The 46,286-nt window shown below is 70.5% G+C and carries 41 protein-coding genes; 13 read left to right on the top strand and 28 right to left on the bottom strand.

Annotated features, from left to right (window positions below; translation table 11 throughout):
- Positions 1-280 precede the first annotated feature (280 nt).
- Together meaB and AB0K36_RS18480 are read right to left on the bottom strand one after the other, a co-directional pair.
- Positions 281-1,237: a methylmalonyl Co-A mutase-associated GTPase MeaB gene (gene meaB, locus AB0K36_RS18485; RefSeq protein ID WP_005311799.1), complete on the bottom strand. Its 957-nt coding sequence runs from the start codon at positions 1,235-1,237 to the stop codon at positions 281-283.
- A gap of 61 nt (positions 1,238-1,298) precedes the next feature.
- A complete protein-coding gene (locus tag AB0K36_RS18480) occupies positions 1,299-2,501 on the bottom strand; it encodes an acetyl-CoA C-acetyltransferase (RefSeq protein ID WP_189471118.1) in 1,203 nt (400 codons plus the stop codon).
- A gap of 143 nt (positions 2,502-2,644) precedes the next feature.
- Between AB0K36_RS18480 and mce the strand changes: the two genes are divergently transcribed.
- From mce to AB0K36_RS18445, 7 genes are all read left to right on the top strand, one after another.
- A complete protein-coding gene (gene mce, locus AB0K36_RS18475) occupies positions 2,645-3,073 on the top strand; it encodes a methylmalonyl-CoA epimerase (RefSeq protein WP_100109188.1) in 429 nt (142 codons plus the stop codon).
- A gap of 167 nt (positions 3,074-3,240) precedes the next feature.
- Complete coding sequence (scy, locus tag AB0K36_RS18470) at positions 3,241-7,281, top strand: polarized growth protein Scy (protein WP_364595186.1); 4,041 nt, start codon at positions 3,241-3,243, stop codon at positions 7,279-7,281.
- 113 nt (positions 7,282-7,394) lie between these two features.
- Positions 7,395-8,333 carry a coiled-coil domain-containing protein gene (locus tag AB0K36_RS18465; RefSeq protein ID WP_005311808.1) on the top strand — a complete coding sequence of 313 codons (939 nt, stop codon included), beginning with the start codon at positions 7,395-7,397 and terminating at the stop codon, positions 8,331-8,333.
- Positions 8,334-8,508: 175 nt separating this feature from the next.
- Positions 8,509-9,504 (top strand): ABC transporter ATP-binding protein, encoded by a 996-nt coding sequence (locus AB0K36_RS18460; RefSeq protein ID WP_189471112.1) that lies wholly within the window; start codon positions 8,509-8,511, stop codon positions 9,502-9,504.
- Positions 9,505-9,507: 3 nt separating this feature from the next.
- Positions 9,508-10,287 carry an ABC transporter permease gene (locus AB0K36_RS18455; RefSeq protein ID WP_189471104.1) on the top strand — a complete coding sequence of 260 codons (780 nt, stop codon included), beginning with the start codon at positions 9,508-9,510 and terminating at the stop codon, positions 10,285-10,287.
- A gap of 123 nt (positions 10,288-10,410) precedes the next feature.
- Positions 10,411-11,559: an ABC transporter ATP-binding protein gene (locus AB0K36_RS18450; protein ID WP_364595181.1), complete on the top strand. Its 1,149-nt coding sequence runs from the start codon at positions 10,411-10,413 to the stop codon at positions 11,557-11,559.
- Positions 11,556-12,383, top strand: a complete 828-nt coding sequence (locus AB0K36_RS18445) for an ABC transporter permease (RefSeq protein WP_364595178.1) — start codon at positions 11,556-11,558, stop codon at positions 12,381-12,383. Before AB0K36_RS18450 ends, AB0K36_RS18445 begins: the two co-directional genes overlap by 4 nt.
- An 8-nt stretch (positions 12,384-12,391) precedes the next feature.
- Here the strand turns inward: AB0K36_RS18445 and AB0K36_RS18440 are convergent, their stop codons facing one another.
- Positions 12,392-12,718: an Rv1322 family protein gene (locus AB0K36_RS18440; RefSeq protein WP_364595176.1), complete on the bottom strand. Its 327-nt coding sequence runs from the start codon at positions 12,716-12,718 to the stop codon at positions 12,392-12,394.
- A 214-nt stretch (positions 12,719-12,932) separates the two neighbouring features.
- Between AB0K36_RS18440 and AB0K36_RS18435 the strand changes: the two genes are divergently transcribed.
- Positions 12,933-13,964: an LLM class flavin-dependent oxidoreductase gene (locus AB0K36_RS18435; RefSeq protein WP_364595173.1), complete on the top strand. Its 1,032-nt coding sequence runs from the start codon at positions 12,933-12,935 to the stop codon at positions 13,962-13,964.
- A 98-nt stretch (positions 13,965-14,062) separates the two neighbouring features.
- On the opposite strand, the gene AB0K36_RS18430 is transcribed toward AB0K36_RS18435, so the two are convergent.
- Positions 14,063-14,455 (bottom strand): SCO5389 family protein, encoded by a 393-nt coding sequence (locus tag AB0K36_RS18430; protein WP_005311822.1) that lies wholly within the window; start codon positions 14,453-14,455, stop codon positions 14,063-14,065.
- Between the two features lie 244 nt (positions 14,456-14,699).
- Here AB0K36_RS18430 and nucS point away from each other — a divergent pair, with 244 nt between their 5' ends.
- Positions 14,700-15,362 carry an endonuclease NucS gene (nucS, locus tag AB0K36_RS18425; protein WP_037773735.1) on the top strand — a complete coding sequence of 221 codons (663 nt, stop codon included), beginning with the start codon at positions 14,700-14,702 and terminating at the stop codon, positions 15,360-15,362.
- Between the two features lie 339 nt (positions 15,363-15,701).
- Here nucS and AB0K36_RS18420 read toward each other — a convergent pair whose 3' ends face one another.
- From AB0K36_RS18420 to AB0K36_RS18410, 3 genes are all read right to left on the bottom strand, one after another.
- Positions 15,702-18,137: an ATP-binding protein gene (locus AB0K36_RS18420; protein WP_364595168.1), complete on the bottom strand. Its 2,436-nt coding sequence runs from the start codon at positions 18,135-18,137 to the stop codon at positions 15,702-15,704.
- Between the two features lie 395 nt (positions 18,138-18,532).
- Complete coding sequence (locus AB0K36_RS18415) at positions 18,533-18,856, bottom strand: STAS domain-containing protein (RefSeq protein WP_018845393.1); 324 nt, start codon at positions 18,854-18,856, stop codon at positions 18,533-18,535.
- Positions 18,857-19,051: 195 nt separating this feature from the next.
- Complete coding sequence (locus AB0K36_RS18410; protein WP_364595165.1) at positions 19,052-19,900, bottom strand: 3-hydroxyacyl-CoA dehydrogenase family protein; 849 nt, start codon at positions 19,898-19,900, stop codon at positions 19,052-19,054.
- A 245-nt stretch (positions 19,901-20,145) separates the two neighbouring features.
- On the opposite strand from AB0K36_RS18410, the gene AB0K36_RS18405 reads away from it, so the two are divergent.
- Positions 20,146-20,718: a cob(I)yrinic acid a,c-diamide adenosyltransferase gene (locus tag AB0K36_RS18405; protein ID WP_364595162.1), complete on the top strand. Its 573-nt coding sequence runs from the start codon at positions 20,146-20,148 to the stop codon at positions 20,716-20,718.
- On the opposite strand, the gene AB0K36_RS18400 is transcribed toward AB0K36_RS18405, so the two are convergent.
- Complete coding sequence (locus tag AB0K36_RS18400; protein WP_364595159.1) at positions 20,715-21,281, bottom strand: hypothetical protein; 567 nt, start codon at positions 21,279-21,281, stop codon at positions 20,715-20,717. The two genes, AB0K36_RS18405 and AB0K36_RS18400, sit on opposite strands and share 4 nt — an antisense overlap.
- 152 nt (positions 21,282-21,433) lie before the next feature.
- On the opposite strand from AB0K36_RS18400, the gene AB0K36_RS18395 reads away from it, so the two are divergent.
- From AB0K36_RS18395 to AB0K36_RS18385, 3 genes are all read left to right on the top strand, one after another.
- Positions 21,434-22,642 (top strand): sensor histidine kinase, encoded by a 1,209-nt coding sequence (locus tag AB0K36_RS18395; RefSeq protein ID WP_364595156.1) that lies wholly within the window; start codon positions 21,434-21,436, stop codon positions 22,640-22,642.
- Positions 22,639-23,322, top strand: a complete 684-nt coding sequence (locus AB0K36_RS18390; protein WP_364595154.1) for a response regulator — start codon at positions 22,639-22,641, stop codon at positions 23,320-23,322. The genes AB0K36_RS18395 and AB0K36_RS18390 overlap by 4 nt, the downstream gene beginning before the upstream one ends.
- Positions 23,323-23,479: 157 nt before the next feature.
- On the top strand, positions 23,480-25,333 hold the full coding sequence (locus AB0K36_RS18385) for a glycoside hydrolase family 18 chitinase (protein ID WP_189471083.1): 1,854 nt from the start codon (positions 23,480-23,482) through the stop codon (positions 25,331-25,333).
- A 101-nt stretch (positions 25,334-25,434) separates the two neighbouring features.
- Here the strand turns inward: AB0K36_RS18385 and AB0K36_RS18380 are convergent, their stop codons facing one another.
- From AB0K36_RS18380 to thrB, 20 genes are all read right to left on the bottom strand, one after another.
- Positions 25,435-25,881, bottom strand: a complete 447-nt coding sequence (locus AB0K36_RS18380) for a DUF2550 domain-containing protein (protein ID WP_189471081.1) — start codon at positions 25,879-25,881, stop codon at positions 25,435-25,437.
- Positions 25,882-26,009: 128 nt separating this feature from the next.
- Positions 26,010-26,384 carry a F0F1 ATP synthase subunit epsilon gene (locus tag AB0K36_RS18375; protein ID WP_005311845.1) on the bottom strand — a complete coding sequence of 125 codons (375 nt, stop codon included), beginning with the start codon at positions 26,382-26,384 and terminating at the stop codon, positions 26,010-26,012.
- Positions 26,385-26,494: 110 nt separating this feature from the next.
- On the bottom strand, positions 26,495-27,937 hold the full coding sequence (gene atpD / locus AB0K36_RS18370; protein ID WP_189471079.1) for a F0F1 ATP synthase subunit beta: 1,443 nt from the start codon (positions 27,935-27,937) through the stop codon (positions 26,495-26,497).
- Positions 27,937-28,854 carry a F0F1 ATP synthase subunit gamma gene (locus AB0K36_RS18365; protein WP_364595149.1) on the bottom strand — a complete coding sequence of 306 codons (918 nt, stop codon included), beginning with the start codon at positions 28,852-28,854 and terminating at the stop codon, positions 27,937-27,939. The genes atpD and AB0K36_RS18365 overlap by 1 nt, the downstream gene beginning before the upstream one ends.
- 21 nt (positions 28,855-28,875) lie before the next feature.
- On the bottom strand, positions 28,876-30,468 hold the full coding sequence (gene atpA, locus AB0K36_RS18360) for a F0F1 ATP synthase subunit alpha (RefSeq protein WP_189471075.1): 1,593 nt from the start codon (positions 30,466-30,468) through the stop codon (positions 28,876-28,878).
- A 133-nt stretch (positions 30,469-30,601) separates the two neighbouring features.
- Positions 30,602-31,417: a F0F1 ATP synthase subunit delta gene (locus tag AB0K36_RS18355; protein ID WP_364595145.1), complete on the bottom strand. Its 816-nt coding sequence runs from the start codon at positions 31,415-31,417 to the stop codon at positions 30,602-30,604.
- Positions 31,414-31,971, bottom strand: coding sequence for a F0F1 ATP synthase subunit B (locus AB0K36_RS18350; protein ID WP_307708313.1), 558 nt, complete (start codon positions 31,969-31,971; stop codon positions 31,414-31,416). Before AB0K36_RS18350 ends, AB0K36_RS18355 begins: the two co-directional genes overlap by 4 nt.
- 38 nt (positions 31,972-32,009) lie before the next feature.
- Positions 32,010-32,246 (bottom strand): ATP synthase F0 subunit C, encoded by a 237-nt coding sequence (gene atpE, locus AB0K36_RS18345; protein ID WP_360040982.1) that lies wholly within the window; start codon positions 32,244-32,246, stop codon positions 32,010-32,012.
- Between the two features lie 75 nt (positions 32,247-32,321).
- Positions 32,322-33,140, bottom strand: coding sequence for a F0F1 ATP synthase subunit A (atpB, locus tag AB0K36_RS18340; protein ID WP_494517678.1), 819 nt, complete (start codon positions 33,138-33,140; stop codon positions 32,322-32,324).
- Positions 33,141-33,365: 225 nt separating this feature from the next.
- A complete protein-coding gene (locus tag AB0K36_RS18335) occupies positions 33,366-33,803 on the bottom strand; it encodes a Cg1360 family ATP-synthase-associated protein (RefSeq protein ID WP_364595141.1) in 438 nt (145 codons plus the stop codon).
- 424 nt (positions 33,804-34,227) lie between these two features.
- A complete protein-coding gene (locus AB0K36_RS18330) occupies positions 34,228-35,571 on the bottom strand; it encodes an MraY family glycosyltransferase (protein ID WP_364595138.1) in 1,344 nt (447 codons plus the stop codon).
- 117 nt (positions 35,572-35,688) lie between these two features.
- Positions 35,689-36,966: a serine hydroxymethyltransferase gene (gene glyA / locus AB0K36_RS18325; RefSeq protein WP_364595135.1), complete on the bottom strand. Its 1,278-nt coding sequence runs from the start codon at positions 36,964-36,966 to the stop codon at positions 35,689-35,691.
- Between the two features lie 492 nt (positions 36,967-37,458).
- Positions 37,459-38,109 (bottom strand): arsenate reductase/protein-tyrosine-phosphatase family protein, encoded by a 651-nt coding sequence (locus AB0K36_RS18320; RefSeq protein ID WP_005311870.1) that lies wholly within the window; start codon positions 38,107-38,109, stop codon positions 37,459-37,461.
- Positions 38,106-38,753 carry an L-threonylcarbamoyladenylate synthase gene (locus AB0K36_RS18315; RefSeq protein WP_189471060.1) on the bottom strand — a complete coding sequence of 216 codons (648 nt, stop codon included), beginning with the start codon at positions 38,751-38,753 and terminating at the stop codon, positions 38,106-38,108. Before AB0K36_RS18315 ends, AB0K36_RS18320 begins: the two co-directional genes overlap by 4 nt.
- A 40-nt stretch (positions 38,754-38,793) precedes the next feature.
- Entirely contained in the window at positions 38,794-39,639 is an 846-nt protein-coding gene (prmC, locus tag AB0K36_RS18310) for a peptide chain release factor N(5)-glutamine methyltransferase (protein ID WP_364595131.1), read from the bottom strand.
- 86 nt (positions 39,640-39,725) lie between these two features.
- A complete protein-coding gene (gene prfA, locus AB0K36_RS18305; protein ID WP_189471056.1) occupies positions 39,726-40,805 on the bottom strand; it encodes a peptide chain release factor 1 in 1,080 nt (359 codons plus the stop codon).
- 114 nt (positions 40,806-40,919) lie between these two features.
- A complete protein-coding gene (rpmE, locus tag AB0K36_RS18300) occupies positions 40,920-41,144 on the bottom strand; it encodes a 50S ribosomal protein L31 (RefSeq protein WP_005311879.1) in 225 nt (74 codons plus the stop codon).
- A gap of 148 nt (positions 41,145-41,292) precedes the next feature.
- Positions 41,293-42,432, bottom strand: a complete 1,140-nt coding sequence (locus AB0K36_RS18295) for an LCP family protein (protein ID WP_364595127.1) — start codon at positions 42,430-42,432, stop codon at positions 41,293-41,295.
- 279 nt (positions 42,433-42,711) lie between these two features.
- A complete protein-coding gene (rho, locus tag AB0K36_RS18290) occupies positions 42,712-44,769 on the bottom strand; it encodes a transcription termination factor Rho (RefSeq protein ID WP_364595124.1) in 2,058 nt (685 codons plus the stop codon).
- A 403-nt stretch (positions 44,770-45,172) separates the two neighbouring features.
- Positions 45,173-46,090, bottom strand: a complete 918-nt coding sequence (gene thrB, locus AB0K36_RS18285) for a homoserine kinase (protein WP_037773743.1) — start codon at positions 46,088-46,090, stop codon at positions 45,173-45,175.
- Positions 46,091-46,286: the final 196 nt, after the last annotated feature.

The raw sequence follows: 46,286 nt of genomic DNA, 5'->3' as shown, positions 1-46,286 counted from the left end.
GGCTGATTTCGCGCAGCGAAATCCAGCCCGCCCGGCGATTGAGGGCACCGCGCGAAGCGCGGTACGCCGCCCGCAGGGCGGTACGGGGTCCGGGGCTTGCCCCGGTTTCGGGAAGGGGCGGGGAGGGGACAGAGCCCGCGCAGCGGCCACCCCGCCCGCCGGACCACGGGCAGAGTCAGCACTCCCAGGACCGATGCCGGGCCACGCGGACCGAGACCGAAAAACCGGGCCGGGCCGGGCGGAGCCAGGTCGCGCCGCGCGCGGCCCCGGAAAACCCCCGTTACGACTGCGTCAGGCCCGCCACCAGTTCGTCCGCCGCCCGGTACGGGTCCAGCTCGCCCGCGACGATGCGCTCCGCCAGCGCGCCCAGGCGCCGGTCGCCGTGCAGGTCGCCGATGCGTTCCCGCAGCGCCGTGACGGCGATCGTCTCGACCTCCGTCGCCGCCCGCCGGGCGCGGCGCTCGGAGAGGACGCCGTGCTCCTCCATCCAGGCCCGGTGCTTCTCCAGCGCCTCGACGACCTCGTCGATGCCCTCGCCCCGCGCGGCGACCGTCTTCACGATCGGCGGGCGCCAGTCCCCCGGTCCCCGGGACTCGCCGAGGCCCAGCATGTGGTTGAGCTCGCGGGCCGTGGCGTCGGCCCCGTCGCGGTCCGCCTTGTTGACGACGTAGACGTCGCCGATCTCGAGGATGCCCGCCTTGGCGGCCTGGATGCCGTCGCCCATGCCGGGTGCGAGGAGCACCACCGACGTGTCGGCCTGGGAGGCGATCTCCACCTCCGACTGGCCGACGCCGACCGTCTCGACCAGGACGACGTCGCAGCCGGCCGCGTCCAGGACGCGGATCGCCTGCGGCGCCGCCCACGCGAGGCCACCCAGGTGGCCCCGGGTGGCCATGGAGCGGATGTACACGCCGGGATCGGAGGCGTGCTCCGACATGCGGACGCGGTCCCCGAGCAGCGCCCCGCCCGAGAAGGGCGAGGACGGGTCGACGGCAAGGACGCCGACCCGCTTCCCGGCCTTCCGGTAGGCGGAGACGAGCGCCGAGGTGGACGTGGACTTGCCGACGCCCGGCGAGCCCGTCAGGCCCACCACGTACGCGCCGCCGGTCAGCGGGGCTAGCGCCGCCATGACCTCACGGAGCTGCGGCGACGCCCCCTCCACGAGTGAGATCAGCCGGGCCACGGCACGCGGCCGGCCCTCTCTCGCCTGGGCGACCAGCTGGGGTACGTCCACCATCGTGCTGCTCCGATCGTTCTGCGCGTACGGGCTTCGGCGCCCAGGTTGCTGCTACGCGTACTTACTTGGCGGGGACGCGGACGATGAGAGCGTCGCCCTGGCCGCCGCCGCCGCACAGCGCCGCCGCACCGACGCCGCCGCCGCGGCGCTTGAGCTCCAGCGCCAGGTGGAGCACCACACGGGCGCCGGACATGCCGATCGGGTGGCCGAGCGCGATCGCGCCACCGTTCACGTTCACCTTTTCCGGGGTGACGCCGAGGTCCTTCATTGACTGGTGGGCGACGGCCGCGAACGCCTCGTTGATCTCGATGAGGTCCAGGTCGGAGACGTCCAGGCCCTCCTTCTTCAGGGCGTGCCTGATGGCGTTGGACGGCTGGGACTGCAGCGAGTTGTCGGGGCCCGCCACGTTGCCGTGGGCGCCGATCTCCGCGATCCACTCCAGGCCCAGCTCCTCGGCCTTGGCCTTGCTCATCACGACGACGGCGGCGGCGCCGTCCGAGATCTGCGAGGACGTACCGGCGGTGATCGTGCCGTCCTTGGCGAACGCGGGGCGCAGCCGGCCGAGCGACTCTGCCGTCGTCTCCGGGCGGATGCCCTCGTCCTTGGAGAACAGGACCGGGTCGCCCTTGCGCTGCGGGATCTCGACGGGCGTGATCTCCGCCTCGAAGAGGCCGTTCTTCTGGGCGGCCGCGGCCCGCTGGTGGGAGAGCGCGGCGATCTCGTCCTGCACTCCGCGCGGGATGCCCAGGCGGGTGTTGTGCTTCTCCGTCGATTCGCCCATGGCGACATTCTCGAAGGAGTCGGTCAGACCGTCGTGCGCCATCGAGTCGAGCATCTCGATCGCGCCGTACTTGTAGCCCTCACGGGACTTCGGCAGCAGGTGCGGCGCGTTGGTCATGGACTCCTGGCCACCGGCGACGACGATGTCGAACTCGCCGGCGCGGATCAGCTGGTCGGCGAGCGCGATGGCGTCGAGGCCGGACAGACAGACCTTGTTGATGGTGAGCGCGGGGACGTTCATCGGGATGCCCGCCTTGACGGCGGCCTGGCGCGCCGGGATCTGGCCCGCACCGGCCTGGAGCACCTGCCCCATGATCACGTACTGCACCTGGTCGCCGCCGATACCCGCCCGGTCGAGCGCGGCCTTGATGGCGAAGCCGCCGAGGTCGGCGCCGGAGAAGGACTTGAGCGAGCCGAGCAGGCGGCCCATGGGCGTGCGGGCTCCCGCGACGATCACGGAGGTGTGAGCGGTCGTTCCTGACATGAGGACGATCCCCTTTCAGCCGCGGCTGAGGAGTGAACGAGGGTTTACTCAAATGTACTGAGCGGTACGGCTCCGGGTCACCGTGCCGCCGGTGTGATCGCGCGCACGTTGCGTAACCGGCGGCGGGGCGCTGCACTGGTCGAATGCTGACGCGAATCGACCACATCGGGATCGCCTGCTTCGACCTCGACAAGACCGTCGAGTTCTACCGGGCCACGTACGGCTTCGAGGTGTTCCACTCCGAGGTCAACGAGGAGCAGGGCGTACGGGAAGCCATGCTCAAGATCAATGAGACGTCCGACGGCGGCGCCTCCTACCTCCAGCTCCTGGAGCCGACCCGGGAGGACTCCGCGGTCGGGAAGTGGCTGGCCAAGAACGGCGAAGGCGTTCACCACATCGCATTCGGAACGGCCGACGTGGACGCGGACGCGCAGGACATCCGCGACAAGGGCGTGCGGGTGCTGTACGACGAACCGCGTATCGGCTCGATGGGCTCGCGTATCACCTTCCTCCACCCCAAGGACTGCCACGGCGTACTCACCGAACTCGTCACGTCTGCAACGGAGCACTGACCCTAAGGATTCCCGGCCCGGTAGAGTGGGCCGTTCCGGGCCGGGGCCGGGTCGGGGCCGTGCCGCGTCTCCGTCGTTGATCTGTCACCATTCCCCGGGGGGCCGTTCGCCGGCGAACGGTGCTCGTTTGGAGACAGTTGCGACCAGGGGACGGATGGGACCGCGCAGTGCGGGGCTACGAACGCCAGGAGAGCCACCGAGCTGACGACGACCACCTCTCGCGGTTCGAAGCCGAGATGGACCGGCTGAAGACCGACCGGGAGAAGGCCGTCCAGCATGCCGAGGACCTCGGCTACCAGGTCGAGGTATTGCGCGCCAAACTCCACGAGGCGCGGCGCAATCTCGCCTCCCGTCCGGCCTACGACAGCGCCGACATCGGCTACCAGGCCGAGCAGTTGCTGCGGAACGCGCAGATCCAGGCCGACCAGCTCCGGCAGGACGCCGAGCGCGAGCTGCGCGAGGCCCGCGCGCAGACCCAGCGCATCCTTCAGGAGCACGCGGAGCACCAGGCCAGGCTCCAGGCGGAACTGCACGCCGAGGCCGTCCAGCGCAGGCAGCGTCTCGACCAGGAGCTGGCCGAGCGCCGCCAGACCGTCGAGTCGCACGTCAACGAGAACGTCGCATGGGCCGAGCAGCTGCGCGCCCGCACCGAGTCGCAGGCGCACCGGCTGCTCGAGGAGTCCCGCGCCGAGGCGGAGCAGTCACTGGCCGCCGCGCGTGCCGAGGCCGCCCGCATCGCCGAGGAGGCCCGCAGGCGGCTCGGCAGCGAGGCGGAGACCGCACGCGCCGAGGCCGAGGCGATCCTGCTGCGCGCCCGCAAGGACGCCGAGCGGCTGCTGAACGCCGCGTCCAGCCAGGCGCACGAGGCCACCACCCACGCCGAGCGGCTGCGCTCGTCCACCACCGCCGAGTCCGACCAGGCCCGCCAGCAGGCCGCGGAGCTCAGCCGCGCCGCCGAGCAGCGGCTCCAGGAGGCGGAGGAGAAGCTCCGCGAGGCCCGTGCCGAGTCTGAGAAGCTGCTCTCGGAGGCGAAGGAATCCGCCGCCAAGCAGCTGTCGTCGGCCGAATCGGTCAACGAGCAGCGCACCCGCACCGCCAAGGCCCAGATCGCCCGGCTCGTCGAAGAGGCGACCAAGGAGTCGGAGACCCTCAAGTCGGAGGCGGAGCAGGCGCTCGCCGACGCCCGTGCCGAGGCGGAGAAGCTTGTCGAGGCCGCGGCGGAGAAGGCCCGTGCGGCCGTCGCGGAGGACTCGGCCGCCGCGCTCGCCAAGGCCGCCCGCACCGCCGAGGAGGTGCTGACCAAGGCGTCGGAGGACGCCAAGGCCACCACCCGCGCGGCGAGCGAGGAGGCCGAGCGGATCAGGCGCGAGGCCGAGGCGGAGGCCGACCGGCTGCGCGGCGAGGCCGCGGAGCAGGCCGACCAGCTCAAGGGCGCCGCCAAGGACGACACCAAGGAGTACCGCGCCAAGACGGTCGAGCTCCAGGAGGAGGCCCGCCGGCTGCGCGGGGAGGCCGAGCAGCTGCGCGCCGAGGCCGTCGCCGAGGGCGAGCGGATCCGCGGCGAGGCGCGCCGCGAGGCCGTCCAGCAGATCGAGGAGGCGGCCAGCACCGCCGAGGAGCTGCTGACCAAGGCGCGCACCGACGCCGACGAACTGCGCTCCCGGGCGAGCACCGACAGCGAGAAGGTCCGTACCGAGGCCATCGAGCGCGCCACGACGCTGCGCAAGCAGGCCGAGGAGACGCTCGAGCGCACCCGCGCGGAGGCCGAGCGGCTGCGCGCGGAGGCGGAGGAGCAGGCCGACGGCGTAAGGACGGCGGCGGAGGCCGCCGCGGCCGAACTGCGCGAGGAGACCGAACGCGGCATAGCGGCCCGCCAGGCGGAGGCGGCGGAGGAGCTGACCCGCCTTCACACCGAGGCGGAGGCACGGCTCGCCGCCGCGGAGGAGCGGCTGGCCGAGGCCCGCGCCGAGGGTGAGCGGATCCGCCGCGAGGCGGCGGAGGAGACGGAGCGGCTGCGCGCCGAGGCCGGCGAGCGGCTGCGCGCGCTCCAGGAGCAGGCGGAGACGGAGGCGGAGCGGCTGCGCACCGAGGCCGCGTCCGACGCCTCCGCGTCCCGCGCGGAGGCCGAGGCCCTCGCCGTACGGCTGCAGAGCGACGCCGCCGCGGAGGCCGAGCGGCTGCGGACAGAGGCCCAGGAGACCGCCGACCGGGTGCGCGCGGAGGCGGCGGCCGCCGCCGAGCGCGTGGGCACGGAGGCCGCGGAGGCACTGGCGGCCGCGCAGGAGGAGGCGGTACGCCGCCGTCGCGAGGCGGAGGAGATCCTCGGCTCCGCACGCGCCGAGGCCGGCCAGGAGCGCGAGAGGGCCCGCGAGCAGAGCGAGGAACTCCTCGCGTCCGCCCGCAACCGGGTCGAAGAGGCGCAGACCGAGGCGCACCGGCTGGTCGAGGAGGCCGACCGGCGTGCCACCGAGATGGTGTCCTCCGCGGAGCAGACGGCCCAGCAGGTCCGGGACGCCGTCAGCGGGCTCCAGGAGCAGGCCGAGCAGGAGATCGCCGGCCTGCGCAGCGCCGCCGAGCACTCGGCGGAGCGCACCAGGACAGAGGCGCAGGAGGAGGCGGACCGGGTCCGCGCCGACGCGTACGCGGAGCGGGAGCGGGCGGCGGAGGACGCCGGCCGGCTGCGGTCCAGGGCCCAGGAGGAGACGGAGGCCGCGCAGGCGCTCGCCGAGCGGACCGTCGCCGAGGCCATCGCGGAGGCGGACCGGCTGCGGGCGGACACCGCCGAGTACGTACAGCGGATGCGCACGGAGGCGTCGGACGCCGTCGCCACGGCCGAGCAGGACGCGGCACGGACCCGCGCGGAGGCCCGTGAGGACGCCAACCGCATCCGTTCGGAGGCGGCCGCACAGGCCGACCTGCTGATCAACGAGGCGACGAGCGAGAGCGAGCGGCTGCGCACCGAGGCCGCGGAACTGCGCGCGTCGGCGGACGCCGAGGCGACGCGGCTGCTGACGGAGGCCGAGCAGATCAAGGTCGACGGCGAGGCCGAGATCGAGCAGATGCGGGCGGCCGTACGGGCCGACCGCGAGCAGGTCCTGGACGAGGCGAGGAAGGCCGCCGACAAGCGGCGGGCCGACGCCGCCGCCCAGGCCGACCAGCTCATCGGCGAGGCCAGGGGCGAGGCCGAGCGGATCACGGCGGAGACCGCCGCGGAGACGGAGCGCCTGCGGGCGGAGGCGAACAGCGACGCCGAGCGGCTGCGTGCGGAGGCCGCGGAGACGGTCGGTTCCGCGCAGCAGGCGGCGGAGCGGATCCGGGCGGAGGCCGAGCGTTTCCGGGCGGAGACGGAGGCGGCGGCCGAGCGGCTGCGGGCCGAGGCCCGCGCGGAGGCCGACCAGCTGCTCGACGAGGCACGCGAGGCTGCCGCGAAGCGCCGTGCGGACGCCGCCGAGCAGGCCGACCAGCTCATCGGCAAGGCCCAGGAGGAGGCGCTGCGCGCGGCCACCGAGGCCGAGGCGCAGGCCGACGCGATGGTGGGCGCGGCCCGCAACGAGGCGGAGCGGCTGGTCTCCGAGGCCACGGTCGAGGGCAACTCGCTGGTGGAGAAGGCCCGTACGGACGCCGACGAGCTCCTTGTCGGCGCCCGCCGGGACGCGACCGCCATAAGGGAACGCGGCGAGGAGCTGCGGGCCCGGGTGGAGAGCGAGATCGAGGAGCTGCACGAGCGGGCCCGCCGGGAGACGGCGGAGCAGATGAAGACCGCCGGTGAGCGTGTCGACAATCTGGTCAAGGCCGCGGAGGAGCAGCGAGCGGAGGCGGAGGCGAAGGCCAAGGAGCTTCTCGCCGAGGCCAATTCGGAGGCGAGCAAGGTCAGGATCGCCGCCGTGAAGAAGGCGGAGGGGCTCCTCAAGGAGGCCGAGCAGAAGAAGGCCGAGCTGATCCGCGAGGGCGAGCGCGCCAAGGCGGAGGCCGACCGGGAGGCCGGGCGGACGGTCGACGAGGGCAAGCGGGAGCTGGACGTACTGGTGCGCAGGCGCGAGGACATCCAGGCGGAGATCTCCCGTGTCCAGGACGTGCTCGAGGCGTTGGAGTCGTTCGAGGCCCCGTCCGCCGGAAAGTCGGCGTCGGGAGGCGGCTCCGGCGGCGGCGTCAAGGCCGGTGCGTCAGCAGGGGTTACCCGTTCGAGTGGCAAGTCATCCGACGGCTAGCCACTCAAAAGGCTGGACATTCTCCAGATCAAACCGGCATCCGCTCGATGACACGCCGCTCGGGCCCCTAGGATTCCCTCTAACACCTCACCGGTCTCATTGACAGGAACCCCATGAGCGACACTTCCTCCCCCTTCGGCTTCGAGCTCGTGCGGCGTGGTTACGACCGCGGTCAGGTGGACGACCGCATTACCAAACTCGTCGCCGACCGTGATAGTGCTCTGGCCCGAATCACCTCTCTGGAAAAGCGCATCGAGGAGCTCCACCTCGAGACGCAGAACGCCCAGGCCCAGGTCAACGACGCCGAGCCGTCGTACGCGGGTCTCGGTGCGCGTGTCGAGAAGATCCTCCGCCTCGCCGAGGAGGAGGCGAAGGACCTGCGCGAGGAGGCCCGTCGCGCCGCCGAGCAGCACCGTGAGCTCGCCGAGTCCGCGGCCCAGCAGGTGCGCAACGACGCCGAGTCGTTCGCCTCCGAGCGGAAGGCGAAGGCGGAGGACGAGGGCATCCGCATCGTCGAGAAGGCGAAGGGCGACGCCCAGACGCTGCGCAGTGAGGCCCAGAAGGACGCGCAGTCCAAGCGGGAGGAGGCGGACGCGCTCTTCGAGGAGACCCGCGCCAAGGCCGCCCAGGCCGCCGCGGACTTCGAGACCAACCTCGCCAAGCGCCGCGAGCAGTCGGAGCGGGACCTGGCGTCCCGTCAGGCGAAGGCGGAGAAGCGTCTCGCGGAGATCGAGCACCGCGCCGAGCAGCTGCGCCTCGAGGCGGAGAAGCTGCGTACGGACGCGGAGCGCCGTGCCCGTCAGACGGTGGAGACCGCGCAGCGCCAGGCCGAGGACATCGTGGCCGACGCGAACGCCAAGGCCGACCGTATCCGCAGCGAATCGGAGCGCGAGCTGGCGGCGCTCACCAACCGCCGCGACTCGATCAACGCCCAGCTGACCAACGTCCGCGAGATGCTGGCCACGCTGACCGGTGCCGCGGTCGCCGCGGCGGGCACGCCCGCCGACGACGAGCCGATCTCCCGTGGAGTCCCGGCGCAGCAGTCCCGCTGACGCTCCCTCCGGCGGTTCTCCACAGGTGCCCGGTGCCGTTCAGGCACCGGGCACCTGTGCGTCCGGCCCGTCCCCGTCACCCTGTTGCCCGTCGGTGTCACCCCGATGCGGAAGGGACTCCTTCCCTTCCCGGAACCCGGTGGCGGACGCTTCCCGGCGCCCGTAGCGTGAACGCATGATCGAGCTCGAGGGTCTCACCAAACACTTCGGCAGCAAGGTCGCGGTCGACCATCTCTCCTTCAAGGTGCGCCCGGGGGTGGTGACCGGATTCCTCGGCCCCAACGGGGCGGGCAAGTCGACGACGATGCGGATGATGCTCGATCTCGACAATCCCACCAGCGGCACCGTCAGGATCGACGGCCGGCACTACCGCGAGCTCGAGGAGCCGCTGAAGTACATCGGGGCGCTGCTCGACGCCAAGGCGATGCACGGCGGCCGCAGCGCGTACAACAACCTGCTCTGTCTGGCCCAGGCGAACCGCATCCCGCGGAGCCGGGTCGCCGAGGTCCTCGACGTCGTGGGGCTGACGCCGGTCGCCAGGAAGAAGTCGAAGGGCTTCTCCATGGGTATGGGCCAGCGGCTCGGAATCGCGTCCGCGCTGCTCGGTGATCCCGAGATCCTGATGTTCGACGAACCGGTCAATGGTCTGGACCCCGAGGGAATTCACTGGATCCGCAATCTGATGAAAGCCCTCGCGCAAGAGGGCCGGACGATCTTCGTTTCTTCTCATCTCATGAGTGAAATGGCCCTGACCGCCGATCACTTGATCGTGATCGGACAGGGCAAGCTGCTGGCCGACACCTCGATGGCCGATTTCATCCAGCAGAACTCGCGCAGTTATGTGCGGCTCCGCTCCCCCCAGCAGGAAGAGCTGCGGGACGCCGTGCACCGGGCGGGCATGACGGTCGTCGAGACGGACAACGGCACGCTGGAGGTCGACGGCGCGAGCACCGAGCAGCTCGGCGAGCTCGCGGCCGAGCACCGCATCGTGCTCCATGAGCTCAGTGCCCAACGCGCCTCGCTCGAGGAGGCGTTCATGCAGATGACCGCCGGCTCCGTGGAGTACCACGCGCACTCCACCGGCGCGGGCGCGCCACCACCGCCCGGCCCCGAAGCCCCGCCGTCCGGCCACGGCGCCCCGCAGTGGGCCCCGCGCAAAGAGGGAGCCTGACCGATGGCATCCGTACCCGCCGTCCTCCAGTCCGAGTGGACCAAGATCCGTACGGTCTCCTCCACCCGCTGGACGCTGATCAGCGCGCTCGCCGTGACCGTCGCGATGGGCGCGGCCCTGTGCGCCCTGATGAACGCCACGTTCGACGACCTGCCCGACGCCGAGCGGCTGACGTTCGACCCGACCCTCATCAGCTTCTCCGGGATGGTGCTCGGTCAGCTCGCGATGGTCGTCTTCGGCGTCCTCGTCGTCGGCACCGAGTACAGCTCGGGCATGATCCGCACCTCGCTCGCCGCCGTGCCGCAGCGCGGCACGTTCATCTTCAGCAAGATCGCGGTGGCCGGGCTGCTGGCGCTCGCGGTCGGGATGGCGACCAGCTTCCTCACGTTCTTCATCGGCCAGGCGCTGCTCGGCGAGCACCGCACCACGATCGGCGAGGAGAACGTGCTGCGGGCCGTCGTCGGCGGCGGCATCTACATGGGTCTGATCGCGGTCTTCTCGATGGGCGTCGCCACGATGCTGCGCAGCTCGATGCTCTCGCTGGGCATCCTGATGCCGTTCTTCTTCCTGGTCTCCCAGATCCTCTCCGCGGTACCGGGCGCCAAGGACGTCGCGCGCTACTTCCCCGACCAGGCCGGCGCCAAGATCATGCAGGTGGTCCCGAACGCCATGAACAGCGGGGAATCCCCTTACGGCCCTTGGGGCGGCCTGGGCATCATGTTGCTGTGGGTGGCCGCGGCGCTCCTCGGCGGCTTCCTCGTGCTGAGGAAACGGGACGCCTGACGGGCCCGTAGCCGTATCTGCTTGGGCGGAACCATCAGGGCCCGGCTATCCTCCTAGCACTTACGGGGGCGTACGGCTGCACCGCCTGTGCCCCGACGACCCGAAAGTCGATGGGGCTGGAGAATGATCGAGGCAGTCGGCCTGACGAAGCGCTATGGCGCCAAGACGGCCGTGTACAACCTTTCCTTCCAGGTGCGGCCGGGCGCCGTCACCGGATTCCTCGGCCCCAACGGCGCGGGCAAGTCCACGACGATGCGCATGATCCTCGGCCTCGACCGGCCGACGTCGGGCCAGGTCACCATCGGCGGCCTGCCGTTCCGGCAGCTGCCGAACGCACCCCGCCAGGTCGGCGCGCTGCTCGACGCCAAGGCGGTGCACGGCGGCCGAACCGCCCGCAACCACCTGCTGTCGCTCGCGCAGCTCTCCGGCATCCCGGACCGCCGGGTCGACGAGGTGCTCGGCGTCGTGGGCCTCCAGGGCGTGGCGAAGCGGCGTTCCAAGGGCTTCTCGCTCGGCATGGGGCAGCGGCTCGGCATCGCCGCCGCGCTGCTGGGCGACCCTCAGGTGCTGCTCTTCGACGAGCCGGTCAACGGCCTCGACCCCGAGGGCATCCTCTGGGTGCGCAACCTGATGAAGCAGCTGGCCGCCGAGGGCCGTACGGTCTTCGTCTCCTCGCACCTGATGAGCGAGATGGCCCTCACGGCCGACCACCTGATCGTGATCGGACGCGGTCAGCTCATGGCGGACATGAGCGTGAAGGACTTCATCTCCCACAACTCGGCGGACTTCGCCCGGGTCCGTACACCGCAGACGGAGCCCGAGCAGCGGGAGAAGCTCCTCGCCGCCCTGACCGAGGCGGGCGGCCAGGTGATGCCGGAGCCGGACGGCGCGCTGCGGGTGACGGGCCTGCCGCTGCCCCGCATCAGCGACCTGGCACACGACGCGGACGTACGGCTGTGGGAGCTGTCGCCGCACCAGGCCTCCCTGGAGGAGGCGTACATGCGGATGACGCAGGGGGCGGTGGACTACCGCTCGACGGCGGACGAGAAGTCCGGGCTCATGCAGCAGCCGCCGATGGGACACGTCCCGCCGCAGCCGCACATCCCCGAGGTGCCGCAGCAGGGGTTCTACGCCCCGCCGCCGCCCCACCCCGGCCAGAACCCGTACGCGGCTCCGGTGCCGGCCGCACCGCCCGCCGCCGCCCCGGCCGAGGCCCCCGCTCCCCCGGCGGCCGCCCCCGCCGACCTGACCAAGCCCGAGGACGCACGATGACCACTCCCTACCAGCAGCCCGGCTCGTACGCCTCCCCGATCCCGGTGCGCGGGGCCAGCCTCGGTGACGCGCTCCTGTCCGAGTGGACGAAGATCCGTTCCGTGCGCTCCACGATGTGGACGCTGGGCGTGATGATCGTGCTGATGCTCGGCATCGGTCTCGGGGTCGCCGCGCTCGTGTCCGCGGCCGGCGAATCGGCCGGCCTCGGCGACTCGTCCGCGCTCGGCATGGGCTTCTTCGGCGTCCTGCCCGGCTCGATCTGTGTGATGACGCTGGGCGTGCTCACCATCGCGTCCGAGTACAGCACCGGCATGATCCGTACGACGCTGACGGCCTGCCCGAGCCGCGGCCGGGTCCTGGCGGCCAAGGCCGCCGTCTTCTTCCTTCTGGTCCTCACGATCACGACCCTGGTCGCGGGCCTCGTCGCCGTCATACAGAACGCGATGGTGGAGGCGGTCGAGCCCACCGGTGACGAATGGCTGCGCGCCTCCGTCGGCGTGGGCGTCTACACCGCCTCGCTCGGGCTGTTGTCGCTGGCCGTGGGCGCCATGATCCGGCACTCGGCCGGTGCCATCACCACCATGATCGGCGTGATGCTGCTGCCGCTGGTGGCGGCCATGTTCATGTTCTCCGAGTCGCTCCAGGACCTGCAGAAGTTCTTGCTGGAGTGGGCCATCCCGAGCCAGCTCATCGGCATCTACGGCGAGGCGGCGTCGGGCGGCTCCTCCGGTCCCCTCGGCTGGGAGCCGGTGTGGATCATGCTCGGCCTCTCGGTCGTGGCGCTCGGCGGGGCGTACGCGACGATGAGCAGCCGGGACGTCTGACCGCGCGGTCAGTACCTCGGCGCGTTCCTGGACCGCTGCACCTTCGAGGTGCGGCGGTCCTTCGCGTTCCAGCACGCCTTGTGCCAGTGGCGGCGGTCGTCCACGCCGCCGTGCTCGGGCCAGGCCACCACGTGGGGCATGCCGGAGGCGATCTCCTGGTCGCATCCCGGGCAGCGATATCTCTTGCCGGCGGCACTCGCACCCGCGACGTGGCGCACCGACCACTCCTCGCCCTGCCAGGACTCGCTGCCGCCGAAACCGCCGTACCGGCCTGGGTCGCTCGCTCGCTCGGTGGGCTTCTCGCCGCCTCGGGGGCGGTTGCGGCGCGGGGACACGTGACACCTCACGGGGCAAGTCAGGACAGTTGCCCGTACAGCGTACGGGCCCTGGCCCCGGCGCCTGTCCCTCCCACGGGTGCGCGCGCGTCCTGCAACAGGGCCAGTTACCGGAAAATCGCAACAACTTCCCGCCTGCCCGTGCCTTTGGCACGTGTCAGGCGTTGTTGCCAGTAGGGGGAGTGACGCGTCGGCCGCAAGGAGGCAGAAGGCGATGCGCGTTGGAACGTTCGTACTGGCGGCCCAGTTCCCGGGCCAAGGACAGGGGGAGGCACTGCACCGGGCGGTGCGTTCCGCCGAGGTGGCGGAGGAAGCGGGCCTCGACGCCGTGTGGCTGGCCGAGCACCACTTCGTACCGTACGGGGTGTGCCCGTCCGCCGTGACCCTCGCGGCGCTGCTGCTCGGCCGCACCCGCCGGATCCGTGTGGGCACGGCGGTGAGTGTGCTGCCGACCGCGCATCCCGTGGCGCTGGGCGAGCAGGCCGCGCTGCTGCACCTCACGTCCGGGGGGCGGTTCACCCTCGGGGTGGGACGCGGCGGGCCGTGGGTCGACCTGGAGGTGTTCGGCGCCGGCCTCGCGGCGTACGAACACGGCTTCCCCGAATCCCTGGACCTGCTGCTGCGCTGGCTGCGCGAGCCCCGCGTCGGCGCGCGGGGCGAACGGTTCGACTTCCGGGAGGTCGCGGTCGTCCCCCGCCCCGACGAGCTGATCGACGGGCCGCCGGAAGGACCCGAGGTGGTCGTCGCGTGCACGTCCCCGCAGAGCGTCAGGCTCGCGGCGGAGCGAGGCCTGCCGATGCTGCTCGGCATGCACTGCGGCGACCAGGAGAAGGCGGACATGGTCGCCCTGTGGCGTACGCACGCCCTTTCCGCGGGACACCCGGCCGAGCACGTCGCGGCGGCCGGGCATGTGTCGGCCGGCGTCGTCCAGATCGCCGACCGCGCGGACGAGGCGGCGGAGACCCTCGTCAAGGCGATGCCCGGCTGGCTCAAGCAGGGCCTGGACGCGCATGTGACGGTCGACGGACGGCACCGCGCGATGCGCGACCCCGTCGCGTACACGGAGCTGCTCTGTTCCTTGCATCCGGTGGGGCCGCCGCGCCTGGCCGCGGACCGCCTGGCGGCGACCGCGGAGCGCACCGGCATCACACGCTTCGCGCTGCTCGCGGAGGGCTCCGGCGACCTCGCCACCACCGAGGAGAACGTCCGGCGGCTGGGCACGGAAGTGCTGCCCCTGCTCGACTGACGCTCCACCGTGTCCATGGTTGCGAGGTTCCGGGTCCGACGGTGCCGCCGCTCCGACATCTGTGCACCTCCAATGATGCGGAGCGGCAGCAGAAGACTTCAGCAGTCGCGCAGTTCGGGCGACTGATTGAGCAACTGGCCCCGGATCGAGGTGAAGCGGGCGAGCCGCTCGTCGACCGAGGGGTCCAGCGGGAACACCGCGACGCGGTGGCAGTTCTGGAATGCCAGTCGCACTCCGAAGTGCCGCTGGAGCGCGCCGCGAATCGCGTCACTCGCGAGCGCGCGCAGCAGCTGACCACGTGCCTGCTCGTCCGGCGGAGGCGTCTGGTTGTCGGCGAACTCGCCGCCGTCCACCTTCAGCTGAGCCACCAGAGAACTGATCATCTCCCATGCGTAGGGCAGGGAGGTCCGGACGCAGTCGACGAAAGCTGCTTCGTCGACCTCGCCTCGCTCGGCCTGTTCCAACAGCGCCGGTGAGACGTCGAGCGACATGGGTTCTCCTCTCGCGACCCCGCATAACGGGGCCTTACGGGCAGGGAAGGAGGAAGTGGACCGAACGACGGCATACCAATGCTGTACGGCGACGCAGAGTGCACGGCCGACGACCTCCCGTCTTCCACGGTAAGTGCGCCGACTTGAGCGCACCAGGAGATTGGGCACACAACCGGCCAAATAACGAAGGGCGCTTCCGGGGCGAATCGCGCAGCGCGGCGTCCGTCGAGTAGCGTTGCGGACCATGCGTCTCGTCATCGCCCGCTGCTCCGTGGACTACGCCGGCCGGCTCACCGCCCACCTGCCCTCCGCCCCCCGTTTGATCCTGGTCAAGGCGGACGGCAGTGTCTCCATCCACGCCGACGACAGGGCGTACAAACCGCTGAACTGGATGTCCCCTCCCTGCACATTGAAGGAGGGCGACGACAGCGTCTGGACCGTCGTGAACAAAGCGGGCGAGAAACTGATCATTACGATGGAGGAAATCCTCCACGACTCGTCGCACGAGCTCGGCGTCGACCCCGGCCTCATCAAGGACGGCGTGGAAGCGCACCTCCAGGAGCTCCTCGCCGACCGGATCGAGACACTTGGCGAGGGGTACAGCCTCATCCGGCGTGAATACCCCACGGCCATCGGCCCGGTGGACATCCTCTGCCGCGACGCCGACGGCGCGACGGTGGCGGTGGAGATCAAGCGCCGCGGCGAGATCGACGGCGTCGAGCAGCTCACCCGCTACCTCGAACTCCTCAACCGCGACCCGCACCTGGCGCCCGTGAAGGGCGTCTTCGCGGCCCAGGAGATCAAGCCCCAGGCCCGCGTCCTGGCGACGGACCGCGGCATCGGCTGCGTGGTCCTGGACTACGACGCGATGCGCGGCATCGAGGACGACAAGCTCCGCCTGTTCTGACGCCCCCGGCCGCAGCGGACCCGACCGGGCCGGGCACGCGCCTTGCCCTCGCGGGGCCGAGCGCCGCAACAAGACAGCCGCACACCACCATGCAGCCCGGCCCGTCAGGGCCTCGGGCCGCAGCCCCGCCCCGTTTCGGGCAGCCCGGTCGGGGCTTCGGGGCCCTGACCCGTCTCCAGGCACCGCCTCAGTCCCGACAAGGCTCCGCGCGCAGCCCGGTCCCGCTTCGGGGCGGCCCCGGCACTGTCAGGGGCCGTTCCCCGGCGCAGCCCGGCCCCGTCAGGGTTTCGGGGAGGGGCGGGGTGGGGGAAGTTGCCCGTGCCGCGCCGTCGTGTCGCGTCAGATGATCGACGGGGACGCGGAAGCCGCCCCGCCGCTCGTCATCGTCGCTTCGCCCGGCTCGCTCGCGGACGCGCTTCCGGCCGGGGCCGTGGACGTTTCGGAGGTCGACGGAGACGGCGGCGGGGTCGTCGGCTCCGACGGCGAGGTCGAGGGGGGCTTCGAGGCCGTCGGAGGCTTGGGGCTCGACGGTGGCTTCGGACTCGACGGCGGCCGCGTGTCCGAAGGACTCTCCGGCCGCGACGAGCTCGGCGACGGGGTCTCCCCCGGTGCCGGCGGGCGGCCCGTCGACGCGGGGGTCGTGGCCGATGTGGACGACCCCGTCGGCTTGGCGTCGTCCTTGTCGTCCGACGGATCGTCGGAGACGTCGGAGACGTCGGCCGTCGGGTCCTCCGCGGTCCAGTCGTCGTCGACGTCGTCCTCGTTCACCGGCTGGCCGTTGCGTACGTCGCTCCCGGGCGGCTCCTCCTGGTCGGAGGTCATCCCCAGGGTGACCACCGTGCCGAGGACCACCGCGAGCAGCGCGCCCGCTCCCGTGGCGACGAGGTTGCGGCGGGCGCCCATGAGGATCGCCGCGCGCCGGCCGGCAGGACGGTCGGAACCGTCCGCCGGGGTCTCCTGCTGGTGGCCCGCCACCGCGGCGGCGCCGCGGTCCTGGGACCCGATCCGCGGCAGCCGCTTCGTCAGCGCCGAACCGGTCACGCCCCTCGCGGGCGACCCGGTTCCCGCCTCGCCCGTGGCGGCGGGCGCCACGGGTACCGGCCCGGACTCGCGGTCGGCGACGAGCGCGAGCGCCCGGCGTCCGGCGACCGTGCCGCTCTTGTCGGCGAGCGCGCCGCGCATGCCGATCGACGCCTCGAGCTCGGCCCTGGCCCGGTCCACGTTCCCGGTGCACAGCGCGAGCACGCCCAACTCGTGGTGGAAGTAGGCCTCTTCCGCGACCTCACCGGCGATGCGGGCGGCCTCGGAGCCCATCCGCAGGGCCCGCTCCCATGCGGCCCACTGCCGTCCGGCGGCGAACGCCGGCGCGGCGCTGCGGGCGAGCAGCACGGCCGTGCTGGGGTGCCCGGCGTCCCGGCCGGGCACCAGGGCGCCCAGCGCGGCCAGCACGGCGTCCGCCTCGGCCACGGCCCGCTCGGGGGTGACGGAGGGGTGCCCGGCCCACCAGGCGTAGTGCTGGGCGGCGGTGTGCGCGTGGCCGACGGCGTCCTCGTCGTAGCCCTTCTCGCGGAGCTGGGCGAGCACACCGGCCGCCAGCCGGTAGCGCGGGCCGGCCGGGGAGAGCAGTCCACAGTTCATCAGTTCGCCGAGGGCGGCGTCGGCGTGGGTGTCCCCGATGAGGGCCGGCAGGTGGGCCTGGTGCGGTACCTCGCCGCCGAGGGCGACCGCGAAGCGCAGGGTCTGCCTGGCCGACTCGCTGAGCCGTGAGGCGAGCAGCGAGGCGGGCGCGGCGCCCTCGCCGAGCGACGGCAGGGGTACGTCCTTGCCGCCGGCGGCCGCGAAGGGGGCGAACTCCTCGAAGGCCTCCGGGTCGGCCCGAAGCTCGTCGCACTGGCGCAGCAGGGCGGCGGCCTGGACGAACCGCAGGGGCAGGCCCTCCGACTCGAACCAGAGGTCGCCCGCCCAGTTGGACTCCTCCTCGGTCAGCGGCCGGTCCACGGCCTTGCGCAGCAGTTCGAGCGCGGCGGCGCGGCCGAGGCCGCTGAGGAAGACCTCTTCGAGGTGCGAGCCCGCGCCGGGCGCGGCGACGTCCGGGGTGGCAGCGACGAGGAACGCGCATTCCGGTGCGGCGTCGAGAAGCTCGTCGAGGGACGCGCCGCCGAACTCGAGGTCGTCCAGGACGACGACGGCTCCGATGTCGCGCACGAAGCCGGCGAGCGCGTTCCGGTCGGGGCGCAGTCCTGGCGAGTCGTAGACGACCGTGAAGAGATCCTGGAGCAGCTCCGCGGGTGTGCGGCGGTGGCCGTTGAGACGTACGACCCCGTCGGGCGCGAAGGCGCCGCACTTCGCGGCGACGGCGTCGAGCAGGGAGGTGCGGCCGGATCCCGCCGGGCCGGTCAGCCGGACGGACCGGCCGCTGCCGAGGAGTCGTACGAGCCGCGCCAGTTCCTCGTCGCGCTCCAGCAGCGGCGGGCGGGGAGCGGCGGGGCCGGGGGGCACGGGCGGCTGCGCGGCGCGGAGGAGCTCCGCGCGTTGCGCGGCGCTCCGGCGGGTCGGCCGGCCGGTCCGCTCTTCCCCTTGGCCGTCGGCCAGGACGGGTCCTCCGGGCGGGCAGGGTTCGATCTCGCTGCCGTCGACCGGATTGATCGTGAGCAGGAAGTCGCCGGAGACGAGCTGGACCGTGCGCCGGGGCGTGGGCGTCGACTGTCCGGGCGTGATGGCGTCGCGCGGCGGTCGCACCGGTCCGGCGCCCTCGCCGAAGCTGTCGTTGTCCATGGTCAAAGCTCCCAGATCAGGTTCGCCCGGCCTTGTCGCCGCCAAGATCACTGTCTTGGTGTCGAATGCCGCGTGCGGTGCCTCCCGGCCTTCCTGCACGCCGTGTCGCCTCGGTCCGGAGCCCGCCTCATGGGGTCCGTCGAAAGGGCAGGCGATCGAACCCTAGACGTTCGCCGCGCATCGCGAAACCTTCGGGGTGCCGTGCGTCCCGGACGTCACAGTCTCAGGAGGATTGGGCCGCTCGCCCCGTTCGTGCCCCCGTCACACATGACGGGGCGATTCCTCCGTGGCGGCCCTGATCGCCGGCCGCGCGGCCGCGTCGCCGTACCCGCACCCACCCCGCCGCCGCCGTCGTGGTCGGCCGCGCGCTCGCCGGTCACCGTCGACGGCGGGGATCACACCCGAGGAAGCGATTCCGCAGCGAGGCCGCCCTCGATGGCGAGGATGCGGTGCAGCCGTGTCGCCACGAGCAGTCGCTGCATCTGCGGCGGCACACCGCGGAGCACCAGCCGACGGCCGCATCTGCCGGCCCGCCGGTGCGCCCCCATGATGACCCCGAGCCCGGTGGCGTCCCAGGAATCGAGGTGGGTCAGGTCGAGCACCAGGTCGCCGGCTCCGTCGTCGACGGCCGAGTGCAGGACCGTACGGGCGTCCGCCGCGCTGCGGACGTCGAGGCGGCCCCCGACGACCAGCTCGGCGTGGTCGCCCCTGATGTGCATATGCGCTCCCCGAGTGTGCTTACAGTGCCCCGTGCTGGCCCCGTGTCGACTGTGCGGCTGACTGTTCTTCGGTTCTTCTCTGTCCTGCAACAACTGACTGCCGCATAGGCGCAGGGGTTGCTACTTGTAAGCGAACCGATACCGAATTCACCCCACCGGGTGATGTCGAACCGGTCGATAACGCCTGCGGCGACGTCAGTGCTTGTAGAAGCCCTGCCCGCTCTTGCGGCCGATGTCACCGGCGTCCACCATCCGGCGCATCAGCTCCGGCGGCGCGAACTTCTCGTCCTGCGACTCGGTGTAGATGTTGCTCGTCGCGTGGAGCAGGATGTCGACGCCGGTCAGGTCGGCGGTGGCGAGCGGCCCCATGGCGTGTCCGAAGCCGAGCTTGCAGGCGATGTCGATGTCCTCGGCGCTCGCCACGCCCGATTCGTACAGCTTCGCGGCCTCGACGACGAGCGCCGAGATGAGGCGGGTGGTGACGAAGCCGGCGACGTCGCGGTTGACGACGATGCAGGTCTTGCCGACCGACTCGGCGAACTCGCGCGTGGTGGCGAGGGTTTCGTCGCTCGTCTTGTAGCCGCGCACCAGCTCGCACAGCTGCATCATCGGGACGGGTGAGAAGAAGTGGGCGCCGACGACGCGCTCCGGGCGCTCCGTCACTGCCGCGATCTTGGTGATCGGGATGGCGGAGGTGTTGGAGGCGAGGACCGCGTCGTCCCGTACGAGCTTGTCGAGCGCACGGAAGATCTCGTGCTTGACCTCGAGCTTCTCGAACACGGCCTCGACGACGATGTCCGCGTCGGCGACGGCGTCGAGGTCGGTGGTGGTCGTGATGCGCGCCAACGCCGCTTCGGCGTCGGCCGCTTCGAGCTTGCCCTTGGCGACGAACTTGTCGTACGACGCCTTGATGCCGTCCCTGCCGCGGGTCAGTGCCTCGTCGGTGACGTCACGCAGAACGACGTCCCAGCCTGCCTGGGCAGAGACCTGCGCGATTCCGGAACCCATGAGTCCGGCACCGATGACGGCGAGCTTCCTGGCCACTGCGGCACTCCTTAACGACTGTTTACATGTGCGCTCTCTGCCGGAGATTAGCGGTCGTGAGGGGGCCCTGTGACCGTGAAGAGATGCGCGTCACGTCTCAGATGACGGACATCACACCGGGACGGCCCCTCATGCTTCGCGGACCGCGCTCCAGGGCGTCTCCCCCGCCGCCGGCCGGGCGGCGCCGACCGTGACGGTGGGCACACGGGTCTGCCGCCGGGCCGGCGCCTAACTAGGCTGGCCACATGGTCAATCTGACGCGCATCTACACCCGCACCGGCGACCAGGGCACCACCGCCCTCGGCGACATGAGCCGCACCGCCAAGACCGATCTGCGCATCTCCGCGTACGCCGACGCCAACGAGGCCAACGCGGTCATCGGCACGGCCGTCGCCCTGGGGAAGCTGGACGAGGAGGTCGTGAAGGTCCTCGTCCGGGTCCAGAACGACCTCTTCGACGTGGGGGCGGACCTCTCCACGCCGGTCGTCGAGAATCCGAAGTACCCGCCGCTGCGGGTGGAGCAGTCGTACATCGACAAGCTCGAGGCGGACTGCGACCGCTTCCTCGAGGACCTGTCGAAGCTGCGCAGCTTCATCCTTCCCGGCGGCACCCCGGGCGCGGCACTGCTGCACCAGGCCTGCACGGTCGTTCGGCGGGCGGAGCGCTCGACGTGGGCGGCGATGGAAGTGCACGGCGAGACGATGAACGCGCTGACGGCGACGTACCTCAACCGCCTCTCCGACCTCCTGTTCATTCTCGCCAGGGTGGCGAACAAGGAGGTCGGGGACGTGCTGTGGGTGCCGGGCGGAGAGCGCTAACGCCGGACCGGTTGGCGTTCCTTTTCCTCCGCCGGGGCCTTCTTCGGCAGGACCACGTAGGTGAGCGCGATCAGGCCGTGGATGCCCGCCGCGCGCCAGGCGCCGTACATCCAGCTGCGCAGTGACTCGCTCTGCCCGGCGTCGCCGACGTACCAGATCGCGATCTGGAGCAGCGCGGTCGCGACGATCGCGCCCACCGCCGTGCCCAGCCAGATCCTGCCCTCGTACCGGGCGCGGGCCATGCCGTAGCGCGGCGGCTTCGGCGGCGGCGGCCCGCCGGCGAGGCGGTGCGCGGCGTGGCCGTCGAGCCACTTGACGGTGCGGTGGCCGTGCCCGACCGTGTAGCCGATGTAGAGGGCGGCCAGGCCGTGCTTCCAGTCCGGCTCGGCGCCGTTCTTCAGGTCGATCGCGGTCACCACCAGCAGCAGGACCTCCAGCAGTGGTTCGCACAGCAGCAGCGCGGCGCCGGTGCGCGGCATCCTGAGCAGGTAGCGGACGGACAGTCCGGCGGCCAGCAGCACCCAGAAGCCGACCTCGCAGATCACGATCAGCGTGACGATCACGGCAGCTCTCCCTTCGTACGGTCCCAGCGTGGCCGCCGGCGGGCACCGATTCGTCGTCGCCGGTGACGAACCGCGACTGCATCCTTCGATGTACCGAGGGCTCACCCCGTACGCGGAGGCACGTGGGCGCTGGTGCCGTGTTTGATGGACGGGTGACCTTCCCCCGCCCCCACCGTGACGACGTGCTCGCCGCGGCCGCCGGTCTGCTCGGCGGCCTGCTGCTGTACCGGCTGGGGCTGCACAGTCAGGGTGAGTCCCGGACGCCGCTGCCGGCCTGGGTGACCCTGGTGCCGCTCGTGGTGACGGCTTTCCTGGAGCTTCTGCGCCGGACCATGCCCCGTACGGCGCTGCTCGTGGGCACGGTCGCCGTGATCGGCGACCAGTTCACGCTCGGCAGCATCGCGACGGTCCTGATGTTCGCGGACCTCGTCTATGCGGCGGTCGTCTACGGCACCCCGGCCTCCGCCCGGCGCATCCCGGTGGTCACCGCGATGGTCACCATCGCGGTGACCATCGGCTTCCTGGCCTGGTTCAGGGACGCGGCCGCGCTGCTCGTCGGCGTCGTCGCCGGCCTGGTCGCGTTCTTCCCCGCCGCGACGGGCGCCATCGTCCGCAACCACCGGGAGGCGGCGAACGCCGCCCGGCTGCGGGCCGAACAGACCGCGCTGCTCGCGGAGATGGACCGCACGCAGGCGATCGCTGCGGAGCGCGCCCGGATGGCCCGGGAACTGCACGACATGGTCGCCAATCACCTCTCCGCGATCGCGATCCACTCCACAGCGGCGCTGTCGCTGGACGACGGGGCGACGACCAGGCAGGCGATGACCGTGATCCGCGAGAACAGCGTCGAGGGCCTGGCCGAGATGCGCCGGCTGATCGGACTGCTGCGCGCCAGCAGCGGCGACGTGGAGCCGGCCGCCGCACCCACCATGGCCGGACTGGACGCCCTGGTGCAGCAGGCGAGGACGAACGGCCGGCAGAGCGGACTGCGTTTCGTGCTCCGTGACGACCGGGAGAAGGGCACCCGGCTGCCGGCGCCCGTGGAGCTGGCCGGTTACCGCATCGTCCAGGAGTCGCTGACCAACGCCATCAAGCACGCGGAGGCCGGTGAGGTGCGTGTCGAGGTGTCCGGTGGGGCGGGCGACGCGCTCCGGGTGGTCGTGACCAGCCCGTTCGGCCGGCGGCCGGGACCGCGGGCGCCCGGCTCCGGTGCGGGCCTGGTGGGGATGGAGGAACGGGTCGCGCTGCTCGACGGGACGTTCGAGGCCGGTCCGGTGGAGGGCCCGGCCGGCGGGCCCGACAAGATCTGGCGCGTACGGGCGGTGCTGCCCGTGACGGACGACAAGGAGCCATCGGCATGACGGCGCAGGCGGACGACTCGAGGACCGGGGCCCCGATCCGGGTCCTTGTCGCGGAGGATCAGAGCGCGGTACGGGCGGGGCTCGTCATGATCCTGCGCAGCGCGCCGGACATCGAGGTGGCCGGGGAGGCCGCGGACGGTGAGGAGGCGGTGCGCCTCGCGCGCGAGCTGCGCCCGGACGTGGTGCTGATGGATGTGCAGATGCCCCGGCTGGACGGGGTCTCCGCGACGCGGGAGGTGGTCGCGGAGAAGCTGGCCGATGTGCTGGTGCTGACCACGTTCGATCTCGACGAGTACGTCTTCGGGGCGCTGCGGGCGGGGGCGGCCGGCTTTCTGCTGAAGAACACCGAGGCGGGCGATCTGCTCCAGGCGGTGCGGACCGTGGCGCGCGGCGAGGGAATGATCGCGCCGGCGGTCACCCGGCGGCTGATCGCGGAGTTCGCCGCGCCCGGGCCGGTACGGCCGGCGGACGCGCCTGATCCCGCGGTACTGGACACATTGACGAGGCGGGAGCGGGAGGTGCTCTCGTGCCTCGGTGAGGGCATGTCGAACGCGGAGATCGCGGTGCGGCTGTCGATGGCGGAGGCCACGGTGAAGACCCACGTCAGCAGGTTGCTGGGGAAGCTGGAGCTGCGCAGCAGGGTGCAAGCGGCCGTCCTGGCACAGGAGTTGGGCGTCTGACCCGGAGCCGAACGCCAGGGCGCGGACCTTTGGTCTGGACCTATTGACGATTGGTCCAGACCACCCTAATCTCACCGAGCACACTGCGGTGAGCCCCGCGGTGTGCACAGTGCACGGACCACCCCTGACATGTCCGCACTCAACTCGAGGAGCATCCTTGAGCACCGAAGCGCCCCCACGCCCGCGATCACGGTTCAGAGCCAGGGCCACCGCGGGACTGACCGCCCTTCTCCTCCCCCTCGCCGCCATGGTGGGACTCGCCTCGCCCGCGGAAGCGGCCACCTCGGCGACGGCCACCTACGCCAAGTCCTCCGACTGGGGCACCGGCTTCGAGGGCAAGTGGACGGTGAAGAACACCGGCACCACGACCATCAACTCCTGGACCGTCGAGTGGGACTTCCCCTCCGGCACCCGCGTCACCTCCGCCTGGGACGCCACCGTCACCAACTCCGGTGACCACTGGACCGCCAAGAACGTCGGCTGGAACGGCACGCTCGCCCCGGGCGCCTCCGTCTCCTTCGGCTTCAACGGCAGCGGCCCGGGCTCGCCGTCCAACTGCAAGCTGAACGGCGCCTCGTGCGACGGCGGCAGCGTGCCCGGTGACAACCCGCCCTCCGCCCCCGGCACCCCCACGGCCTCCGGCGTCACCGACACGTCGGTGAACCTCAGCTGGAGCGCGGCCACCGACGACAAGGGCATCAAGAACTACGACGTCCTGCGCGACGGCGCCAAGATCGCCACGGTCACCGGCACCACGTACACCAACACCGGCCTGACCGCCGGCACGGACTACTCGTACTCGGTCCAGGCGCGGGACAGCGCCGACCAGACCGGCCCCGTCAGCGGTGCCGTCGCCGTCCGCACCACCGGTGGCAGCGGCGGAGAGCCCGGCCCCGGCGACAAGGTCAAGCTGGGCTACTTCACCAACTGGGGCGTCTACGGCCGCAACTACCACGTGAAGAACCTGGTGACCTCCGGCTCCGCGTCGAAGATCACCCACATCAACTACGCCTTCGGCAACGTCAGCGGCGGCAAGTGCACCATCGGTGACGCCTACGCCGACTACGACAAGGCCTACACCGCCGACCAGTCCGTCGACGGCAAGGCCGACACCTGGGACCAGCCGCTGCGCGGCAACTTCAACCAGCTGCGCAAGCTGAAGGCCCAGTACCCGCACATCAAGGTTCTGTGGTCGTTCGGCGGCTGGACCTGGTCCGGCGGCTTCGGCCAGGCCGTGCAGAACCCGGCCGCCTTCGCCCAGTCCTGCTACGACCTGGTCGAGGACCCGCGCTGGGCGGACGTCTTCGACGGCATCGACCTCGACTGGGAGTACCCGAACGCCTGCGGTCTGACCTGCGACACCAGCGGCCCCGCCGCGTTCAAGAACATGATGCAGGCCATGCGCACCAAGTTCGGCGCGAACAACCTGGTCACCGCGGCGGTCACGGCCGACGCCTCGTCCGGCGGCAAGATCGACGCGGCCGACTACGGCGGCGCCGCGCAGTACCTCGACTGGTACAACGTGATGACGTACGACTTCTTCGGCGCCTGGGCGGCCAAGGGCCCCACGGCCCCGCACTCCCCGCTCACCTCGTACCCGGGCATCCCGCAGGCCGGATTCAACTCCGCCGAGGCGATCGCCAAGTTCAAGGCGAAGGGTGTGCCGGCCAAGAAGCTGCTGCTGGGCATCGGCTTCTACGGACGCGGCTGGACCGGCGTGACCCAGTCCGCCCCGGGCGGCACGGCCACCGGGCCGGCGGCCGGCACGTACGAGCAGGGCATCGAGGACTACAAGGTCCTCAAGAGCAGCTGCCCGGCCACCGGGACGATCGCCGGCACGGCGTACGCCCACTGCGGCACCAACTGGTGGAGCTACGACACCCCGGCGACCGTCACCTCCAAGATGAACTGGGCGAACAACCAGGGCCTCGGCGGCGCGTTCTTCTGGGAGTTCAGCGGTGACACGAGCAACGGAGAGCTGGTCGGCGCGATCAACAGCGGCCTCGGATAGCACCTCGGTCCGATGACGAAGAAGCCCGGGAGAGTCACCTCTCCCGGGCTTTGTCATGCGCTACGACGCCACGACGCATATCCGTACGCGCCGGGCGATCGCTATGCGACGTTGACCCGCTGGCCGGGCGGGGCCGCCTCCAGCCAGGCGAGGAAGCCGGTCAGCGCGTCCTCGCTCATCGACAGCTCCAGCCGGGTCCCGCGGTGCCGGCAGGCGAGCACGACGGAATCGGAGAGGAGCGCCAGCTCCTCCTCGCCCTCCGGCGTGCGGCGGGCCAGCACCTCGATCGCGGAGCGCTCGAGCACCCGGCGGGGCCGGGGCGCGTACGAGAAGATCCGGAACCACTCGATCCGGTCACCGCTGTACCGGGCGACGCCGTACACCCACCCCTTGCCGGAAGCATCGTGATCTTCCGCGAGGTTCCAGCGCAGACTGCAGTCGAACGTACCGCCGGAGCGCTGGATCAGCCTCCTGCGCAGACCGAAGACGAACAGTCCGATCAGCACCAGTGCGACGACAGAACCGCTCACAAGCAGAGCGAGGAACATCTCCACCGACCTCCTCGCATCGTCCCGTAACCGAATATCACGTGCACCTGCATCGCCTCAGCCGCGGCACGGCCCGAAGGAGATCCGGGCCGGCCGCGGCTGAGGGTCGAACTTCTCGTGGGGCGCGACTAGCGCACCGCCACCGCACGCAGACGGACGTCGGCGCGCCGCTCGGCGGCGGCGTCCGTGTCCGACTTGGCGCGCTCCAGCGCACGCTCGGCACGCTGGACGTCGATCTCGTCCGCCAGCTCGGCGATCTCCGCCAGCAGCGACAGCTTGTTGTCCGCGAACGAGATGAAACCACCGTGCACCGCGGCGACGACGGTCCCACCCTCGCTCGTGCGAATGGTCACCGGGCCCGATTCCAGCACACCCAGCAGCGGCTGGTGACCGGGCATGACGCCGATGTCGCCGGACGTGGTGCGCGCGACGACCAGGGTGGCCTCGCCGGACCAGACACTACGGTCGGCGGCGACCAGCTCGACGTGCAGCTCAGCAGCCAAGGTTGGCTCCTCGGGTCACCACCCGGCGGTCATGCCGGGTGTTGGGTCAATTCTAAGGGGCGTGAAGAAGGGGGCGGGACGTGCCCGCCCCCTTCAGCGAGTCATGCGACTCAGGAGACGCCGAGCTCCTTGGCGTTGGCCTTGAGGTCCTCGATGCCACCGCACATGAAGAACGCCTGCTCGGGGAAGTGGTCGTACTCACCGTCGCAGATCGCGTTGAACGCGGCGATCGACTCGTCGAGCGGCACGTCCGAGCCGTCCACGCCGGTGAACTGCTTGGCGACGTGGGTGTTCTGGGACAGGAAGCGCTCCACGCGACGGGCACGGTGGACAACCAGCTTGTCCTCCTCGCCCAGCTCGTCGATACCGAGAATCGCGATGATGTCCTGGAGGTCCTTGTACTTCTGCAGGATCCCCTTGACGCGCGTGGCGGCGTCGTAGTGCTCCTGCGCGATGTAGCGCGGGTCCAGGATCCGGGACGTGGAGTCCAGCGGGTCCACGGCCGGGTAGATGCCCTTCTCGGAGATCGGACGGGAGAGAACCGTCGTCGCGTCGAGGTGGGCGAAGGTGGTGGCCGGGGCCGGGTCGGTCAGGTCGTCCGCAGGGACGTAGATCGCCTGCATCGACGTGATCGAGTGACCACGCGTCGAGGTGATGCGCTCCTGCAGCAGACCCATCTCGTCGGCCAGGTTCGGCTGGTAACCCACCGCGGACGGCATACGGCCGAGCAGGGTGGACACCTCGGAGCCGGCCTGGGTGTACCGGAAGATGTTGTCGATGAAGAAGAGCACGTCCTGCTTCTGCACATCGCGGAAGTACTCCGCCATGGTCAGACCGGCCAGGGCGACACGGAGACGGGTGCCCGGGGGCTCGTCCATCTGACCGAAGACCAGCGCGGTCTTGTCGATGACGCCGGACTCGGACATCTCCTCGATGAGGTCGTTGCCCTCACGGGTACGCTCACCGACGCCCGCGAACACCGACACACCCTCGTGGAGGTTGGCGACGCGGTAGATCATTTCCTGGATCAGCACGGTCTTGCCGACACCGGCACCACCGAACAGACCGATCTTTCCACCCTTGACGTACGGGGTGAGAAGGTCGATGACCTTGACGCCGGTCTCGAACATCTCGGTCTTGGACTCGAGCTGGTCGAAGCTCGGGGCCTTGCGGTGGATCGGCCAGCGCTCGGTGGCGTTGCCGTTCTCCTCGGGGACGTTCAGCACCTCACCGAGCGTGTTGAACACCTTGCCCTTGGTGAAGTCACCGACGGGAACGGTGATGCCGTTGCCCGTGTCGGTCACCGGGGCCTGGCGGACCAGGCCGTCGGTGGGCTGCATCGAGATCGCGCGGACCACGCCGTCACCCAGGTGCTGGGCGACCTCGAGGGTCAGCGTCTTGAGAGCGCCCTCCAGAGCCGGGTCGGCGACCTGAACGGTCAGCGCATTGTAGATCTCCGGCATCGCGTCGACGGGGAACTCCACGTCGACGACCGGGCCGATGACCCGGGCGACGCGGCCCGTGGCAGCGGCCGTCTCAACTGTCGTCGTCATTACTTGTCACTCCCCGCGGTCGCGTCGGCCAGGGCGCTGGCGCCACCGACGATCTCGCTGATTTCCTGGGTGATTTCGGCCTGGCGGGCCGCGTTGGCAAGCCGGCCGAGACTCTTGATGAGCTCTCCGGCGTTGTCGGTCGCCGACTTCATCGCGCGGCGGGTGGCGGCGTGCTTGGAGGCAGCCGCCTGGAGCAGCGCGTTGTAGATCCGGCTCTCGACGTAGCGCGGCAGCAGGGCGTCGAGGACGTCCTCGGCCGACGGCTCGAAGTCGAACAGCGGAAGGATCTCGCCCTTCGTCGCCGTCTCCTCCTGAGCCTTGTCGAGGCTGAGAGGCAGCAGCCGCTTCTGAACGGGCGTCTGCGTCAGCATCGAGATGAACTCGGTGAAGACGATGTGGAGCTCGTCCACACCACCCTCGGCCGTGTCCTTCTCGATCGCCGCGATCAGCGGGGCCGCGACCATCTTGGCGTCCGCGTACGTCGGGTTGTCGGTGAAGCCCGTCCACGACTCCGTGACCTTGCGCTCACGGAAGCCGTAGTACGCCACACCCTTGCGGCCGACGATGTACGCGTCGACCTCCTTGCCCTCGGCGTGAAGCCGCTCGGTGAGCTGCTCCGCCGCCTTGAGGGCGTTGGCGGAGTAGCCGCCGGCCAGACCGCGGTCGCTCGTGATGAGCAGGATCGCGGCCCGGGTCGGGCTGTCCACCTCTGTGGTCAGGGCGTGGTTCGTCGTCGACCCCGTCGCCACCGCGGTCACCGCGCGGGTGAGCTCGGTCGCGTACGGCGTGGAGGCCGCCACCTGGCGCTGCGCCTTGACGATGCGCGAGGCGGCGATCATCTCCATCGCCTTGGTGATCTTCTTGGTCGCGGTGACGGATTTGATGCGACGCTTGTAGACCCGGAGCTGGGCTCCCATGAGTCAGGTCCCTTCCGTCGTCTACTTGGCGGTGCTGACCGGAACGTCCTCGCCCAGAAGCTTGCCGTCCGAGGTCTCGAACTGCTTCTTGAACGCGGCGATGGCGTCAGCGACGGACTGGAGGGTGTCGTCCGACATCTTGCCGCCCTCGGCGATGCTGGTCAGGAGCTCCTTGCGCTCACGGCGCAGGTACTCCAGCAGCTCTACCTCGAAGCGACGGATGTCCGCGACCGGGACGTCGTCCATCTTGCCGGTGGTACCGGCCCAGACGGAGACGACCTGCTCCTCGACGGGCATCGGCTGGTACTGAGCCTGCTTGAGCAGCTCGACCATCCGCTTACCGCGCTCCATCTGCGCCTTGGAGGCCGCGTCCAGGTCGGAACCGAAGGCGGCGAACGCCTCCAGCTCGCGGTACTGGGCGAGGTCCACACGCAGACGGCCGGAGACCTGCTTCATGGCCTTGTGCTGGGCGGAACCACCCACACGGGAGACCGAGATACCGACGTTCAGGGCCGGACGCTGGCCGGCGTTGAACAGGTCGGACTCCAGGAAGCACTGACCGTCGGTGATGGAGATGACGTTGGTCGGGATGAACGCCGACACGTCGTTCGCCTTGGTCTCGACGATCGGCAGACCGGTCATCGAACCGGCGCCCATGTCGTCGGAGAGCTTGGCGCAGCGCTCCAGCAGACGCGAGTGCAGGTAGAAGACGTCACCCGGGTAGGCCTCACGGCCCGGCGGGCGGCGCAGCAGCAGGGACACGGCGCGGTAGGCGTCGGCCTGCTTCGAGAGGTCGTCGAAGATGATGAGGACGTGCTTGCCGTCGTACATCCAGTGCTGGCCGATGGCCGAGCCGGTGTACGGGGCCAGGTACTTGAAGCCGGCCGGGTCGGACGCCGGGGCGGCGACGATCGTCGTGTACTCGAGCGCGCCGGCCTCTTCCAGGGCGCCGCGAACGGACGCGATGGTCGAGCCCTTCTGGCCGATGGCGACGTAGATGCAGCGGACCTGCTTCTTCGGGTCGCCGGAACGCCAGTTGTCACGCTGGTTGATGATCGTGTCGACGGCCAGAGCGGTCTTGCCGGTCTGACGGTCACCAATGATCAGCTGACGCTGGCCGCGGCCGATCGGCACCATCGCGTCGACGGCCTTGTAGCCGGTCTGCATCGGCTCGTGCACCGACTTACGGGCCATGACGCCCGGGGCCTGCAGCTCAAGGGCACGGCGGCCCTCGGTCGCGATCTCGCCGAGGCCGTCGATCGGGTTGCCGAGCGGGTCGACGACACGGCCCAGGTAGCCCTCGCCGACACCGACCGAGAGGACCTCACCGGTGCGGGTGACCGGCTGACCCTCCTCGATACCGTTGAACTCGCCGAGGACGATCGCACCGATCTCGCGCTCCTCGAGGTTGAGGGCGAGACCGAGGGTGCCGTCCTCGAACTTCAGCAGCTCGTTCGCCATGGCCGAGGGAAGACCCTCGACCTTCGCGATACCGTCGCCGGCCAGGCTGACCGTGCCGACCTCCTCGCGCGAGGCCGCGTCCGGCTGGTACGACTGGACATAGTTCTCCAGCGCGTCCCGGATCTCCTCCGGCCGGATCGTGAGCTCCGCCATCTGGGTTCCCTGCTCTCCTTGTTGGGCCCGAAGTTTCTTTGGGGGTCTGGGGGCCGACCCCCAGGAATCTTCTGCAATCTCTGCACGGCCCAACCGGGCCGCTGGTCTTGCTGTTCTGTTCTGCGCTGCGCCGTCAGCCGGCCATGCGACGGGTCGCCTCTTCGAGGCGCTCCGCGATGGTGCCGTTGATGATCTCGTCACCGACCCGCACCGAGATCCCGCCGAGGACCGTGGGGTCCACTTCGAGGTTGAGGTGCATGTCACGGCCGTACATCCGCGCCAGACCCGCTCCGAGACGCTGCTTCTGCGCCTCGGACAGCGGCACCGCCGACGTGACGACGGCGACCATCCGGTTCCGCCGCGCCGCGGCGAGCTTGGACAGGGACTCGAGTCCCGACTCCAGGCTACGTCCCCGCGGGTGCGTGGCGAGACGGACGACCAGACGCTCGGTGACCGGGTCGGCCTTGCCGCCGAGCAGGCTGCTGAGCAGCTCGCCCTTGGCGGACGGCGTACCCGACCGGTCGGTCAGGGCCGACCGCAGGTCGTTGCTGGACGAAAGGATCCGGCCGAAGCGGAACAGCTCGTCCTCGACGTTGTCGAGCACACCGGTCTTCTGCGCCGCGGTGAGGTCGGCGGTGCTCGCCAGTTCCTCGAGCGAGTCGACCAGGTCGCGGGACTGCGACCAGCGGGACCGGACCATGCCCTTGACCAGGTCGGCGGTCTCGCCGCTGACCTGACCGGCGAGGATGCGTCCGGCCAGCTCGGCCTTGGCCTCGGCGGCCTGCGCCGGGTCGGTGAGGACCCGACGCAGCGACACCTCTCGGTCGAGCAGCGCGGTGACGGCGGCCAGCTCGCCGGCGAGCTTCGCCGCGTCGACCGACGTGTTGTCGGTCAGCGCGTCGAGCGACTCGTGCGCGGCGGCCAGCGCCTCGCGGCTGGCTCCGTTCATCGGGTGGCCTCTGCCTTCGAAGCGCCGTCCTCGAGCGAGTCGAGGAAGCGGTCGATGGTGCGGCTCTGGCGGGCGTGGTCCTCGAGGGACTCACCGACCAGCTTGCCGGCCAGGTCGGTGGCGAGCTTGCCCACGTCCTGACGCAGCGCCGCGGCCGCGGCCTTGCGGTCGGCCTCGATCTGGGCGTGGCCGGCCGCGATGATCTCCTCACGCTGCCGCTGGCCTTCCGCCTTCATCTCCTGGATGATCGCGGTGCCCTGCTCGGTCGCCTCCTGGCGCAGCCGAGCGGCCTCGTGACGAGCCTCGGCGAGCTGAGCCTTGTACTGCTCCAGGACGCTTTCGGCCTCGATCTTGGCCGCGTCGGCCTTCTCCATGCCTCCTTCGATGGCCTCGCGACGCTCTTCCAGAACACGGTTGATGTTCGGGAGGAGCTTCTTCGCGAAGAAGAAGAAGACGATGGCGAAGGCGATCAGACCGACGAGCAGCTCGGGGCCGGGCGGAACGAGCGGGCTCTGCTCCTCCGTGGCCGCCAGCTGAACGATGTTGGCGATCACATCAATGCCTTTCGTCGAAATGTGTCAGTAAGGAGTGATTACTTACCGAACACGAACGGCATAACAATGCCGATCAGGGCGAGCGCCTCACAGAAGGCGAAGCCCAGGATCTGGTTGGCACGGATCAGGCCGGCAGCCTCGGGCTGACGGGCCAGAGCCTGGGTGCCGTTACCGAAGACGATGCCGACGCCGATGCCGGGGCCGATCGCGGCGAGGCCGTAGCCGATGGAGCCGAGCGAACCAGTGACCTGGGCGAGGGTCTCAGTGGCAGCCATGCTGATTCTTCCTTTTCATTCACGGACCGGTGGGGGTTGGCCACCGGACAGCTATGGGTGGTTGTGCGGGATGGCTCAGTGGTGCTCGGCGAGAGCGCCCTGAATGTAGGTGCAGGCCAGCAGCACGAAGACGTACGCCTGGACGGCCTGTACGAAGAGCTCGAACAGGATCATGACCATCGTCATCACGAAGGAGACGCCGGCGGCCGGGATCATGTAGCTGTTCAGCAGGTACCAGGAGGCGACGGTGAACATCACCAGCATCAGGTGACCGGCGAACATGTTGGCGAACAGTCGCACGGCGTGCGTGAACGGCCGGACCAGCAGGTTCGAGAAGAGCTCGATGAACGAGACGAGCCACTTGATCGGACCGAGCGAGTCGTCGTAGCCGGTGATGTTCTTCCAGCCGCCGACGAATCCGTGGCGCTTGAACGTCAGCGACACCCAGATCACGTAGACGATCACGGCGAGGACGATCGGGTACGCGATGATCGACGACACCGGGAACTGCGCCAGCGGGATCACGGACCAAATGTTCATGATCCAGACGAAGAAGAAGATCGAGACCATGAGCGGGACGTACTTCTCGCCCTCACGCTTGCCGAGGGTCTCGTAGACGATGCCGCGACGTACGAAGTCGTAGCCCGCCTCACCGATCATCTGCAGCTTGCCCGGAACGACCTTCGCCTTTCCGAAGGCCATCGTGAAGAAGGTGACGACAACCAACGTGGTGAGCAGCGCGAGCAGCATCACCTTGTTGAACTCGAAGCCACCGACGGTGAAGATCGGCTGGAAGAGGAAGGAGTGCAGGCCCGGTGCCGGAAAGCCACAGCCGTTGTCGGCCAGGATGCGGCAGCTCCAGTCAAAGGCGAGCGTGGTCTGTTCAGCACTCACCGCGGGCTCCTTCGGCGTGACGCATGGGTTCGGCAACCTCGTTGTGTCGGAGCGGCGCGCAGCCGCGAGTCGGCACCGGACTGGTGTTTCGGATGTGGGGGCGGCAATCAGGCATCGAAGCCTCGCGTCGAGCAGGCGTCAGCTCAGATGCCCGCGCCCGCAGTGCCGCAGTTGGCACCGGACGATAGCAGGGTCTCGAACGGGCATTTATACCGGCCCTACCCCTCACGTCGCCGACCCTGTCTTTTCGCCCTGACGGGGAGCAGACGGTTCGGGTTCGACGTAAAGGATCTTCGCCTTCATGTGGGCACGGGCCTGTGCGGCCACCCAGACGACGGTGGCGGCGACGAGCGTCGCGGCGAACGCCTTGGGGTTGAACAGCGTCGTGTCCTTGAACACCGCGACGAAGACGAAGAGCACCAGCAACTGTGTCGTGTACAGCATCAGACCCATGGCCTGGAAGAGCTGCGGGAACTGCTTGGCCGTCCGCTGCAGGACCACGATGCCGATCCCCATGAAGACGATGACCACCAGCGCACCGACGGCCGCGCCGAGTGCCCCCTTGCCACCGGCGACCACACCGCTGATCACAGCGGCGATCGCGCCGGCGGCAGCGGTGGGTACGGCGGTGAGAAGAAGTGAGCGTGCGTCGTTGGACGGCATGGCGGCATCTCCGCTTGCTGGTGGGGGCAAAGTGGTGTCGTCATGGACGAGCGTAGGCCCGGTCCCGAGATGGGCCTCGGGGGCCAACGAACCGTCGCACTACGGTCCTTCGGCGCTGTCTCCGGGTCTCGTGAACGGTATCACAAACTATTTGATGAGGTCTTTACCCAGTCGTGTGCCAACTCTCACACATGAGAGTGAACGCGCCCGTGTGTGCACGACAACTGGGCGGTATGCCTGGTAATGCAACGGTCTGCGCCTCAGTCGTCATCCCATGACCGCGGACATGCCTCCATAGGAGTACAAGGATCCGGCCGTCCCCGGACGCGCCGGGGCCCAAGAGACAGCGTCATGCGGCGGCGCTGTAGAGGCCCATCAACGGCTGGTGCCTCGTAAACCTCACGGCCGGACGGACTAAATCCGGTCAGCGGGTGGAGTCCGCCCTGCCCCGCTCCGGGAAACGGGCCCGGGGACCCACGGCCGTCGCGCCGTTGACGCCGCTGACACCCACACCGACCGGGACGCGCTGCTCCTCCTCGGGCCCGGGAGCAGCCTTGTCGTGATGTCCGGTGGCGCCGGCCGTGGCCGCCGCGGACCTTGCGCGGCGGCGGTAGCGCGGCGGGACGACGCCCTCCGCCCAACGCGGGGCCCTCGGCGTGAAGCGCGGCAGCAGCAACAGGACCAGGCCGATCGCGCTCAGCACCACCACCGCCAGCACGATCCACATGGACTTCGAGTGGATGGAGTACGCGACGACGCCGAAGGCGATCAGCGCCGACCAGAAGTACATGATCAGCACGGCCCGGCTGTGCGAGTGGCCGACCTCGAGGAGGCGGTGGTGGAGGTGGCCGCGGTCCGCCGCGAACGGGGACTGGCCCTTCCACGTGCGGCGGACGATCGCCAGCAGCAGGTCCGCGACCGGGATCGCGATGATCGTCAGTGGCAGCAGCAGCGGGATGAAGACCGGCAGCGCCGCGTGCGTGGCCTGGCGGGTGCCGCCCTCGAAGATCCGCAGGGCGTCCATGTCCACCTGCCCGGTCACGGAGATCGCGGCCGCCGCGAGGACGAGTCCGATCAGCATCGAGCCGGAGTCGCCCATGAAGATCCTGGCGGGGTGCATGTTGTGCGGCAGGAAGCCCAGGCACATGCCCATCAGGATCGCGGTGAACAGAGTGGCGGGGGACGCCGCCTCGATGCCGTAGCTGAACCAGATCCGGTACGCGTAGAGGAAGAACGCCGCGGCCGCGATGCACACCATGCCGGCCGCGAGACCGTCGAGGCCGTCGACGAAGTTCACCGCGTTGATGGTGATGACGACGAGGGCGACGGTGAGCAGCGTCCCCTGCCAGCTCGTCAGCGAGACGGTTCCCACGCCCGGGACCGGGATCCACAGGATCGTCAGACCCTGCACGACCATGACGCCCGCGGCGATCATCTGGCCGCCCAGTTTGATCAGGGCGTCGATCTCGAACTTGTCGTCCAGGACGCCGATGATCCAGATCAGAGCGGCGCCGGACAGCAGCGCGCGTGGTTCGTTCGACAGCTCGAAGACGCTGTTCAGGTTCTCCAGGTGGTCGGCGACCAGCAGTCCGGCGCACAGGCCGAAGAACATGGCGATGCCGCCGAGCCGGGGTGTCGGCTCGCGGTGGACGTCGCGTGCACGGATCTCCGGCATCGCGCCGGTGGCGATGGCGAACTTCCTCACCGGCCCGGTGAGCAGATACGTCACCGCGGCCGTGACACATAGCGTCAGCAGGTAATCACGCACGGGCTGCCCCACAGGAATCGCTGGCCATCTCAGCCCCACACCTTAGCTGTGGTAGCCACATGCTTGAGGACACGCGGGGCTCTGTGATGGTTGCACGGAGACGGCACAGCAATGCTGCTACCCCGCGAACGGCGGGAATCCCGCGACGAGACCCTGTACCTTTCCCCGGATGTCGTGCGGTTCGCCCTGCTCCCGCAGCGCCGCCGTGAACAGGGTCGCGATCCGGTCCATCTCCCTGCGGCCCATGCCCTGCGTGGTGACGGCGGCCGTGCCGAGCCGGATGCCCCGGCCGTCCCCGTACGGCAGCGCGCAGGTGTCCAGGACGATGCCGGCGGCGGCGAGCCGGCCACGGGCCACCCTGCCGTCGATGCCGAGAGGTGCCGGGTCCGCGCCGACGATGTGCGTGTCCGTGCCGTCCGTCAGCACGGCGAGGCCCTCCGCGGCGAGCGCCCCGGCCAGCTCCCGCGCATTGGCGACGACCTGATGCGCGTACGCGGTGAACGCGGGCGTCGCCGCCTCCCCGAAGGCCACGGCCTTCGCCGCGATCGTGTGCATCTGGGCCCCGCCCTGCGTGAACGGGAACACGGCCCGGTCGATGCGCTCCGCCAGCTCCGAGCCGCACAGGATCATCCCGCCGCGCGGACCGCGCAGGACCTTGTGGGTGGTGGCGCACACCACGTCCGCGTACGGCACCGGATTCGGCGCCGCGCCGCCGGCGACCAGACCGATGGGATGCGCGGCGTCCGCGATCAGATAGGCGCCGACCTCGTCCGCGATGTCGCGGAACGCCTCGTAGTCGGGATGGCGGGGATAGGAGATCGACCCGCAGACGATCGCCTTCGGCCGGTGCTGCCGGGCCAGATGGCGCACCTGGTCGTAGTCGATGAGCCCGGTCTCCGCGTCCACCCCGTAGGCGACGAAGTCGAACCAGCGGCCGGAGAAGTTCGCCGGCGAACCGTGCGTGAGGTGCCCGCCGTACGGGAGCCCCATGGCGAGCACCGTGTCACCGGGCCGCAGCAGGGCCGCGTACGCCGCGAGGACCGCGGAGGAGCCGGAGTGGGGCTGCACATTGGCGTGCTCGGCGCCGAAGAGGGCCGTCGCCCGCTCGATCGCGATGCGCTCGGCGGCGTCGACGAGTTCGCAGCCGCCGTGATGGCGGGCGCCCGGATAGCCCTCCGCGTACTTGTTGGCGAGCGGTGACCCGAGTGCGGCGAGCACCGCGGGAGAGGTGAAGTTCTCCGCGGCGATGAGCTGGAGGGTGGTGGCCTGCCGCTGCGACTCCCCGAAGAGGATGTCCGCGATCTGGGGATCCTGGCGGCGCAGCGCCTCGAACGACGAGGACGGTGACGGTGACGGCACGGAAGGCACTGCGCGGGCTTCATCGGTGACGGACATGACGGCTCCGGGGCCTCGGGGGGAGCTGCGGCACATCCAATGTAGAACCGGCGGGGCGTGGCCGCGCGGTGCGTGCGCGACATGGTGACGGGCGGGGTGACCGCTGCGCGGGCTGTTCCCCTACCCGCCCCTTCCCGAACCGGGGCCAGCCCCGGACCCCGTGCCGCCCTGCGGGCGGCGTACCGCGCTTCGCGCGGTGCCCTCAATCTCCCCCTACGGCCTGGCGGCCGTGGGAGGTGCCCCAGGCGGGCTGAAATGCCGCTGCGCGGCGTCCAGCCTCGCCGACTGCGGAGGCAACTTCAGCCTCGCCGGCGTTTGAGGCGCGGGGGTCCGGTGGGGGTGCCCCCACGCCGCCAGGCGTAGGGGGAGGAGCCCCCGAAGCACCGCGCGCAGCGCGGTGCCGGGCCCGGGCGGAGCCCGGTTTCGGGAAGGGGCGGGGTGGGGAACAAGCCCGCCGCAGGCGACACGCACCCGCACCCGCGACGCGCCCCGTCAGGACCGCGCCCGGACCCCCGTCAGCGCCGTGACCACCGGGTCCAGCGCCTGATGGATCTCGTCGCCGATCGAGCGGAAGAACGTGATCGGCGCCCCGTACGGATCGAACACCTCGTCCGCGTCCGGGCTCGGCGCCAGCAGCCATCCCCGCAGGGCCGCCGCCGCCCGCACCAGCGCGCGCGCACGCTCGACGACGCCGTCCTCGCGAGGGTCGGGAAGGGTCGCCGGGTCTATGGCGCGTACGAGGCGGGTGAACTCCTTGAGCGTGAAGGTCCGCAGGCCCGCCGAGTGGCCCATCGAGATGACCTGCGCGCGGTGGTCGCGCGTGGCCGTCAGGACGAGGTCCGCGCGGATGACGTGCTCGTCGAGCAGTTCACGCCCGACGAACCCGCTCGCGTCCGCTCCGAAGTCCGCGAGGACGATCTCGGCGTTGGCCTCCATCGGCGCGCCCTCGTGACCCCAGGTGCCCGCGCTCTCCACGATCAGGCCGCCCGTGAGGGGATCGCCGAGGCGGTCGCTCAGGGCATGGCGGGTCAGCCGCTCGGTGATCGGCGAGCGGCAGACGTTGCCGGTGCTGACGTGGAGGATGCGGAAGGCCTGGCCCGTGCTGCTGGTTTCCGCTATGCCACGCCCCTCAGGGGCGGTCAATTGGCCACCTCGAGGTCTGGTACGACCTTGCGCAGCTCGTCCGCGGACAGGGCGCCCTCGCGCAGCAGGACCGGCACCTTGCCGGTGACGTCGACGATCGACGACGGCACGATGCCGGGCGTCGGGCCGCCGTCGAGGTAGACGGAGACGGAGTCGCCGAGCATCCCCTGGGCGGCGTCGCAGTCCTCGGGCGAGGGGTGTCCCGTGAGGTTGGCGCTGGAGACGGCCATCGGGCCGACCTCGGTGAGCAGTTCGATCGCGACGGGGTGCAGCGGCATCCGGATCGCGACGGTGCCACGGGTGTCCCCGAGGTTCCACTGGAGGGACGGCTGGTGCTTGGTGACCAGGGTCAGCGCGCCGGGCCAGTAGGCGTCGACGAGCTCCCATGCCTGCTCGGAGAAGTCGGTCACGAGTCCGTGCAGGGTGTTGGGCGAGCCGATGAGGACAGGGGTGGGCATGTTCCGGCCGCGCCCCTTGGCCTCGAGCAGGTCGGCGACGGCCTCGGCGCTGAAGGCGTCCGCACCGATGCCGTACACGGTGTCGGTGGGCAGCACGACGAGCTCTCCGCGGCGGACGGCCGATGCGGCCTCGCGCAGGCCGGTGGTGCGATCCGTCGCGTCGTTGCAGTCGTATCGCCGAGCCATCAGCGGGCCTCCTCGTACACGTGCTTGGTCATGTGCTTGGTCATGGCATGGCCTTGCGGGCGGTGGCGAACCGCGGCCGCTTGTTCAGGTCGGGGTGGTCGGCTGCGTCGGCCCAGCCGGATTCCTCGTTGAAGATCCACGGCACCTGCCCGCCCTGGGTGTCGGCGTGCTCGATGACGACGAGGCCGCCGGGCCGCAGCAGCCGGTGCGCGGTGCGTTCGATGCCGCGGATGGTGTCCAGGCCGTCCTCGCCGGAGAACAGGGCCATCTGCGGGTCGTGGTCGCGCGCCTCGGGTGCGACGTACTCCCACTCGGTGAGCGGGATGTACGGCGGGTTGGAGATGACCAGGTCGACCTGGCCGTCGAGCTCGGGCAGCGCGGTGAGTGCGTCGCCGTGGTGGACGGTGACGCGGGATCCTTCCGCGTTCTTGCGGGTCCACCTCAGGGCGTCCTCCGACAGCTCCACGGCGTGCACGCGCGAACGCGGCACTTCCTGGGCCATCGCGAGGGCGATGGCGCCGGAGCCGGAGCACAGGTCGACGATCAGCGGCTCGACGACGTCCATCGCGCGTACGGCTTCTATCGCCCAGCCGACGACCGACTCGGTCTCGGGGCGCGGCACGAACACCCCGGGGCCGACCTGGAGCTCCAGGTAGCGGAAGAAGGCGCGCCCGGTGATGTGCTGGAGCGGCTCGCGCGCCTCTCGGCGGGCGACGGCCTCCCAGTAGCGGGCGTCGAAGTCCGCGTCCTTGACGTTGTGGAGCTCTCCCCGCTTCACGCCGTGCACGAACGCGGCGAGCTCCTCCGCGTCGAACCGCGGTGACGGCACGCCGGCGTCGGCCAGCCGCTGGGTGGCTTGGGCCACCTCGGCAAGCAGCAGATTCACGTGCCTACCCTTCCTGTGACGCTCGTGCGGACGATTCTCTGGCCTGTGGGACTACGGGAACTGCACCGGCTGCGCCGGTTCGCGGGCTACTGGGCAGCCGCGAGCTTGGCGGCGGAGTCGGCGTCGACGCACGCCTGGATCACCGCGTCCAGGTCACCGTCGAGCACCTGGTCCAAGTTGTACGCCTTGAAGCCGACGCGGTGGTCCGAGATCCGGTTTTCCGGGAAGTTGTACGTACGGATCTTCTCCGACCGGTCGACCGTTCGGACCTGGCTGCGGCGGGCGTCCGCGGCCTTGCTCTCGGCCTCCTCCTGGGCTGCGGCGAGCAGCCTGGAGCGCAGGATACGCATGGCCTGCTCCTTGTTCTGGAGCTGGCTCTTCTCGTTCTGGCAGGAGGCGACGATGCCGGTCGGCAGGTGCGTGATGCGCACGGCGGAGTCGGTCGTGTTGACGGACTGGCCGCCGGGTCCGGACGAGCGGTAGACGTCGATGCGCAGGTCGTTGGCGTGGATCTCGACGTCGATCTCCTCGGCCTCCGGCGTGACCAGCACACCGGCCGCGGAGGTGTGGATACGGCCCTGGGACTCGGTGGCGGGCACGCGCTGCACGCGGTGCACCCCGCCCTCGTACTTCAGCCGCGCCCAGACGCCCTGGCCCGGCTCGGTCGCGCCCTGGCCGCCCTTGGTCTTCACGGCGACCTGGACGTCCTTGTAGCCGCCGAGCTCGGACTCGGTGGAGTCGATGATCTCGGTCTTCCAGCCGACGCGCTCCGCGTATCGCAGGTACATCCGCAGCAGGTCGCCCGCGAACAGGGCGGACTCGTCGCCGCCCGCGCCGGCCTTGACCTCGAGGATGACGTCCTTGTCGTCGCTGGGGTCGCGCGGGACGAGCAGCAGCCGCAGCTTCTCGGTGAGCGCCTCGCGCTCCTTCTCCAGGTCCTTCACCTCGGCGGCGAACTCCGGGTCGTCCTGGGCCAGTTCACGGGCCGTCCCGATGTCCTCGCCGGTCCGCTTCCAGGCGCGGTACGTGCCGACGATGGGCGTCAGCTCGGCGTAGCGCTTGTTCAGCTTGCGCGCGTTCGCCTGGTCGGCGTGGACCGAAGGGTCGGCGAGCTTCTTCTCGAGATCGGCGTGCTCGCCGATCAGTTCCTCGACCGCTTCGAACATCGATGGCTCCTGGTTCCGTACACGAAGGGGTGGCTGCGGTGGCTGCTCAGAACGGACAAAGCGCCGGTCCCGGCCACCCTGGAGGGGGCGGCCGAGGACCGGCGCAGTGGCTCGCTACTTCTTGGCGGAGCCGGCAGCCTTGCCGAAGCGGGCCTCGAAGCGGGCCACACGGCCACCGGTGTCGAGGATCTTCTGCTTGCCCGTGTAGAACGGGTGGCACTCGGAGCAGACCTCGGCGCGGATGTTGCCGCTCTGGATCGTGCTACGGGTGGTGAACGACGCGCCGCAGGTGCAGCTGACCTGGGTCTCGACGTACTCGGGGTGGATGTCGCGCTTCAAGGTGTCTCCTAGGTTCGGGAGGGCGCCGGGTCGCACGGGCGGGGATGCTCGTACGTGAACCGGGGCCGACGTACCAGTCTGCCAGGACCGGCCGTATCTCCCAAAACCGGGGTGGTCGCTGAAGTATTCCTGGCTGCCGAAGTGGGTATTACGGGCTGCTCACGACGGTGGCGGCGTCGCCCTTGTCGCCCGCCGAGTCCCGCACCGCGGAGGCCGGGATCGGCCTGTCCTGCTTGAGCGCCGTCCACACCTGCCGGGCGCCGGTCTCGACGGGGACGACGCGGTTGGGGTCGGCGGGGTCGTACTCCACCGGCATGGTGATCATGTCGACGTCCTCCGCGCCGAGGGCGCTGAGCCCCCTGGCGAAGCCCATCAGCTCGTTCACCGAGTCCAGCTCCGAGTCGGGCGTGATCGCCTTGGTGCCGGCGTCGGCGAGGTCCAGGAGCTTCTTCGGGGAGCTGAACACGCCGACGTCCTTGACCTGGTCGATGAACGCCTTCATGAAAGCCTGCTGGAGCTGGATGCGGCCGAGGTCGCTGCCGTCGCCGACGCTCTTGCGGGTGCGTACGAGGCCGAGCGCCTGCTCCCCGTCCAGGCTGTGGGTGCCGGGCGGGAGGCTCAGATGGCTCTTGCTGTCGTCGATCGGCTGCGTGGTGGTGATGTCGACGCCGCCGAGCTCGTCGATGAGCTTCTTGAAGCCCGTGAAGTCGACCTCGATGTAGTGGTCCATGCGGATGCCGGACATCGCCTCGACCGTCTTCACGGCGCACGCGGGGCCGCCGATCTCGTAGGCGCTGTTGAACATCGCCCGCTCCTGCCCGGGGACGGCGGTGCCGTCACGGCCGGTGCAGTCGGGCCGCCCCACCAGGGTGTCGCGCGGTACGGACACGACGCTCGCGGTCTTGTGGCCCTGGTAGACGTGCACGACCATCGCGGTGTCGGAGCGGGCGGCGCCGTCGTCGTCGCCGTACCGGGCGTTCGCGCCGGAGCGTGAGTCGGAGCCGAGCACCAGGATGTCCATGGAGCCGTTGTCGACGTTCTTCGGGCGGTCCTCGCCCAGTGCCGTCTTGATGTCGACGCCCTGGAGGTTCCCGTTGAGCTTGACGTAGAGAAGGCCGAGACCGGAGCCGCCGACGAGTACCAGGGCGGCGGCGACCCAGGCCACGACCGTCCAGGTCCGGCGGGCCCTCGTGGGCGGCTTGCGGCGGCTGCCGCCCCGTGAGGGTCTCCCCACGCCCGCTGGACGTAGCGGGAGTATTCGGCCGGCGCTGCGGCTCTGCTCGCTCATGCTCTCCTCGGCTCTCGCTGCTCCCGCTACCCCCGGGGGTGGTGTTCAGGCGCGGTTTGTCGTGGTTGCTCAGACGTCGGAGCAGCGAGAAGCGTTGCACGGCGCGGTGAGAACTCCCTGAGAAACGCCTCGGGCCCACCGCGCCGTGCGCGGTGGGCCCGAGGGACAGCTCCAGGACCCTGGTCCGCGCTGTCACCAGTGGTTTCTGCCGCTGGTGGAGGCGGAGGGGTGGTCCTGCGCCGGGCCCGTGACGGGCCCGGCGGCTGTGGCGAAGCTCTCTCAGTCGTTGCCGTTGCCGGCCGACGGAGTCGTCTTCTGGATCTGAAGCAGGAACTCGCCGTTCGACTTGGTCTGCTTCATCTTGTCGAGCAGCAGCTCGATCGCCTGCTGCTGGTCGAGCGCGTGCAGCACCCGACGCAGCTTCCAGGTGACGGCGAGCTCGTCGCTGCCGAGCAGGATCTCTTCCTTACGGGTGCCGGACGCGTCGACGTCCACCGCCGGGAAGATGCGCTTGTCGGCGAGCTTCCGGTCGAGCTTGAGCTCCGCGTTGCCGGTGCCCTTGAACTCCTCGAAGATCACCTCGTCCATCCGCGAGCCGGTGTCGACCAGCGCGGTGGCCAGGATGGTCAGCGAACCGCCGTCCTCGATGTTGCGCGCGGCACCGAAGAAGCGCTTCGGCGGGTACAGCGCGGTCGAGTCGACACCACCGGACAGGATGCGTCCGGAGGCCGGGGCCGCCAGGTTGTAGGCACGGCCCAGGCGGGTGATCGAGTCCAGCAGGACGACCACGTCGTGACCCAGCTCGACGAGGCGCTTGGCGCGCTCGATGGCCAGCTCGGCGACGGTGGTGTGGTCCTCCGCGGGGCGGTCGAAGGTCGAGGAGATGACCTCGCCCTTCACCGACCGCTGCATGTCGGTGACCTCTTCCGGACGCTCGTCGACCAGGACGACCATCAGGTGGCACTCGGGGTTGTTGTGCGTGATCGCGTTGGCGATCGCCTGCATGATCATGGTCTTGCCGGTCTTCGGCGGGGCCACGATCAGACCGCGCTGGCCCTTGCCGATCGGCGCGACGAGGTCGATGATCCGGGTCGTCAGCACGCCCGGGTCGGTCTCCAGACGGAGCCGGTCCTGCGGGTAGAGCGGCGTCAGCTTGTTGAACTCGGGGCGGCCGCGCCCGGATTCGGGCGCCATGCCGTTCTGCGAGTCCAGGCGGACGAGCGCGTTGAACTTCTCGCGGCGCTCGCCGTCCTTGGGCTGACGGACCGCACCGGTGACGTGGTCACCCTTGCGCAGGCCGTTCTTGCGGACCTGGGCGAGGGAGACGTACACGTCGTTCGGGCCGGGCAGGTAGCCGGAGGTCCGGATGAACGCGTAGTTGTCGAGGATGTCCAGGATGCCCGCGACGGGGATCAGGACGTCGTCCTCGGAGACCTGCGGCTCGCCGGCCTGGAAGTCGTCACGGCCACGGCGGCCACGGCGGTCGCGGTAGCGGCCGCGGCGTCCGCGACGGCCACCCGCCTCGTCGTCGAAGTCGTCCTGGGGACCGGTGCTCTGCTGGCCGCCCTGGCGCTGCTGGCGCTGGCCGCCCTGCTGCTGGTCGTCGCCCTTGCCCCGGCGGTCACGCTGACGCTCACGGCGCTCGCCGCGGTCCCCGCGCTCGCCCCGGTCGCCACGCTCGGCGCGGTCGCCCCGCTGGCGGTCACGACGGCCTTCGGCGGTGTCCACGGCGGCGTCGGCCTTGGCCTCGGGGCGCTCGTCGGTCTTGACGTCGGTCTTGACGTCGACGGCGGTGTCCCCGCGGGCCTCGGTGCGGGTCTCCGGGCTGCCCGCCTGCGCAGTGGCGCGACGGCGGCGGCGCTCACCGGCCGGCTGGTCGTCTCCCGCGGAGCCTGCGGCCTGGGCGATGCCCCCGGCCGGCTGCCCCGGGATGTCGATCTGCTGCTGGGCGACAGCCTTCTCGGGCTTGTCGGCCTTCTCCGCCTTCTCGGCGGCGGGGGCAGCGGCCTCGTCACCCGTACGGGTCTTGGACGTGGCGCGGCGCTTGGGCTTGGCAGGGGCCTCACCGGCGCCCGCCTCGGCGCTCTTCGCCGGGGAGGTCCCTCCGGCCTGCGCCTCCTTGATGACCTCGATCAGCTGGCTCTTGCGCATACGCGCGGTGCCCCTGATGCCGAGGCCGGACGCGACCTGCTGCAGCTCGGCCAGGACCATGCCCTCGAGGCCGGTGCCGGAGCGGCGGCGCCGTGAGGTGGTGCCCGAGGCAGCACCTGCGGCGGGCGCGGCGTTGTCGACGTTGTTGTCGGCAGTCACGCCCATCAGATCGGTGGTGTCGCTCACGAAGGGTCCTTCCCTGGAGCGGACGTCGGCCTTCTGGCTCGGCGACCGGTTGTGCTGTCCGGCTGCGGTCCTGGGTGTGGTCCGTGCCGGAGCGGTGGTCCCGCCGGAGAATTGACGGCGGAGAGAGATACATGCATACGTGCAAGGCCCGGCCCGAGGTCCCCCTGCTCGGCCCACTCCTGAACAAAGCGAGGGGTGTCGTGCCGGTTCCGGAGCGTGCTCGAAACTGCTCAGGCAGGCTGCTCAGGCAGTTTGGGGAGGCTCCCGGAAGAATGGTGGTCCCGATGAGGGACGCAAAGCGCCGCGTCGTAGGACGACGGCCGCTGACTTGAGGTTAACACTACCGGCTCCAACAAACATTCCCCCTCTCTCTCACCGGCAATCGTGTGGCAATCGTGTGTCCCTAGGGAGCGAGCGGCAGCACGCTCGCACCCGCGGCGTCGAAGGCGAGCCGGTTGGCCGCCCATCCTTCGCCCGCCAGCCGTGCGACCTTGTCGGCCGCACTGTCCTCGGCCAGCGCGAGCACCGTGGGGCCCGCGCCGGAGATGACTGCGGGGACGCCGTCGGCGCGCAGTCGGTTCACCAGATCGACGCTCTGCGGCATCGCCGGGGCCCGGTACTCCTGGTGGAGACGGTCCTCCGTGGCGGGGAGCAGCAGCTCAGGACGCCTGGTCAGGGCCTCGACGAGGAGGGCGGCCCGGCCGGCGTTCGCGGCGGCGTCGACATGCGGGACGGTGCGCGGGAGAAGCCCGCGGGCCGTCTCCGTGAGCACCGGCTTGGACGGAACGAAAACCACCGGAACGACGGAATCGGCGGGATCCATCCTGATCGCGCGCGCCGCTCCCGATTCGGTCCAGGCGAGGGTGAAACCGCCGAGGAGACAGGCGGCGACATTGTCCGGGTGGCCCTCGATCTCGGTGGCGAGCTCGAGCAGCGCCACGTCGTCGAGCTTCGCGTCGCCCCCTATCGTCACGGCGCGGGCGGCGACGATGCCGGCGCAGATCGCGGCCGAGGAGGAGCCGAGACCGCGGCCGTGCGGGATGCGGTTGGCGCAGACGACCTCGAGGCCGCGCGGCTGACCGCCGAGCAGGTCGAAGGCCGTGCGCAGGGCCCGTACCAGCAGGTGGTTCTCGTCCCGGGGCAGGGTCGACGCGCCCTCACCGGCGATGTCGATGTGCAGACCGGAGTCCGCGACCCGGACGACCACGTCGTCGTACAGACCGAGCGACAGCCCGAGGGCATCGAAGCCCGGACCGAGATTGGCGCTGGTTGCGGGGACGCGCACCCGGACGGCGGCGGCGCGGAACGCTGGACCGGCCATCGCTCGACGACTCTCCTTGGTTCTGAACTGCGGGATGTACACGAATGGTTCGAGAGGCAGGAATACCCGTGGGCCTCGGCGGTGGAAACACCGCGACGGCAACGACACCGCGCATATGCGGCGGGCCGGGTTCGGGTACAGCCTATCGAAGGAAGGTTCACCTGCGACATAGGGCGCACAGGAGGCGCACGATGCG

Source organism: Streptomyces kurssanovii (assembly GCF_040677245.1).
GTDB classification, from domain to species: Bacteria; Actinomycetota; Actinomycetes; order Streptomycetales; family Streptomycetaceae; genus Streptomyces; species Streptomyces kurssanovii.
Note: the sequence above shows the minus strand (reverse complement) of the source record. Positions and strands in the feature narration are given on the sequence as shown.

Excerpts from the sequence above, each read along its gene's own strand:
- meaB (WP_005311799.1), bottom strand. The coding sequence starts at position 1,237 with ATGGTGGACGTACCCCAGCTGGTCGCCCAGGCGAGAGAGGGCCGGCCG.
- AB0K36_RS18480 (WP_189471118.1), bottom strand. The coding sequence starts at position 2,501 with ATGTCAGGAACGACCGCTCACACCTCCGTGATCGTCGCGGGAGCCCGC.
- mce (WP_100109188.1), top strand. The coding sequence starts at position 2,645 with ATGCTGACGCGAATCGACCACATCGGGATCGCCTGCTTCGACCTCGAC.
- AB0K36_RS18465 (WP_005311808.1), top strand. The coding sequence starts at position 7,395 with ATGAGCGACACTTCCTCCCCCTTCGGCTTCGAGCTCGTGCGGCGTGGT.
- AB0K36_RS18460 (WP_189471112.1), top strand. The coding sequence starts at position 8,509 with ATGATCGAGCTCGAGGGTCTCACCAAACACTTCGGCAGCAAGGTCGCG.
- AB0K36_RS18455 (WP_189471104.1), top strand. The coding sequence starts at position 9,508 with ATGGCATCCGTACCCGCCGTCCTCCAGTCCGAGTGGACCAAGATCCGT.
- AB0K36_RS18450 (WP_364595181.1), top strand. The coding sequence starts at position 10,411 with ATGATCGAGGCAGTCGGCCTGACGAAGCGCTATGGCGCCAAGACGGCC.
- AB0K36_RS18445 (WP_364595178.1), top strand. The coding sequence starts at position 11,556 with ATGACCACTCCCTACCAGCAGCCCGGCTCGTACGCCTCCCCGATCCCG.
- AB0K36_RS18435 (WP_364595173.1), top strand. The coding sequence starts at position 12,933 with ATGCGCGTTGGAACGTTCGTACTGGCGGCCCAGTTCCCGGGCCAAGGA.
- AB0K36_RS18430 (WP_005311822.1), bottom strand. The coding sequence starts at position 14,455 with ATGTCGCTCGACGTCTCACCGGCGCTGTTGGAACAGGCCGAGCGAGGC.
- nucS (WP_037773735.1), top strand. The coding sequence starts at position 14,700 with ATGCGTCTCGTCATCGCCCGCTGCTCCGTGGACTACGCCGGCCGGCTC.
- AB0K36_RS18420 (WP_364595168.1), bottom strand. The coding sequence starts at position 18,137 with ATGGACAACGACAGCTTCGGCGAGGGCGCCGGACCGGTGCGACCGCCG.
- AB0K36_RS18415 (WP_018845393.1), bottom strand. The coding sequence starts at position 18,856 with ATGCACATCAGGGGCGACCACGCCGAGCTGGTCGTCGGGGGCCGCCTC.
- AB0K36_RS18405 (WP_364595162.1), top strand. The coding sequence starts at position 20,146 with ATGGTCAATCTGACGCGCATCTACACCCGCACCGGCGACCAGGGCACC.
- AB0K36_RS18390 (WP_364595154.1), top strand. The coding sequence starts at position 22,639 with ATGACGGCGCAGGCGGACGACTCGAGGACCGGGGCCCCGATCCGGGTC.
- AB0K36_RS18380 (WP_189471081.1), bottom strand. The coding sequence starts at position 25,881 with ATGTTCCTCGCTCTGCTTGTGAGCGGTTCTGTCGTCGCACTGGTGCTG.
- atpD (WP_189471079.1), bottom strand. The coding sequence starts at position 27,937 with ATGACGACGACAGTTGAGACGGCCGCTGCCACGGGCCGCGTCGCCCGG.
- AB0K36_RS18365 (WP_364595149.1), bottom strand. The coding sequence starts at position 28,854 with ATGGGAGCCCAGCTCCGGGTCTACAAGCGTCGCATCAAATCCGTCACC.
- atpA (WP_189471075.1), bottom strand. The coding sequence starts at position 30,468 with ATGGCGGAGCTCACGATCCGGCCGGAGGAGATCCGGGACGCGCTGGAG.
- AB0K36_RS18355 (WP_364595145.1), bottom strand. The coding sequence starts at position 31,417 with ATGAACGGAGCCAGCCGCGAGGCGCTGGCCGCCGCGCACGAGTCGCTC.
- atpE (WP_360040982.1), bottom strand. The coding sequence starts at position 32,246 with ATGGCTGCCACTGAGACCCTCGCCCAGGTCACTGGTTCGCTCGGCTCC.
- AB0K36_RS18335 (WP_364595141.1), bottom strand. The coding sequence starts at position 33,803 with ATGCCGTCCAACGACGCACGCTCACTTCTTCTCACCGCCGTACCCACC.
- glyA (WP_364595135.1), bottom strand. The coding sequence starts at position 36,966 with ATGTCCGTCACCGATGAAGCCCGCGCAGTGCCTTCCGTGCCGTCACCG.
- AB0K36_RS18315 (WP_189471060.1), bottom strand. The coding sequence starts at position 38,753 with ATGGCTCGGCGATACGACTGCAACGACGCGACGGATCGCACCACCGGC.
- prfA (WP_189471056.1), bottom strand. The coding sequence starts at position 40,805 with ATGTTCGAAGCGGTCGAGGAACTGATCGGCGAGCACGCCGATCTCGAG.
- AB0K36_RS18295 (WP_364595127.1), bottom strand. The coding sequence starts at position 42,432 with ATGAGCGAGCAGAGCCGCAGCGCCGGCCGAATACTCCCGCTACGTCCA.
- thrB (WP_037773743.1), bottom strand. The coding sequence starts at position 46,090 with ATGGCCGGTCCAGCGTTCCGCGCCGCCGCCGTCCGGGTGCGCGTCCCC.